Origin of the sequence: Leisingera sp. ANG-M6, from assembly GCF_000813905.1 — a bacterium.
In the GTDB taxonomy this organism is placed as follows: domain Bacteria; phylum Pseudomonadota; class Alphaproteobacteria; order Rhodobacterales; family Rhodobacteraceae; genus Leisingera.
Genome location: NZ_JWLG01000022.1, coordinates 1 through 57,671, shown reverse-complemented (window position 1 = coordinate 57,671; position 57,671 = coordinate 1). Strand labels below are relative to the sequence as shown.

49 protein-coding genes and 2 pseudogenes (1 of these 51 running past the window's edge) are annotated in these 57,671 nt (G+C 60.7%); 14 read left to right on the top strand and 37 right to left on the bottom strand.

Annotation, left to right across the window (positions count from 1 at the left end):
* Positions 1 to 1,544: the 3' portion of an AMP-binding protein gene (locus tag RA24_RS19035; protein WP_039193563.1), read on the top strand. It extends 151 nt beyond the left edge of the window; only the last 1,544 of its 1,695 coding nucleotides appear in the window; its start codon lies beyond the left edge, outside the window; it ends in the stop codon at positions 1,542 to 1,544.
* Positions 1,545 to 1,885: 341 nt separating this feature from the next.
* On the opposite strand, the pseudogene RA24_RS19030 reads toward RA24_RS19035, so the two are convergent.
* Both RA24_RS19030 and RA24_RS19020 read right to left on the bottom strand, forming a co-directional pair.
* Positions 1,886 to 2,973 (bottom strand): annotated as a pseudogene (locus RA24_RS19030) (IS3 family transposase).
* Positions 2,974 to 3,073: 100 nt separating this feature from the next.
* A complete protein-coding gene (locus RA24_RS19020) occupies positions 3,074 to 4,006 on the bottom strand; it encodes a LysR family transcriptional regulator (RefSeq protein WP_082008969.1) in 933 nt (310 codons plus the stop codon).
* A gap of 119 nt (positions 4,007 to 4,125) precedes the next feature.
* Between RA24_RS19020 and RA24_RS19015 the strand changes: the two genes are divergently transcribed.
* Together RA24_RS19015 and RA24_RS19010 are read left to right on the top strand one after the other, a co-directional pair.
* On the top strand, positions 4,126 to 5,784 hold the full coding sequence (locus RA24_RS19015) for a BCCT family transporter (RefSeq protein ID WP_039193561.1): 1,659 nt from the start codon (positions 4,126 to 4,128) through the stop codon (positions 5,782 to 5,784).
* A gap of 116 nt (positions 5,785 to 5,900) precedes the next feature.
* The gene (locus RA24_RS19010) at positions 5,901 to 7,553 is read left to right on the top strand and encodes an ABC transporter substrate-binding protein (RefSeq protein WP_039193558.1); all 1,653 of its coding nucleotides are present in this window, start codon (positions 5,901 to 5,903) and stop codon (positions 7,551 to 7,553) included.
* Between the two features lie 399 nt (positions 7,554 to 7,952).
* On the opposite strand, the gene RA24_RS19005 is transcribed toward RA24_RS19010, so the two are convergent.
* Genes RA24_RS19005 through RA24_RS18980 form a run of 6 tightly spaced genes read right to left on the bottom strand, consistent with a single transcriptional unit; the run spans position 7,953 to position 13,378 of the window.
* Complete coding sequence (locus RA24_RS19005) at positions 7,953 to 8,726, bottom strand: LamB/YcsF family protein (protein WP_039193555.1); 774 nt, start codon at positions 8,724 to 8,726, stop codon at positions 7,953 to 7,955.
* 9 nt (positions 8,727 to 8,735) lie between these two features.
* A complete protein-coding gene (locus tag RA24_RS19000; RefSeq protein WP_019297913.1) occupies positions 8,736 to 9,752 on the bottom strand; it encodes a 5-oxoprolinase subunit C family protein in 1,017 nt (338 codons plus the stop codon).
* Positions 9,749 to 10,495 (bottom strand): 5-oxoprolinase subunit B family protein, encoded by a 747-nt coding sequence (locus RA24_RS18995; RefSeq protein WP_039193553.1) that lies wholly within the window; start codon positions 10,493 to 10,495, stop codon positions 9,749 to 9,751. Before RA24_RS18995 ends, RA24_RS19000 begins: the two co-directional genes overlap by 4 nt.
* Positions 10,495 to 11,790: a TRAP transporter large permease gene (locus RA24_RS18990; protein ID WP_039193551.1), complete on the bottom strand. Its 1,296-nt coding sequence runs from the start codon at positions 11,788 to 11,790 to the stop codon at positions 10,495 to 10,497. Before RA24_RS18990 ends, RA24_RS18995 begins: the two co-directional genes overlap by 1 nt.
* A gap of 9 nt (positions 11,791 to 11,799) precedes the next feature.
* Positions 11,800 to 12,348 (bottom strand): TRAP transporter small permease, encoded by a 549-nt coding sequence (locus RA24_RS18985; RefSeq protein WP_039150594.1) that lies wholly within the window; start codon positions 12,346 to 12,348, stop codon positions 11,800 to 11,802.
* Positions 12,349 to 12,406: 58 nt separating this feature from the next.
* Positions 12,407 to 13,378, bottom strand: coding sequence for a TRAP transporter substrate-binding protein (locus RA24_RS18980; protein ID WP_039150596.1), 972 nt, complete (start codon positions 13,376 to 13,378; stop codon positions 12,407 to 12,409).
* A gap of 205 nt (positions 13,379 to 13,583) precedes the next feature.
* Here RA24_RS18980 and RA24_RS18975 point away from each other — a divergent pair, with 205 nt between their 5' ends.
* Entirely contained in the window at positions 13,584 to 14,105 is a 522-nt protein-coding gene (locus RA24_RS18975) for a winged helix DNA-binding protein (protein ID WP_019297918.1), read from the top strand.
* A 257-nt stretch (positions 14,106 to 14,362) separates the two neighbouring features.
* On the opposite strand, the gene RA24_RS18970 is transcribed toward RA24_RS18975, so the two are convergent.
* From RA24_RS18970 to RA24_RS18915, 13 genes are all read right to left on the bottom strand, one after another.
* Complete coding sequence (locus RA24_RS18970) at positions 14,363 to 15,355, bottom strand: C45 family autoproteolytic acyltransferase/hydolase (protein WP_193747151.1); 993 nt, start codon at positions 15,353 to 15,355, stop codon at positions 14,363 to 14,365.
* 5 nt (positions 15,356 to 15,360) lie between these two features.
* Positions 15,361 to 16,812, bottom strand: coding sequence for a biotin carboxylase (locus RA24_RS18965; protein ID WP_019297920.1), 1,452 nt, complete (start codon positions 16,810 to 16,812; stop codon positions 15,361 to 15,363).
* Positions 16,813 to 16,868: 56 nt separating this feature from the next.
* On the bottom strand, positions 16,869 to 19,586 hold the full coding sequence (locus RA24_RS18960) for an aminotransferase class I/II-fold pyridoxal phosphate-dependent enzyme (RefSeq protein WP_039193548.1): 2,718 nt from the start codon (positions 19,584 to 19,586) through the stop codon (positions 16,869 to 16,871).
* A gap of 77 nt (positions 19,587 to 19,663) precedes the next feature.
* Positions 19,664 to 20,632, bottom strand: coding sequence for a carbon-nitrogen hydrolase family protein (locus tag RA24_RS18955; protein WP_039174481.1), 969 nt, complete (start codon positions 20,630 to 20,632; stop codon positions 19,664 to 19,666).
* A gap of 370 nt (positions 20,633 to 21,002) precedes the next feature.
* Positions 21,003 to 21,143: a hypothetical protein gene (locus RA24_RS22590; RefSeq protein ID WP_193747154.1), complete on the bottom strand. Its 141-nt coding sequence runs from the start codon at positions 21,141 to 21,143 to the stop codon at positions 21,003 to 21,005.
* A 514-nt stretch (positions 21,144 to 21,657) separates the two neighbouring features.
* Positions 21,658 to 22,716: an agmatine deiminase family protein gene (locus tag RA24_RS18950; RefSeq protein ID WP_052269633.1), complete on the bottom strand. Its 1,059-nt coding sequence runs from the start codon at positions 22,714 to 22,716 to the stop codon at positions 21,658 to 21,660.
* A gap of 66 nt (positions 22,717 to 22,782) precedes the next feature.
* Positions 22,783 to 23,829, bottom strand: a complete 1,047-nt coding sequence (locus tag RA24_RS18945; protein ID WP_019294430.1) for an extracellular solute-binding protein — start codon at positions 23,827 to 23,829, stop codon at positions 22,783 to 22,785.
* A gap of 28 nt (positions 23,830 to 23,857) precedes the next feature.
* Positions 23,858 to 24,952, bottom strand: coding sequence for an ABC transporter ATP-binding protein (locus RA24_RS18940; RefSeq protein WP_039193546.1), 1,095 nt, complete (start codon positions 24,950 to 24,952; stop codon positions 23,858 to 23,860).
* A gap of 11 nt (positions 24,953 to 24,963) precedes the next feature.
* The gene (locus tag RA24_RS18935) at positions 24,964 to 25,782 is read right to left on the bottom strand and encodes an ABC transporter permease (protein WP_052269632.1); all 819 of its coding nucleotides are present in this window, start codon (positions 25,780 to 25,782) and stop codon (positions 24,964 to 24,966) included.
* Positions 25,779 to 26,633 (bottom strand): ABC transporter permease, encoded by an 855-nt coding sequence (locus tag RA24_RS18930; protein WP_039152261.1) that lies wholly within the window; start codon positions 26,631 to 26,633, stop codon positions 25,779 to 25,781. Before RA24_RS18930 ends, RA24_RS18935 begins: the two co-directional genes overlap by 4 nt.
* Before the next feature lie 26 nt (positions 26,634 to 26,659).
* Entirely contained in the window at positions 26,660 to 27,541 is an 882-nt protein-coding gene (gene aguB, locus RA24_RS18925; protein ID WP_039193543.1) for an N-carbamoylputrescine amidase, read from the bottom strand.
* Positions 27,534 to 28,553 (bottom strand): agmatine deiminase family protein, encoded by a 1,020-nt coding sequence (locus tag RA24_RS18920; RefSeq protein ID WP_039193542.1) that lies wholly within the window; start codon positions 28,551 to 28,553, stop codon positions 27,534 to 27,536. The genes aguB and RA24_RS18920 overlap by 8 nt, the downstream gene beginning before the upstream one ends.
* Positions 28,550 to 29,944 carry an aminotransferase gene (locus RA24_RS18915; protein ID WP_039193539.1) on the bottom strand — a complete coding sequence of 465 codons (1,395 nt, stop codon included), beginning with the start codon at positions 29,942 to 29,944 and terminating at the stop codon, positions 28,550 to 28,552. Before RA24_RS18915 ends, RA24_RS18920 begins: the two co-directional genes overlap by 4 nt.
* A gap of 145 nt (positions 29,945 to 30,089) precedes the next feature.
* Between RA24_RS18915 and RA24_RS18910 the strand changes: the two genes are divergently transcribed.
* Complete coding sequence (locus RA24_RS18910) at positions 30,090 to 30,725, top strand: TetR/AcrR family transcriptional regulator (RefSeq protein ID WP_019294437.1); 636 nt, start codon at positions 30,090 to 30,092, stop codon at positions 30,723 to 30,725.
* Between the two features lie 185 nt (positions 30,726 to 30,910).
* Here the strand turns inward: RA24_RS18910 and RA24_RS18905 are convergent, their stop codons facing one another.
* The 5 genes from RA24_RS18905 to dctP form a co-directional block, all read right to left on the bottom strand.
* Positions 30,911 to 31,705, bottom strand: a complete 795-nt coding sequence (locus RA24_RS18905) for a carbon-nitrogen hydrolase family protein (RefSeq protein WP_019294438.1) — start codon at positions 31,703 to 31,705, stop codon at positions 30,911 to 30,913.
* A 3-nt stretch (positions 31,706 to 31,708) separates the two neighbouring features.
* Entirely contained in the window at positions 31,709 to 32,866 is a 1,158-nt protein-coding gene (locus tag RA24_RS18900) for a M24 family metallopeptidase (protein ID WP_039193538.1), read from the bottom strand.
* Positions 32,867 to 32,915: 49 nt separating this feature from the next.
* Complete coding sequence (locus RA24_RS18895; RefSeq protein WP_039193535.1) at positions 32,916 to 34,211, bottom strand: TRAP transporter large permease; 1,296 nt, start codon at positions 34,209 to 34,211, stop codon at positions 32,916 to 32,918.
* Between the two features lie 4 nt (positions 34,212 to 34,215).
* Entirely contained in the window at positions 34,216 to 34,821 is a 606-nt protein-coding gene (locus tag RA24_RS18890; protein ID WP_039193533.1) for a TRAP transporter small permease, read from the bottom strand.
* A gap of 61 nt (positions 34,822 to 34,882) precedes the next feature.
* Positions 34,883 to 35,887 carry a TRAP transporter substrate-binding protein DctP gene (gene dctP / locus RA24_RS18885; protein WP_039193531.1) on the bottom strand — a complete coding sequence of 335 codons (1,005 nt, stop codon included), beginning with the start codon at positions 35,885 to 35,887 and terminating at the stop codon, positions 34,883 to 34,885.
* 166 nt (positions 35,888 to 36,053) lie between these two features.
* On the opposite strand from dctP, the gene RA24_RS18880 reads away from it, so the two are divergent.
* From RA24_RS18880 to RA24_RS22840, 3 genes and pseudogenes are all read left to right on the top strand, one after another.
* A complete protein-coding gene (locus RA24_RS18880; protein WP_082020399.1) occupies positions 36,054 to 36,779 on the top strand; it encodes a maleate cis-trans isomerase family protein in 726 nt (241 codons plus the stop codon).
* Positions 36,780 to 36,853: 74 nt separating this feature from the next.
* Positions 36,854 to 37,552, top strand: a complete 699-nt coding sequence (locus tag RA24_RS18875; RefSeq protein ID WP_039174500.1) for a GntR family transcriptional regulator — start codon at positions 36,854 to 36,856, stop codon at positions 37,550 to 37,552.
* Between the two features lie 345 nt (positions 37,553 to 37,897).
* Positions 37,898 to 38,703 (top strand): annotated as a pseudogene (locus RA24_RS22840) (transposase).
* Between the two features lie 125 nt (positions 38,704 to 38,828).
* Here the strand turns inward: RA24_RS22840 and RA24_RS18870 are convergent.
* The 9 genes from RA24_RS18870 to RA24_RS18830 form a co-directional block, all read right to left on the bottom strand.
* Positions 38,829 to 39,767, bottom strand: a complete 939-nt coding sequence (locus RA24_RS18870; RefSeq protein ID WP_039174501.1) for a 3-hydroxyacyl-CoA dehydrogenase NAD-binding domain-containing protein — start codon at positions 39,765 to 39,767, stop codon at positions 38,829 to 38,831.
* Between the two features lie 19 nt (positions 39,768 to 39,786).
* Positions 39,787 to 40,527: an SDR family NAD(P)-dependent oxidoreductase gene (locus tag RA24_RS18865; RefSeq protein ID WP_039193526.1), complete on the bottom strand. Its 741-nt coding sequence runs from the start codon at positions 40,525 to 40,527 to the stop codon at positions 39,787 to 39,789.
* Positions 40,527 to 41,945, bottom strand: a complete 1,419-nt coding sequence (locus tag RA24_RS18860) for a gamma-aminobutyraldehyde dehydrogenase (RefSeq protein WP_039193524.1) — start codon at positions 41,943 to 41,945, stop codon at positions 40,527 to 40,529. The genes RA24_RS18865 and RA24_RS18860 overlap by 1 nt, the downstream gene beginning before the upstream one ends.
* 12 nt (positions 41,946 to 41,957) lie before the next feature.
* The gene (locus RA24_RS18855; RefSeq protein ID WP_039174504.1) at positions 41,958 to 42,893 is read right to left on the bottom strand and encodes a 3-keto-5-aminohexanoate cleavage protein; all 936 of its coding nucleotides are present in this window, start codon (positions 42,891 to 42,893) and stop codon (positions 41,958 to 41,960) included.
* A gap of 10 nt (positions 42,894 to 42,903) precedes the next feature.
* A complete protein-coding gene (locus RA24_RS18850; RefSeq protein WP_039174505.1) occupies positions 42,904 to 43,704 on the bottom strand; it encodes an SDR family NAD(P)-dependent oxidoreductase in 801 nt (266 codons plus the stop codon).
* Positions 43,688 to 45,229: a choline-sulfatase gene (gene betC / locus RA24_RS18845; RefSeq protein ID WP_039193521.1), complete on the bottom strand. Its 1,542-nt coding sequence runs from the start codon at positions 45,227 to 45,229 to the stop codon at positions 43,688 to 43,690. Before betC ends, RA24_RS18850 begins: the two co-directional genes overlap by 17 nt.
* Positions 45,226 to 46,365, bottom strand: coding sequence for an aromatic ring-hydroxylating oxygenase subunit alpha (locus RA24_RS18840; RefSeq protein WP_039193667.1), 1,140 nt, complete (start codon positions 46,363 to 46,365; stop codon positions 45,226 to 45,228). Before RA24_RS18840 ends, betC begins: the two co-directional genes overlap by 4 nt.
* Before the next feature lie 95 nt (positions 46,366 to 46,460).
* Complete coding sequence (locus tag RA24_RS18835) at positions 46,461 to 47,489, bottom strand: GlxA family transcriptional regulator (protein WP_039193519.1); 1,029 nt, start codon at positions 47,487 to 47,489, stop codon at positions 46,461 to 46,463.
* Between the two features lie 179 nt (positions 47,490 to 47,668).
* Positions 47,669 to 48,565 carry a LysR family transcriptional regulator gene (locus tag RA24_RS18830; RefSeq protein WP_039193517.1) on the bottom strand — a complete coding sequence of 299 codons (897 nt, stop codon included), beginning with the start codon at positions 48,563 to 48,565 and terminating at the stop codon, positions 47,669 to 47,671.
* Positions 48,566 to 48,675: 110 nt separating this feature from the next.
* Here RA24_RS18830 and RA24_RS18825 point away from each other — a divergent pair, with 110 nt between their 5' ends.
* Together RA24_RS18825 and leuB are read left to right on the top strand one after the other, a co-directional pair.
* Positions 48,676 to 49,869: a TauD/TfdA family dioxygenase gene (locus RA24_RS18825; protein ID WP_193747150.1), complete on the top strand. Its 1,194-nt coding sequence runs from the start codon at positions 48,676 to 48,678 to the stop codon at positions 49,867 to 49,869.
* The gene (gene leuB, locus RA24_RS18820) at positions 49,866 to 50,978 is read left to right on the top strand and encodes a 3-isopropylmalate dehydrogenase (RefSeq protein WP_039193512.1); all 1,113 of its coding nucleotides are present in this window, start codon (positions 49,866 to 49,868) and stop codon (positions 50,976 to 50,978) included. Before RA24_RS18825 ends, leuB begins: the two co-directional genes overlap by 4 nt.
* 206 nt (positions 50,979 to 51,184) lie before the next feature.
* Here the strand turns inward: leuB and RA24_RS18815 are convergent, their stop codons facing one another.
* Positions 51,185 to 52,120: a GlxA family transcriptional regulator gene (locus tag RA24_RS18815; RefSeq protein WP_029204625.1), complete on the bottom strand. Its 936-nt coding sequence runs from the start codon at positions 52,118 to 52,120 to the stop codon at positions 51,185 to 51,187.
* 121 nt (positions 52,121 to 52,241) lie between these two features.
* Between RA24_RS18815 and RA24_RS18810 the strand changes: the two genes are divergently transcribed.
* The 3 genes from RA24_RS18810 to RA24_RS18805 all read left to right on the top strand — a co-directional run bounded on the left by RA24_RS18810 (position 52,242) and on the right by RA24_RS18805 (position 56,650).
* A complete protein-coding gene (locus RA24_RS18810; RefSeq protein ID WP_039193509.1) occupies positions 52,242 to 54,710 on the top strand; it encodes a CoA transferase in 2,469 nt (822 codons plus the stop codon).
* Positions 54,707 to 54,847, top strand: a complete 141-nt coding sequence (locus RA24_RS22575; RefSeq protein WP_193747149.1) for a hypothetical protein — start codon at positions 54,707 to 54,709, stop codon at positions 54,845 to 54,847. The genes RA24_RS18810 and RA24_RS22575 overlap by 4 nt, the downstream gene beginning before the upstream one ends.
* Positions 54,848 to 55,012: 165 nt before the next feature.
* Positions 55,013 to 56,650 (top strand): N,N-dimethylformamidase beta subunit family domain-containing protein, encoded by a 1,638-nt coding sequence (locus RA24_RS18805; protein ID WP_052269631.1) that lies wholly within the window; start codon positions 55,013 to 55,015, stop codon positions 56,648 to 56,650.
* A 497-nt stretch (positions 56,651 to 57,147) separates the two neighbouring features.
* Here RA24_RS18805 and RA24_RS18800 read toward each other — a convergent pair whose 3' ends face one another.
* Positions 57,148 to 57,477, bottom strand: coding sequence for a hypothetical protein (locus RA24_RS18800; RefSeq protein WP_039174520.1), 330 nt, complete (start codon positions 57,475 to 57,477; stop codon positions 57,148 to 57,150).
* A gap of 42 nt (positions 57,478 to 57,519) precedes the next feature.
* On the opposite strand from RA24_RS18800, the gene RA24_RS18795 reads away from it, so the two are divergent.
* A partial coding sequence (locus RA24_RS18795; protein WP_039192454.1) for a helix-turn-helix domain-containing protein occupies positions 57,520 to 57,671 on the top strand: 152 nt, incomplete at its 3' end.

The window sequence follows — 57,671 nt, the reverse complement described above, 5'->3', positions numbered from 1 at the left end:
CGGATGCCGGCATCCGGATGACCTATGCGGAGCTGGCCCGGAAGGCGGATGAACTGGCCGCGGGCCTGCTGGAGCTCGGGGTTGCGAAGGGCGACCGGGTCGGCATCTGGTCCCCCAACCGCTGCGAATGGGTGCTGACCCAGTTCGCCACCGCCCGGATCGGCGCCATCCTTGTGACGATCAACCCCGCATACCGGCTGGCGGAACTGGAATACGCGCTCAACAAGACCGGTTGCAAAGTGCTGATCGCGGCAGAAAGTTTCAAGAATTCCGACTACCTGGGCATGATCCGCGAACTGGCACCCGAGCTGGCCGCCGGTCCGCTGTCTCCAGTACGGCTGCCTGCCTTGCGCTATGCGGTGGTGATGGCGGCAGATACTGGCCCAGGCGTTCTGTCTTTTGAAACCGTGCAGGAGTTAGGTGCGGGTGCGGACACCGCAGAGCTGGACACAATCAGTGCGGGGCTGAAACCGGAGGAGGCGATCAATATCCAGTTCACCTCCGGAACCACCGGGTTGCCCAAAGGGGCGACGCTGACGCATTTCAATATCGTCAACAACGCCCGTTTTGTTACAGACCGCATCAAACTGACCGAAGCCGACCGGCTGCTAATCCCTGTGCCGCTCTACCATTGCTTCGGCATGGTGATGGGCGTGCTCGGTGCGGTTTCAAAAGGTGCCACGATGATTTTTCCAGGGGAAGCGTTCGAACCGGGCTCCGTCCTGGAGGCCGCCGCCGCGGAACACGCAACCGCGCTTTACGGCGTGCCGACAATGTTTGTCGCCATGCTGCAGGAGCTGGATCAAAACCCGCGGGATATTGCCAGTCTTCGCACCGGGATCATGGCAGGCGCCCCCTGCCCCATCGAGATTATGCACCGGGTCAACCGCGACATGCACATGCAAGAGGTGACGATTTGCTACGGTATGACCGAAACCGCGCCGGTCTCCTTTCAAAGCTTCACCACCGACCCAACAGAGAAACGCTGCACCACCGTGGGCCGGGTGCATCCGCATTTGGAGGTGAAGGCTGTGGATGCTGAGGGCCGAACCGTGCCAGCGGGTGAACAGGGTGAACTGCTGGTGCGCGGTTATTCCGTGATGGAGAGTTACTGGGACGATCCAGCTGCTACCGAGGCTGCGAAAGCGGACGGTTGGATGCGCACTGGCGACCTGGCCACCATCGATACAGAGGGATTTTGCAGCATTACCGGCCGCATCAAGGACATGATTATCCGCGGGGGAGAGAACATCTATCCGCGCGAAATCGAAGAATTCCTGCTCCGCCACCCGGAAGTTGGTGATGCACAGGTTTTTGGCGTGCCGGACCAAAGATTCGGTGAACAGGTTTGCGCCTGGATCGTTCCTGCCACCGGCGCCAGCCTTACTGAGGATCAAATCCTGACGCATTGCCGTGGCCAGATAGCACATTTCAAGGTCCCGCATTATGTGCGGATCGTGGCGGAACTCCCTATGACCGTCACAGGCAAACCGCAAAAATTCAAAATGCGCGAAGCCATGGTGCAGCAGCTGGCTTTGTCTTGAAACACGCAACGACGAAAACCAAAGCCAGCTGATAATCGACCAGCAGAACGCGGACCTCAGGACAGGTTTGGAACTTGTAGAGATATGAAGTGCAAGTTGCAGGGAAGAAAAGTGCCTTCGAGGCGAGCTAGGTAAGTCAAAACCGGCATCACATGAGTCCGCTTGGCGATCAAAGCTGTGGAAGTGGTAACGCCGAAAAGTTTGGAATGTGAGAATTCAGCTCCGAAGCCAGCGCCATCGCTTCCACAACAAACCTTGGTTCGCGACATGGTGACATGAATATTTTCGAATGGGCATGCAAAGGTAATCCCCCCATTTTTGCGGGGGCTTGGTCGTAGAATTTACGCGGCCATTCTCAGTTTCTGGGCGGGGGTCATCCCGCCGTTGCCCATATTCGGACGTTCATTGTTGTAGGACCAGAGCCATTCGGTGGCAATCTGCTGCACCTCGTCGATGCTTTCGAAGATGTAGAGGTCCAGCCATTCGTGCCGGACCGTCCGGTTGTAACGCTCGACATAGGCGTTCTGCTGGGGCTTGCCGGGCTAGATGTAGGCCAGGGTGATGCCCCTGTTCTCAGCCCACTCCATGAGCGTTCCGCTGACGTATTCGGGGCCGTTGTCGACTCGAATTGTCCTGGGTGCGCCGCGCCATTCGATGATCTGGTTCAGCGCGCGCACGACCCGTTCAGCCGGTAGCGAGAAGTCCACCTCTATGCCCAGACCCTCTCGGTTGAAATCATCCAAGACGTTCAGCAGCCGGAACTGGCGACCGTCCTCCTGACGATCCGCCATGAAATCCATCGACCAGACCTCGTTTGGCACCTCTGGAACCGCCAGTTCATCCGGCTTCTCCCGCTTCATACGCTTGCGCGGCTTGATCCGAAGGTTCAGCTCCAGTTCACGGTAGATCCTGTAAACGCGCTTGTGGTTCCATGAATGCCCCTGGACATTGCGCAGATACAGGAAGCTCAGGCCAAACCCCCAGGTCTTCCTCGCCGTTGTCAGTCCGAGGAGCAGATCGGCGATCTGTTCGTTCTCCTCGTTTAGCTTCGGGCTGTATCGGTAGCATGTCTCGCTGACGCCAAATGCCCGGCAGGCCAGCGCAATGCTGACGCCTTTCATCGCCACCGCTTTCACGGCCAACTCTCGGCGCTGAGCTGGCCGTATCATTTTTTTCCGAGCGCCTCCTTCAGCAGGTCGTTCTGCATGCTGACGTCGGCGTACATGCGCTTCAGCCGGCGGTTCTCCTCGGCCATAGCCTTCATCTCACTGATGAGGCTGGCGTCCATCCCGCCATACTTGGCCCGCCACTTGTAGACCGTGGCACTGCTCATACCGTGCTCGCGGCACAGCTCGGATACGGGCACGCCGTTCTCCATCTGCCGCAGAATACCCATGATCTGGGCCTCAGGGAAACGTGTCTTCTTCATCGGAATCTCCTCGTTCATCCTGCTGAGAAAATTCTACTTCCGCATCCCCTTAAGATCGGGGGGGATTACCCAAAGGCCCGTAATTATTAGGATCCAGAATCTACTTAAGGGCAAGACCCGCCGAATGCGCAGCAATCCAATCGAACACCAAGTTCGGGCCGCGCAGGCGGCTTGAGTAATCGCGCGACATGACATAGCCCGCATCGCTGGGCACGACGTCCTTCGTTACCTGCACCAGTCTGCCGTCCTCCAGCAGATTATCAATCAATCCCAGCCACCCAAGCGCAATGCCGTCGCCGGCCACCGCCGACTGCACCACCATGTCGTAGTTGTTGAAGCTTATGTAGTTCTTGGAGCGTTCCCCCGCGATGCCAAGCCGGTCGAACCAGCCCTGCCAGGTCTGCCATTCCGCTGAGGCCGGTTTCGAAAGGCTGAGAAGGTGGCAGTCCAGCAGTTTGGCAGAAGCGGCAATGGGGCCGTGGTTTTCAAGATAGGCAGGGCTGCTGACCGCCGTGACCCGTTCTTGCAACAGCATGACATCGCCGTCCGCCATGCTGCTGCGCGGGGCGACGTGGATCTTGATGTCGCAATCATCGCCGTAATCATCCGGCGGCACCTGTGCCGCAAGGATCTGGATCTCGATCTCATCCCCCAGCTCGGCCCGCAAATGCGACAATCGCGGCAGCAGCCAGAAACTGGAAAAGGCAAAATCCGCTGAAATCCGCACCCTTGGCCGCGACTTGCGCTCCATCAGAGAAGAGACCGAGTTGCCCATTTGCGTCATTGCCGGACGCACCACGTTCAACAGCCGCACGCCTTCATTGGTCAGAGACACGCCGCGGTGCTCACGCCGGAACAGAGCAATGCCCAGTTCCGTCTCCAAGCCCTTGATTTTCTGGGATACAGCAGACTGCGTCAGCCCCAGCGCCTCGGCCGCGCCTGTGAAGTTTCCATGCCGGGCCACCAGGTCGAAGGTGTGCAGCGCGACCAAGTAATAGCTCAGCTTCCTATTAATTCCACTAATGTCACTCATAAATTATTGCCTACTGCAAAAGGGGAAATTTTTATAACAAAAAATGCCCTGCGTAAGTTCTGCTAAGGCCGTAGCCCCGGCGGCGTCAACCGGCAGATCAACAAAGACAGGGAAAATACATGTCAATAAAACCTCCTTTAACGGATTTGCCGATCGGCACATCCGACAGCGGATTCTACCGGGGCTTTAGCCAGATCGTTACCATTTCCTCCAAGCTGATGATCGGTGGGCTGGTGGTCTGGGCCATTGCCTTTCCCGAACAGTCGGGAGCAGTACTGAACTCGATCAACGGCTTCATACTTGCCTCCTTCGGCGCCTGGTATATCTGGACCGTGGCGCTGTTTGTGCTGTGTTGCATCGCACTGGCAATCTGGCCGACTGCCGGACGGCTCAAGCTGGGCCAGCAGGGCGACGCACCCGAGTTCTCCAACTTCTCCTGGTTCTCGATGATGTTCGGCGCAGGTATCGGGGTCGGCATGCTAACCTGGGCGGTAGCCGAGCCGATCTACCACTGGAACAACAACCCGGAAGTGATCCAGGGCCTGACCAATGGCGGCACCGCGGACAATATCCGCATGGCTTACAAGTGGTCTTTCCTGCATTGGGGCCTGGGCGCCTGGGCCTGCTATGCCATTGCCGGGCTGGCGCTGGGATTCTTCAGCTACCGCCGCGGCCTGCCGCTGACCATGCGCTCCTCGCTGACGCCGCTGTTCGGCGCCCGCCTCTCCGGCTCCATCGGCCATCTGGTGGATATCGTCGCCGTTGTCGCCACCATCCTCGGCGTGGCGCAGACCCTGGGCTTCGGGGTGGAGCAGTTTGTCTCCGGCCTTACCCGTATCGGCATTACCGGGCTGACCAATGACGCAGGCACCGCCAACACCACCGGCGTGCTGGTGGCCATCGTGGTGATTATGGCCGCCTCCACCGCCTCGGCGCTGTCGGGCGTCGGCAAGGGCATCAAATGGCTGTCCAACTTGAACATGGTGCTGAGCATCGCGCTCTTGAGCTTCTTCCTGCTGTTCGGCTCCACCTTCTTTGGCCTCCAGGCGCTGGTCGTTGGCCTCTGGGATTACTTGATTGCTCTCCCGGACATGAGCTTTCGCGTCTGGACCGGTGACGGAAACCCGGACAGCGTCGCATCGAAACTGGAAGGCTGGCAGGGCAGCTGGTCGGTGTTCTATTGGGCCTGGTGGATCGCCTTTGCGCCCTTTGTCGGCTTGTTCCTGGCCCGCATATCCAAGGGCCGCACGATCCGCGAGTTCGTGCTTGGCGCGATGATCGTGCCGTCGCTGATGTGTTTCGTCTGGTTCACCTGGGCCGGCGGCACAGCCATCGACCTGGAACTGCAGGGCGGCGCAGGCGGCCAAATCTCCGGCGCACCGGATGGCGACAAGATCTTCGCCATGGTACAATACATGCTGTCGCCTTGGCTGGGCTGGGCGATGTCTGTGATGATCGTGGTTCTGCTGATGACCTACCTGGTGACCACGGCTGACAGTGCGGTGCTGATCGTCAACACCATCAACGCCGCCGGCGACGAAGGCCCCAAGGCCCGCCCGCATATCCTGTTCTGGGGTGTGGCGCTGGGTGCGGTGGTCACGGCGCTCTTGCTGGTCGGTGGCCTGAAGGCAATCCAGACCGCGATGGTGATCGGCGCCCTGCCCTTCTCGGTGGTGATGGTGCTGCAATGCGCGGCGCTGATCAAGGCGATCTACAACGACGGCCGCCGAGCCCAAGCAGGCGTGGCCGCCAAGGTAACCCAGGAGCCCGCTGAATAAGGCATCTCCCCAGGGGCGGCGGCCAGCGGGCAGGACTGCCGATCCATTCTCCAGGCTGCTGCCCGCACCTTTTCGTGTGCCGGACACAGCAATAAACAGCAATAACAGGAAGCAAAATGACCAAATACTACAACAGGGAAACCCTCCACCCCGCGGCTCTGATGCACGCAGAGGAGGCGGCGCAAGGCAAGCTGGACCGCCGCGAATTCCTGAGCCGGGCAACCGCACTGGGGGTCACTGCCTCTGCAGCCTACGGGATGATCGGCCTCAGCCAGCCGGTGCAGGCGGCGGCCAATGCGCAGCAAGGCGGCACCATCCGCATCCAGCAGGTGGTGCGCGCGCTGCTGGATCCGCCGCTGTTCAACTGGCCGCAGCTGGGCAACCTGGTGCGCGGCTATCTGGAATATCTGGTGCAGTACAACGCCGACGGCACCTTTGAACCCCGCCTCCTGGAAAGCTGGGAAGTCAACGAAGACGCCACCGAATATCTGCTGCACATCCGCCCCGGCGTGAACTGGAACGACGGCCGCGGCACCCTGACCGCCAAGGACGTCGCCTATAACTTTGCCCGCTGGTGCGATGGCAAATGGGAAGGCAACTCGATGGCGGCCCGCATGGGCTCCCTGCAGAACGAGGACGGCGACGGCCCGGCTGAGGGCGCGCTGGAAATCGTTGACGACCTGACCCTGAAACTGAAACTGACCCGCCCGGACATCACCATCATCCCGGCGGTGACCGAATACCCCGCCGCCATCGTGCCGGACGGCTGGTCTGGCGATCCGGGCGCCGATCCCGTAGGCACCGGCCCGTACAAGCTGGTCGAATACGAAGTCGGCGTGAAGGTGGCGCTGGAGAAGAACACCGACCACGAGTGGTGGGGCGAAGGCGCCTATCTCGACCGGATCGAGTTCATCGACTTCGGCACCGATGCATCGACCCATCTCTCTGCCGCGGAGGCCGAGGAAATTGACATGACCTACGAGACCGTGGGGGAATACGTCGACATCTTCACCTCTATCGGCTGGAACGTGAGCGAGTCCGTGTCCGCCAACACCCTGGTGCTGCGCACCAACCGCGACGCAATTGTAGACGGGGCCTCCCCCTATGCTGACGCCCGCGTGCGCCGCGCCCTGGCGCTGGCCTGCGACAACGCGGTGCTGCTGGAGCTGGGCTATGACGGCCGCGGCACCCTGGCCGAGAACCACCATGTCTGCCCGATCCACCCGGAATACGCCGACATCGGCGCCCCGGTCCGCGACGCCGAGGCCGCGCGCCAGCTGATGGAAGAGGCCGGGATGCTCGATTTCGAGCATGAGCTGATCTCGATCGATGACGACTGGCGGCGCAACACCACCGATGCGCTGGCGGCGCAGATGCGCGATGCCGGCCTCAACGTCAAACGCACCGTGCTGCCCGGCAACACCTTCTGGAACGACTGGGACAAATATCCGTTCAGCTCCACCGACTGGGGCCACCGCCCGCTTGGGGTGCAGGTGCTGACGCTGGCCTACAAGACCGGGGTTGCCTGGAACGAAACCGGTCTCGCCAGCGCCGAGTTCGACAGTATGCTCGAAGCTGCTTCAGCGATCGCCGACGCCGATACCCGCCGCGGGCATATGGAGAAGATCGAGCAGTTCATGCGCGACGACGGAACCATCATCCAGCCCTACTGGCGCTCGCTCTACCGCCACGCCCGCCCCGGCGTCATCGGCGCCGAGAGCCATCCGATCAACGAAATCCACGTTCACAAGCTGGCGCTGGAGGCCTGACCGCCGCTGGGCTTTGGCAGAAACAATAACTGCGCACACCGGTCTCGGTGTGCGTATACTTTTTCTCCATAGATGTTACCGCCAAGGGCACGGGTACAAAAGAAGGGCTGTATCAGGGCATTCCCGTTGCAAGGGTTGCCGAAGACGAAACTTCCGAGCGTCAATAATACGGGAACCGAGGTAACTGGAAAGCCGCCCCGCCACGGCGAATTTCGGTAAGGAAACAACATCTGCAATCAGTAGTAAGCATCGGACAGTCCGATGAGCGGAACCACCTTCACAGGCACTGCAGGAAATCGCCCCATGTCGTCTGCACTGCCCCGTCACCACCCAGTTTGCAAAAGTAAAACTGATCGCAGGGAAAACCCAGGCAGGCAAAAACCGGGCTGCTTGGGAATTTCAAAGTTCCACGCCATTGGCTTTGGCAAGATCCGTGCCACTGTCCAGCAGCGCTCTGCGAACGGCTGTTGCTATCGCAAGGGCAGCCGGGGTGTCGCCATGCAGGCAGATGGTGTCGATGCGGGTTTCGATGCGCTTGCCGCTGGCGGTAATGATGGCGCCTTCGCGCACCATCTCTACCATCCGCCGCCCGGCCTCTGCCGGGTCATGGATCACCGCGCCGGGCAGGCTGCGGTCCACCAGCGTGGCGTCGTCGTTATAGGCGCGATCAGCAAAGATCTCACACGCTGTCTTGCAGCCCAGCTCCCGCGCTGCCTGCTGTTGCGCGGTGCCCGCCAGCACCATCACAATGATTTCCGGGTCCACCGACAAGGCCGCCTGATAGCAGGCCTGCGCCATCGTCAGATCTTCCGCAGCCATATTCGCCAGCGCACCGTGCAGCTTTAGATGCCGCACCGCGCCGCCCGCCGCGCGCGCCATCGCCTGCGCCGCGCCCAGCTGGTAGCGCACCATATTGCCAAGCGTCTCACGCGGCACCGACATCCGGCGGCGGCCAAAGCCCTGCAGGTCGGGAAAACCCGGATGCGCGCCGATGCCGGTACCCTTGGCCACCGCATGTTTCATAGTCGCGGCCATCACATCCGGATCGCCCGCGTGAAAACCGCAGGCGATATTGGCCGAGGTCACGATATCCAGAAGCCCGGCATCATCGCCCAGGCTCCAAGCGCCAAAGCCTTCTCCCATGTCGGCATTCAGATCGACGGTTCGGATCATGTCATCTCCTCACAAGACATCTTCTTCACCGGCAATCACTCCGCTGATCAGCTGAAAGGACAGCAGGTTGGACATGCTGCGCGGATCCCGGATCAAGGGATAGCACTGGCTGCGCAGCCCCTCGCGCCGCTCCGCCTCTGCCCGCTCCAGCGCTACCGCTTCCTCCATCGCAATGAAACGGAAGCGCAGCTCTGCTCCCACCGCCGCCTGCGCCAAAACGGGCAAATCGCAAGGCAGCACCGTGCCGATCCGCGGGTAGCCGCCGGTAGTCTGGCTCTCCGCCAGCAGTACATAGGGCGTGCCGTCGCCGGTCACCTGGATGTCACCGGGCACAATCACCTCCGACACCACCGTTCGCGCGCCGTTTGGACGGAAGCCCTCGCCATCGCTCTCCATCGGAACACCCATCCGATTGCCGCGGGCGCCGCGGCGGAAGGCCGTTTGCTCAAACCGCATCAGCTCGGCCTGCGGGAACAGCGACGTCTGCAGGCTCGCCACAACCCGCACGGTGCCGCCCTCGAACCGGTTCTCCGGTGCCAGCCCCAGCCCGGTGATGCCGCCGCTGTCCGGGCCGGTGTCCAGCACGTCGCCTTCTTTCAGCGGCGCACCGATGCCCGCCGCCAGATGCGCTGAACGCGCGCCCAGATGCTCCGGCGTCTGAATGCCGCCGCCTACGTGCAGATAACCATAGCTGCCGCTGCGGGCCGCACCGATCATCAGCCGCGCCCCCGCGGGCAGCAGGTGGCTGGCGTTCCAGGCTACGGCGGCACTGTCGATGCTGGCCCGCATCGGCGCGCCGGTCAGCGCGATGCGCAGATCGCTGTCCGCCTGGAACTCACCGCCCATGCCGGGCATCTCAACCGCCGCCAAATCCGCGCCCTGCCCCAACAGCGCCGCGCCCTCGGCCAGCGCCAGCCGGTCGGCAGCACCGCCGCGCGAAACCCCGTATTCCAACCAGCCCGGGCGGCCGCCGTCCTGAACGGTCACCCCCGGCCCGGTACGCAGTACGGTCAACGTGCCGGTCATGACAGATCCTCCGCCTTGGCACCACCCAGCGGGTCGCGCCGCAAACCTTGCAGCTCTTCCGGCGTCACTGGGGTGAATTTCACCTCATCGCCGGGCCGCAGCAGGAACGGCTCCTCCGCATCGGGGCGGAACAGCCGCACTGCCGTCTGACCAGCATGCATCCAGCCGGTAGGTGCCGCCACCGAGAACAGCACCAGCTGCCGGATCGCCACCGCCAGCGCCCCTTCCGGGATGCGTGAGGTCAACTGGCTCTGGCGTGGAATGTCCCAGGCCTCCGGCAGTTCACCCAGATAAGGCTGGCCGGGGGCAAAGCCGATGGTCTGCACCCTGACCCGCGACGCCGACAGGGAGGCCACCGCCTCCGCCTCGGTCATGCCCGCAGCCTCCGCCGCCTGCGGCAGCTGCGGTGCCAGCTCTGTGCCGAACACCGCCGGGATCCGCCACAGGCGGCGCTGGCCGGGCAGCTCTGCCGCGTACCAGTCGCGCCGCGCCAGCAGCGTCCCCAGCCGCGCCCGCAGCGCCGCATGGTCCAGATGCCGCAAATCAAAGCGCACATAGGCCGACACCAGCGAGGTGGAGACTTCCTCGACCCCGTCCCAGCTTTCCTGCGCCAGGGCAGCACGGAACGCCAGGGCGGCGCGGTTGGCAGGCTCGCTCAGGCGGCTGCCAAAGCTCACCAGCATCCCGTCCACACTTACCGTGCGGATTTCGGGGACGGGTGTTGCTGCGCTCACCTCAGCCATCACATCTGCTCCGGCAGGAAGGTCACGATGGACGGGAACAGCACGATCAGCACCAGCGCCACGACCATCAGGAAGAAAAACGGCAGCGCCGCCTTGGCCACGGTCAGAATGTCCCGCCCGGTCAGCGACTGCAGCACAAACAGGTTGAACCCGACCGGCGGGGTGATCTGCGACATTTCCACCACGATCACCAGGAAGATACCGAACCACAAGGGATCAATGCCCGCCTCCAGCACCATCGGCATGATCACCGAGGCGGTCAGCACGACCACCGAAATCCCGTCGAGGAAGCAGCCCATGATCACAAAGAAGATGGTCAGCGCCGCCAGCAGGGTGAAGGTCGACAGGTTCAAGGAGCCGATCCACTCCGCCAGGATGCGCGGAATACCGGTGAAGCCCATCGCCACGGTCAGGAACGATGCCCCCGCCAGGATAAAGGCGATCATGCAGGAGGTGATCGTCGCCCCCATCAGCCCCTCGGTAAAGCTCTGCCGGGTCAACGAGCCGGACTGCCACGACAGCAGCAGCGCCAGCACCACGCCCACGGCGGCGGCATCGGTGGGCGAGGCAATCCCCATATAGATTGAGCCGATCACCCCGCCGATCAGCAGCACCACCGGCAGCAGCCTGCGGGCGCGCTTCAGCTTCTCGCGGAAGGTGGCGGCAATGTCCTCGGTCGGCAGCTGGCTGCGGTTGAGCAGCGCCCAGACCACCACATAGCCCACGAACAAACCAACCAGCAGCACGCCGGGCAGCACGCCCGCGACAAACAGCCGGGCGATGGATTGCTCGGTCGCCACGCCATAGACGATCAGGATGATCGACGGCGGGATCAGCAGCCCCAGCGTGGCGGAACCGGCCAGGGTGCCGATCACCAATTTTTCAGGATAGCCGCGGCGCGCCAGCTCCGGGATCGACAGCTTGCCGATGGTGGCGGCGGTTGCCGCAGACGACCCCGACACCGCGGCAAAGATCCCGCAGGCAAAGACGTTCACATGCAGCAGCTGACCCGGCAGCCGGTTCATCCAGGGCGACAGCCCGGTGAACATGTCCTCCGACAGGCGCGAGCGGAACAGGATCTCGCCCATCCAGATGAACAGCGGCAGCGCCGCCAACGCCCAGGAGTTGCTGTGGCCCCACATGGTGGTGGCCATCACCAGCCCCAGCGGCGCCTCGGTGAACAGCGCCATCGCGGCGATGCCCACGCCCAGCAGGGCAAAGGCCACCCACAGGCCGGCGCCCAGGAACAGGAACATAAGGACCAGAAGAATGATGGAAAGCGCGGCAACCGACATGATGATCCCCTATTCGCTCAGAAGATTTTCGCCCTTGCCCTCCCAGGAGGGCAGCGCGCCGCGCAGCATGGAGACCAGCTCGTCCGCCAGCGCCAGGGTCAGGATCGCAAGGCCCAGGGTGACCGGCGCCTGCGGCAGCCACAGCGGCACCGACACCATGCCCGCGCTGCGGTCGCCGAACTCCAGCGACTCCAGCAGCAGCAGCCCCATGTACCAGGTGGCATAGCCGCTCATCACCAGCGCCAGCAGGGTCACCGCCATCTCCACAACGGCGCGGCCGCGCGACGGCAGCCGGTTGGTCAGCAGCGTCACCCGGATATGGCCGCCTGCGCGTAGCGCATAGGCCAACGCCAGAAAGGTCGAGGCCGCCAGGAAAAAGCCGGTGAAATCCGCATAGGACGGGATCGTCAGGCCCACTCCGGTTCCGGTCATTGCCACCGCGATCTTGTCGGCCAGGTTCAGGCACACCTGCGCGAAAACCAGCGCCACGATGGCCACGATGAACAGTGCTGCCAGCCCCCCGGCCGCACGGTAGATGAAATCAAGCACAACCCGCATGGCTGCTCCTCCTCCCCAGGAAACCGGACGCCGCTCCCGGCGTCCGGCCATGTTGCAATTACTGCTGGTAGGCGTTCAGCAGGGTGGCACCGGCCTCCCCGGCCTCGCCTTTCCAGCTTTCCAGCATCTGCGCCCCAATCGCGCGCAGGCCTTCCATCAGCTCTTCCGACGGCTCGGACACGGTGATGCCGTTTTCCTTCAGCACCTCGATCTGACTGCTGGTCTCGGCCCGGCTCATCTCCCAGCCGCGCGCCTCGGCCGCTGCCGCGGCTTCCAGGATCGCGGTCTGGGTGGCCTCGTCCAGGCGGCGGAAGGCGCGCTTGTTCACCACCACGATGTTCTTCGGGATCCAAGCCTGAATGTCGGTATAATGGGTCAGGAAGTCCCACGCCTTCGAATTCACGCCGGTGGAGGGCGAAGTAATCATCGCCTCGACGCGGCCGGTGCTGAAGGCCTGCGGAATGTCCGGAACCTCAACCTGTGTCGGCGCAGCACCCGCCAGGTTGGCGAACTGCTCCAGCGTCGCGTTGTAGGTGCGGAACTTCAGCCCCGCCAGATCCTCGACACTGTTGATTTCCTTGGTGGTGTACAGCCCCTGCGGCGGCCACGGCACAGCATAAAGCGCCATCAGCCCCTGCTCGTCCAGCAGCCCGTCGATCACATCCTTCTGCGCCGCCCACAGCCGCTCGGCCTCTTCATAGCTGGTCGCCAGGAACGGCAGCGAGTCTGCGCCGAACGCCGGGTTGTCATTGGCCAGCAGCGACAGGAAGAACTCGCCCGCGGGCACCTGGCCGCTGCGCACGGCTTTGCTGATTTCCGGATGCTTGAACAGGGATCCAGCCGAATGGACCTTGATCTCCAGCCCGCCCTCGGTCGCCTCGGCCACGTCGCTGGCGAACTCAGAAATGTTCTTGGTGTGGAACGTGGCGTCCGGATAGGGCGTCGGCATGTCCCAGGTTGCAGCAAGGGCCGGCACCGATAGCCCGGCGATCAGAACGGCCGCGCCGCCCAGCATACGCGAAAATTGCATGTTTTCCTCCCAATGCGAAACATTGCGATAATGTGCACATAACGCTGACATTTTGTCAACGTTATGCCAAGGTGAAACCACCGCCCTGCCCCGTCCGGCAGCGGCCACAGGCCGGGCAGCCTGCTTGATCTCCTTGATACTTTACCCTTTTATGACCACATGCAGATAAAACGCCGGGGTTTTATCAACAAAGATAGGTGCAAAAATGGCCGAAAAGAAACCGGATTCCCGCCGAATCGTCTCCTCCCGCCACCTGGCAGAGGGCGAAGGCTGGGAGCTGTCGGAGCTGGAGTTTGGCCTGATCATCGCCTCCAATGCCTTTTCCCGCTGGATGACCCGCTGCATGGCGGCGGCCGGTCAGCCGGATCTGAACCCGCTGGAAATCCTGATTCTCCACAACGTCAACCACCGCGGCAAGGACAAGCGCCTCTCCGACATCTGCTTTCTGCTCAACATCGAGGACAGCCACACAGTGAACTACGGCCTGCGCAAACTGCTTAAGGCCGGGCTTCTGGCCTCCGAAAAACGCGGCAAGGAAGTGTTTTACCGCACCTCGTCCGAGGGCGCAGAGCTATGTGCGGCCTACCGCGACGTGCGCCGCCAGTGCCTGCTGGACGGACTGTCCGCCGCCGATTTACCGGGTAAGGATCTGCGAGAGCTGGCCCGCAGCCTGCGAGCACTCTCGGGCCACTACGACCAGGCCAGCCGCTCGGCGGCATCACTCTAAGCTCCTGCTGGATTGGCCATGAACAGCCTTTTTTCGGCTAACCTTGCCCCAGAAAATTGCGCTTATGTCTTGGCTAATCCAATTGAGGTTTTGAAATGCAGTGCTGCAGTACTGGTCCTATTACTTGGCCGTGTTGTCCCGGCTTCCGACAACAGGCCAGAACCGAAATGCAAGCGGAATGGTAGAACTATCGCCGCCAGATCGGGTGCAGGACCAGTGGTGGAACGCTGCCGCCCCATAGGCTCTAGACGCCATTGTTACACGGCATGCTGACTCTTATGATCGGGATAACCGATCAGCCATTGGTCTGCTTCAAAACAATCCAGATTTTTCTGCCAGGTCCGGCCAGGCCAGAGTAACTCCACCGACAACTCGTCAGGGTGATAGGCAGCTGTGTAGAGCGTGCCGAACCCTTTGTCGAAGGCAAGGGAATACAGTGGCGGCTTGAGGAACGTTCCGACAAACTTTTCTTTTGTTTCCGGATGTAGCGTCAACCTCTGCAGCAAAAAACGCTCCCTCTCAACAGACGCCGTAAGACGCGCATGACTTGCCCACTCGACGCGTTCCTGGTGGTTGGTGGCGACGGCCGCATGAGTGATCAGGGTGGGACGGTCTGGTGCAAGGAAAGCGGTAAAGTAGTTCCGGTCACGGTCAAGCACTGTCACGTTATAGCTCATGTGGCTGGGTACACGCCGCAGAACATCCTTTGCTTCTTCGATGGTGGAACAGACCTGCAGCAGATACCGGAGGATTAGCGGCACGCCGAAGCCATCCCCCATCGCACGGCGTCCACCGAAAGTCAGAGAAACAGTCAGCCCGGCATCATTCATTCCGTCGAGGAGGCCGAACAAACCATCTGAGGTGCCCATCACGTCCCTCCCGTCCCACCCGGTCTTCAGGAACACCGCATCAAAGGCGAGAGGGTTGTAGTCGTAATTACGGACCAGCAGCGGCTCCTTGCCTGGCCAGATTGCCTGGCTGCAGCCGGCCAGATAGCGCGGCGGGCAAAAAAAACTGAGAAACCGGGACTCCATATCACCACCTCCGACCGAGGCGCACAACTTGTCGTAGAGCCCCACCATCTCGGGCATATGTGTTAACAGCGCTCTGCGGCACTCTGAATAAGTAGGCCGACCAGAGAGGCCCTCGCCAGCCCACCAGTCCAGATAAGCAGTGCGGTATTCAGAAAAGAGTCCGGCCAGTTTTTGCCCCGGCTCCGTTTCCTGCACGGCGCGGAATTTCAGTCTCATTCGCCTTACATAATCTTGAAAGCCGGATCCTCAAAGGCCTGTGCTGACGGAAGCGGCCGCGCAGTATAGGCGCTTTTGATTCCGTCAATCCAACGTTTCGACTTCTCTGTCAGCTGGAAGCCCTTGGTCATCGACCGCCCGCGGGTAACGAGGATGCCCAGATCAGCCCCCTCGTAGCGGTAGTCGCCCGCATTCGAAATACGCAGGAAAAAGGCCTCATCCTCACTTTCAACAGCGCGGCGGTGGTAGTCGAAGCGATCGAATACCACCTGACCGTCCGGCAGCATCCTGTAGATGCCGGATTCCGGGGCTTTGGCCACGATATCCACGGTGTCTTCTGTATGTTTGATCACCATCTGTGACCAGGAATCGATCATGTCCGGGTCCGCCCAGCGGGCGTTCAGTTCCTCAACATCCAGCTTGAACGGCTTTTTCGAGAACTCCAGAAGATGGAATAGAAACAGGGGCGCATCGGCGTGAGCGAAGGCCGCGTGGTTGGTCATCGAGGACGCCCCCGTAATACGCGGATTAAGCTCACCCAGCCAGATTTCGCCGGTTTTCTTGTCGATCAGGAAATCGAGTTCGAAATAGCCGCGGTAGCCCTCTTTGCGCAGCTGTTCGCCGAACTTGAAGGTCAGCTCCCTTGCCTTTTCGCGGGTCTTGGGCGGGAAGGCAGTAGAGAAAATCTCATTGCCGCACCAGCCGCCCCGGTAGGGCGTTAGTTCCTTAAAGCCGACAAGCTCTGTCATCAGCGGCCCGACGATTGTGCCTTCGGAGGTGCAGCAGGCCTCGATCGCCGAGCCGCGGCAATCGATCCGCTTCATAATCTTGATTTCGCCCTGTCCGACGATCTCATGCTCGTGCTTGCGGAAGTCGGCCTCGGTCTTGATGAAAAACGTTGTATGGCCGGAATCCCCGAAGGCGCTTTGCAGCACCAGATCACTGCCAAGATCCGCCTTCTTGCAGATCTTCTTCAGGTGATCATAGCTGTCGACCTTTGACAGCGTATTCGGAACAGAGGGCACGCCGGCCTTGTTGCCAACACGTACGGTCTCGATCTTGTTATCCATCTTGGTCCGCAGCTTCGCCTTGGGGAACCAGACCTCACCGCCAAGTTCCTTGGCCAGCTTTTCAGTCTTCTCATCAAACATCAGGAACACAAATTTCGGCTTGCCGCCGCGTGCCTTGACGTAGTCGATGACTTCCTTGTGCTGCAGCAAGTAGTTGTTGATGTCCTCGATAGACTGAAATTCATCATGCGGCAGCTCAGAAGGCACCAGCACGTTGGGATGGCGGCCATCGAAACAGTCCATGTAACAGATATACTTGAAATTCTTTACCCACTCGTCGAGTCCAAGAAGATTGAAGTTGGTCGCTGAGACAAAATAGACCGGGTCCGTATTGGTGTGGAAATAGCGGCGGATCTCCGAAATGTTGTTCAGAACTTTCTTCGGCATGTATCGTCTCCCAGTAAATTCAATTTATCGTAGGATTTCTGTTTCTTGGCGGGCGTCTATTTCTTGACGGACTTCAGGGCCTCCTTGGTGAAAACGCGCAGCCCCAGATCAGCGCGGAACCCGTGGATTTCGCTGACATCAAGTGCCCGCATGAACGACAGGATTTCCGGACTGATGACTTGGCCGGGCACCAGAATCGGAAAGCCGGGCGGATAAGGAATTATAAAGCTGGATGACACCAGTTCCTCGCCCGCCTCCAGTCTCTGCATCAGGCTGTCATCTGTCGGGATATAGTCGCAGTTGTCCTCGTTGTAGGCGAGGAAGAAGGCGGTACGGATATCGCCCTCCGGCGTGTCCTTACCCGCCCGGAACGCATCATGGAACCGGCTGAAATCCGGCAGCGGCGGCACGTGCTCCACCAGCGCCGACACCCGGTTGTCAAACGACCGGCGCTCCATCTTGGAGGCATCGTCCAGAAGCTCGTCCAGATCGTTGGCGATCTCTACAAGTACTTCGATCAGATAGGCGACCGAAGACCGCGTGGTGCCGATATTGGTCATGAACAGCACTGTGTTGCGCGAGGTCTTGTTGATCTGGATCCCGTATTTGTCCATCAGGATCTTGGTCTTGAAAGTGTCGCCGTCCCAGCCGGTGCCGCCCACCGCAAGGGTCACGCGGGTCGGGTCCAGCACAAATTCATCCTGGCTCCACATGTTCCAGGTGTCGATCCAGCCGTGATCGGGGTCATAGTAGGCCTCAACACCGCTTTCGCGATAGGTTTCCGGGATCATGTCGCCGGCAGTCAGTACCCGGAAATACTTCCGCAGCAGCGGATTGTCGGATATGGCGCGCCGGATCGACATCGCGCTTTCGATCTGCTTTTGGACAAACTCGAACCCCTCCAGTTCCACCTGCCGCCGACCAACATCCAATGAGGCGATAATCTGATAATTCGGCGAGGTCGAGGTGTGGGTCATGTAGGCTTCGTGGAACGCCTGCTCTACTTCACCTTTAAAGTCCTGGTCGTTGACATGGATCATCGACCCCTGGCGCAGCGAGGTCAGCGTCTTGTGCGTGGACTGGGTGGCATAGGCCCGCACCCTCGCGTCCGGCGGCGGCACCAGCCGGGTGTTCAGCCAAGTCTCCTCATCAGCGTTCTTCAGCATTTCCTGCTGTGCCTCCCAGGCCTCCGCCGTCTCCGGGCTGCGCAGCGTCTCCCGCAGAGTATTGGCGACGCCCATGGCAGTGCGCTGGCGGTAGGTCGGGTCAAAGCGCGCAAAAGCAAACCACGCCTCGTCCCAAAGAAAGATCAGATCCTTCTTGATGGCAAGGCATTCCTCCATCACCCGGCGAACATTGTAAACGATGCCGTCAAATGTGCAGTTGGTCAGAAGGACCATCCGGACCCGGTCCAGCTTGCCGGCGGCCTTCAGCCGCAAGAGCGTGTGCTTGATCTCGCGCAGCGGCACTGCGCCGTACATCGAATGCTCATGCAGCGGGTAGCTGTCCATATAGGCCACGCTGGCCCCCGCCAGCACCATCCCGTAATGATGCGACTTGTGGCAATCGCGGTCCACCAGCACGATGTCGCCGGGGCGGACCACCGACTGCACCACGATCTTGTTGCAGGTCGACGTGCCGTTGGTGGCAAAGAACGTGTGCTTGGCGCCAAAGGCCCGCGCCGCCATGTCCTGCGCTTCCTTGATCGGGCCGCGCGGCTCCAGCAGGCTGTCGAGCCCGCCGGAGGTGGCCGATGTTTCCGCCAGAAAGATGTTGGAGCCGTAAAACGCCCCCATGTCCTGAATCCAGTGCGAGCGGCTGATCGACTTGCCGCGGCTGATCGGCATCGCGTGGAACACGCCGGTGGGCTGCTTTGAATATTCCTTGAGCGCAGTGAAGAACGGCGATTTGTAGCGCCGGTCCACTCCGCGCAGGATATTTAAATGCAGCTCCTGGAAATCTTCCTGATTATAGAACACCCGCCTGCAGCGGCCGAGATCCAGCCCGGCGATGTCTTCGGCGGAGCGGTCGGTGACCAGATAAGCGTCCAGTTCCGGCCGTATCTTCTCTATCAAGCGGCAGGCCTCGGGGCCGTATTGGTGCGGATCAATCGAGTCGACCGCCTCCTCCTCGCTTACGCGGGTCAAATACTGGTTCAGGATAGGCAGCTCAATCTTGGACTTCAGCGACAGCCCCGGGCGCACCACCACGGCCTGCACATTGTGATTGAACAGAATGCCAATCAGCGCATCTTCCAGCGACGGCACAATCACCGGCTCGTAGATGAATGGGTCTTCGATCCGCCGCATCCGCAGAAGGTTCTGCCGCAGGAACCGCTCCTGCGATTCTGACACGTCATCGACGATCATCACCTCGAAATAAGGCCGTCCCAGCGCCCGTGCTTCGGGCGCGAGCGACGCTTCATCTTCGTAGTCTTCGTTGTCGATCTCATCCGAGGACAGCGGAATAGACCGCCGCCGGTACGCCCCAGAGGTCAGCGCCCGCGCAATACGGCGCACCGACACCGCCAGATCTTCCACATTGCCGTGCTGCAGCAACTTTCGCAAATGCTCGAAAGCGTGGATACCCGGAAACGCCCAATAGCGTTCAATCGGAGCCAGAACATCAAACAGATGCTCTGCCGCGGCCATCAGTTTCTCGCTCTGACGGCCCTCCTGACGCTGCCGGGCCAGCCCTTCGGCCGACTCCCGCAGCGAACTCCATCTGTCCGCCCGCAGCTGGGTTGCACTATAATAATCCCGGATCGACGGCAAAGCCTTCCTTTGCGGCTGCAAGTTCAAAACCTGCCTCCCTTCTGTCGCGTCAGGACCTGCGCCGCCTTCCAGTCCGGTTAATCAGAACCCGTCTTTCCAGGAAAAACGGAAAATTGATGCGGCGAATGTAACGTCTGCTCAAAATTCTCAATCGAGCTGCGCGGGTCGGAGGACTGCAGCCCGCGCTGCGATCCCTGACCCGGCGTCTCAAGCGGCCCCAGCGTTTTCAGATAGGCATCAGCCCCGCTGGTGCGGTCGTATACAGTGAACTCCGCTTCCCGGTCGCGGAAGCTCTTCAGAACCTGCCCCAGTCCCTTGAGGCCTGTCTCACGCTGGCGCCGGACCTGATCCAGGTCGATCTCGATCGGGAACATATCCTCCTGCCCCGCCGACTGGTGCAGCACGGTGGCCGAAGGGTCCACCACCAGCGAACGGCCGACGCCGCCGGCGCTCAGCCCGTTGACGTCGAATACATAGCATTGGAACTGGGCGGCGGTCGCCCGTGCGATTGCGATCTCCGCCTCCCGGTCGGTTGTGCCGGTCAGCACCGGGTGCAGCAGCACTTCCACCCCCTGGCTGGTCAGCTGCCGCGTGGTTTCCGGGAACCAGATGTCATAGCAAATCGACAGGCCGAACCGGCCAACTCCGGGCACGTCAAACACACAGAATTCGGTGCCGGCCGAAATCCCCGCCTCATACGGTCTGAACGGGAACATCTTGGAGTATTTTGCGACGATCTCACCTTCCGGGTTGATCACCACGGAGGTGTTGAGAATCCGGCCATCTTCGGTTTTTTCGAACATGGAGCCGGGGATCAGCCAAATACCAAATCGGCGGGCGTCTTCCTGGAACTGCTGCAATGCATCATTCGGAAACGATTGAGCAAACTGGTCCAGCGGCCCGTAAGGTGCCAGTTCAGAAAATAGCACCATCTGCGTCCAAGGAAACCGTGCCATCAGTATTTCAATCCTATGGCGCATTGCCTCGACATTCGAGTGAAGGGCAGCGACATGCATCTGAACACCAGCAATTGCGAAAGGTGTCATATTGGGCAGATCTCCAACTATCTTTGTTGTTATCACTCTATTTGCGCTCAACAGCCTTGGCTACCCCAAGACGATCAGAGTCGATACCGGCAGCGAGTTGATCTCTCAGGATCTCGATCTCTGGGCCTAGGCCAAAGACGTTGCCCTCGACTTTTCACAGCCAGGAATGCTGCGCTCCGCCGATAGCCGTAGCGGCCATACTGGCAGGCAAGCACGATCATGTCCGCAACCAGGCGTGATTCGTCCGCCCGGCCCTTGCCTTCCGACCTTCGCGCAGCTCTGGCTTTTAAAGCAGTTGCCTGATTTCCGGGTGCGATATCCGGAGGTCAATATGCAATTGCATATGGGTACTTGGGCTAGCGCGATCCAATCAAGCCAACTTGATATCGAAATTCGATTCGGGAACGGCTGCAATCCAGTCCCGGACAGCCTGGGCGACGAACTCAGGCCCGTTGTCAGACCGGATATAGGCCGGGATACCGCGCAGGATGAACAGGTCGCTCGCCCCCAAGGTAATGACGGCTGAGGGCTCGGATCAGCCGTCGCAAATGTGAAGCTAGCTCACGATCAGAATAATTCCCGGCAGCGAAGGCGTTGCCCCTGCGCACCAGCGCGTTTTACGTTCTTCTGCTTTCACAGCGCTTCCAGCGCGGCATGTGCCAATGCAGAAAGCCCCGCTTTTGCGGGGCGTTAGGCGTTGATATTGTTTTGAATTTTTGGTTGCGGGAGCAGGCAACCGCCGTATCCTACCTGCCCTCTCCGCAATCATATAAACCCATGATAGCTCGCAGCTAACGGCAAGTCTGCGCAGGAAGCTGAATTTGCAAAGCCTTGATCGCACCGCTCCAGCCATAAGCGCGACCGGCCCTAACCTGCCATTTGCCGGAGTTCCTTGCGCCGCTGTGCAGCGTCTCCAAAACGGACTTTTCTGCTGCTTGCCGAGAGACCCGGGTCAGTGCCCAAACTTACCGATGCGCGTGAGGCAAACACCAAGTCAAGTTGGCCCCGTACGAGGCCAACTTTCACTAATTTTGCCCTGCAGCGCCTAATGGAGCAGCCAAAGCACCGGCAGGCTGCTGCTGTGTGATGCAGCCGATACCGCCGCCATCGAGCGCAATGAAGGTGCTGTCAACGCCCACGATTCTGCGGCCGGGGAACAGCCCTTCCAATTCGGCGCGGGCCTGATCATCATCTGCCCCTCCCAGCATCGGGGTGATCAGCGCATTGTTGACGGCGTAGGCATTCACATAGGGCACCGGCATGGGCTCCCCATGGGCCGGATCGGTGTAGGGCAAGCGCGGCATCTCGATCACTTCGAGCTTGCGCCCTTTTGCGTCCGTGGCGTCTTTGAGGCGGCGCAGGTTTTCCTGGCACAGCTCATAGTTCGGGTTCGACGGATCTGTCACCGTTTGAGCCAGCACAACACCCGGCGCGAGGTATTCCACCACGTTGTCGGCATGGCCGTCGGTGCCGGCGTCCTCGACCAGCCCCAGCCCCAGCCAGATGACCTCCTCAATGCCAAGGCAATCCCTTAGCGACCCTTCGAGATCGTCCCGCGACACACCGTTATACCGGTTGGCATTGCGCATCACCTGTTCGGTGGTGATCAGCGTGCCTTCGCCGTCGACAGTGATGCCGCCGCCCTCGCAAATGAACGGCGCATGATAGAGCCTGATGCCGAGATGGTCGGCAAGATGTTCAGCAACGCGCATGTCCTTGTCGCAGGCGTATTTTCCGCCCCAGCCGTTAAACTGGAATTGGACCAGTGCGACTTCGCCGTCATCGTTCTTGACGAAGATCCAGCCGCTGTCGCGCAGCCAGGCGTCGTTGATCGGGATTTCCAGAATCTCGGAATTGCCGCAACCGGCAAGCGCGGCCCGCGCGTCGGCCGCGTCGCCGGGGTCGGCGATCACGGTCACCGGCTCAAATTCCGCCACCGCACGGACAACACCGGCATATTCCGCCCGGGACCGCGCCAAGTCACTTCGGTAGTTCAGCTCGGTCGGCCAGCCGATGTAGGTGCGGGCGTGGGGTGCAAACCGGGCAGGCATACGGAAACCGTCAGCGTAGGGTGTTTTTACCATGGATCTCTCATGTGGTGGCAGGGTTGCGGCGGCGCTGGCGCCGCCATTGGGTGATCTGCGGCCGGATCAGAAACCGGCCTTGATCCGCTCGAATTCCTTCAGCATTTTCGCAGCCATCTCGTTGGGCACGCGGAAACCGAACAGGCTTTCAGCCATGAAGCCTTCGGGATCGGAATAGCCGTAAGCTCTCACAGCCTCCTGATCGGCGATCCTATAGGAACCAGCGTTGGCGTGTGCATAGCCCCAAGCCTCGATCAGGTATTTACCGCTCTCGGCATCCGACAGCGCGTTTAGGAAGTCATACACGTCCTCATCGCTGCCTTCGCCGTCCTTGAGATGCACATAGCCGCAAGCCCAGCTGGCAACGCCCACTTCAAGGTCACGCACCAGTTTCACCGGAACATTATCGAAGATCAGCGCCAGTTCGGTCGCATTCCAGGCCCAGGCGGCGTGGATCTCTCCTGACTTGATGGCCGCATCCAACTGCCCTTGATCGCTCCAGTAGAAACGCACGTTTTTATGGACAGCCCGCAGGAAGTCCGACGCCTCCTGGAATTTCTCATCCGTCATTTCGCTCCAGTCGTTGACGCCAACAGCCAGCGCTGCAAACCCGTAGGCATCTTCGACCACGTCCGGCAGTGAAACCTTGCCGGCCAGCGCCGGGTCCGCCAGCATCTTCAGGTCGATATCGCCTTCGACGAGATCTGTCCGGTAGACGAGACCGGTATTTCCCCAATCAAAAGGCACCATCCAGACTTGGCCGTCCGACGACACTTCCGGCAGTTGAGCCAATGTGGGAAGCAGTTCGCCCCAGGCATCCAAGCGCGCGGTGTCAATCGGCTTGATCAGGTCGGCAGCGCGCATCTTACCGATCAACCCACTGCAGGGATGGGCCAGATCGGCCTTGAAACCGGAACGCAGCTTGTTGAAGCCCTCGTGGTCATCCGCAAAAAACGAGAAGTCGGGGGCGCTTCCATGTTTTTCGACATAGGCGTTAAAGAAGCCTGGATCGTCGTAGCCTGACCAGTCAAACACGGTGATCTGGCCCGCACTGGCGCCAAAGGCGGCCAGCGTTCCCAGGGCCAGACCGGCCGAAAGAGATTTGATCTTCATGGGTATTCCTCCTCTCAGGACATTCGGTTCATTTCTGGGGAAGGGCGACGGCCGCACCGCCTCGAAAGCCTGACCACACGGCATCACCGATCTCAAAATGGTCAGCCCGTTCGAAATTTGTCACCGAGGCGATCAGCGGATCAGTCCGGCCCTCAAGCTCCAGATAGTAGTGGATTGTTTCGCCATAGAAGGCCCGGTCGATCACACGCGCCGGAACGGCCACATCGGCCCCTTCAGGGCGGTCGCTGCCGATATGAACGCGCTCGGGCCGCAGGCCGATCGTGACTGCGGCTCCAATGCCATCCGAAACGCCATGCGCATCGACCGAAAGCTGCCCGAACCGAGGCAATTCAACTTCAAGCTGATTGCCACCATTGGCCTTGATACTGCCATCGAAGAAGTTCATCCCGCCGATGAAATCCGCGACCTGTTTGGTGTTGGGCTTCTGATAGAGCTCGTGCGGTGTGGCAACCTGTGCGAGCTTGCCCTCGAACATCACGCCGCAGCGGTCCGAGATCGTCATCGCCTCATTCTGGTCATGAGTTACCATCAGGAAGGTGATCCCAACCGAGCGCTGTAATGCCCGCAGCTCCATCTGCATCTGTTCGCGCAGCTTCTTGTCGAGCGCCGACATCGGCTCATCCAGCAGCAGGACCTTGGGTTCCAGTACCAGGGCCCGGGCCAGGGCCACCCGCTGGCGCTGGCCGCCCGACAATTCATGCGCGCCGCGCCGGCCCAGCCCCTCCAGGTCGACCTTGGCCAACATGGCTTCTGCCCTGGACCGTTTCTCCGCCCGGCTCAGGCCGGAACGCGCCAGGCCGAAGATGATGTTCTCCTCGACGTTCAGATGCGGAAAAATGGCATAGCTCTGAAACACCATATTCGTCGGCCGGTGGTTGGCATCAATCCTGGCCATGGGCAGGCCGCCGATTGAGATGGTGCCTTCCGACGGCTCCTCGAAGCCTGCGATCATTCTGAGCAGCGTGGACTTGCCGCAGCCCGACGGGCCGAGCAGCGAGAAGAACTCCCCTTCCTTAAGCTGCAGGTTCACGTTCCTCACAGCCTGGAAGCTGCCGAAGGACTTGCTGACATTGGCGATATTGACGGCGATTTGTTGATCCATGCCGGGCGGTCCTACTCGGGTTGCTGGGTGAAACGTTCGCTGCGGCGGCGGAAGCGTTCGGCCACCAGCAGGAACAGGATGGAAACAAGGATGAGGAGCGAGCCGAGCGCGATCACGTTCGGCAGCTTCGCGGGGAAACGCACCTGGCTCCAGATATAGACCGGCAGCGTCGGGCTGTTGCCGGACAGGAAGAAGGCCAGGATGAACTCATCGAAGGAGACCGTGAAGCTGATCAGCAGGCAGGAAATGATCCCCGGCGAGACAACCGGCAGCGTCACCCGCCGCAGTGCGCCCCAGGAGGTTTCCCCGAGGTCAACGGCGGCCTCTTCCAGCGCATCATCGAACTGACCGAAGGCTGATGTCATGATCGACACGCAGAACGGAATGGTCAGCAGCGAATGGGCCAGGATCACGGTGAAAAGCGTGGTGCCGATGCCGATGCCGAGGAACACGATCAGCAGCGAAATGGCGATGATGATTTCGGGCATCACCAGCGGTGCCATGACGATGGTCTGGCTGGTCCGGCGCAGCGGGTAGCGGTGCTTGGTGATCGCGCGTGAGATCAGCGTGCCCAGGCTGGTGGCCACCACCGCCGAAACAACGGCCACGATCAAACTGTTTTTCAAAGCCTCAAACAGGGCCGTCTGTTCAGCCAGGCTCGCGTACCATTTTGTCGTGAAGCCTGTCAGCGGGAAACCGAGTACTTTGGAGTCATTGAAGGAAAACAGCGGCAGCAGCAGGATCGGCAGGTACAAGAACCCGATATAGAGCACCGCATAGGCGGGCAGCAGCCTGCCAATCCGCGACAGAACGGCAACAACGCGGTTCATTTCAGGCTCCTTTCAATCAGTTTCAGGCCTAGCACCAGCAGGCAGGCAGCACCTGTCACGCAGACCACGGCCGACAGCGCCAGCGCCGCCCCCAGTGGCCAGTTGTTGGCCTTGCCGAACTGGACCTGGATCATGTTGGCGACCATTGCGCCGTCCGACCCGCCAACCAGCGCCGGGGTGACGTAATCGCCAACGGTGGGAATGAAGATGATCATGCTGGCACCGATGATGCCGGGGATCGACAGCGGCAGGGTCACCCGCAGGAAGCTGCGCACCGGCCCCTCCCCCAGATCCTTTGCCGCCTCCAAATAGCTGCGGTCGATCTTTTCCAGTGACACAAAGATCGGCAGGATCGCAAAGGGAGCCCAGGCGTGTGCCAGAGTCACCACCACGGCTTCGGAGTTGTAAAGCAGAGTGTCGATGGGGCTGTCGATGACACCGAGCCACAGCAACGCGGAATTGACCACCCCGTTCTGTGCAAGGATGAGCTTCCAAGAGAACACCCGCAGCAGGTAGCTTGTCCAGAAGGGGATGGTCACCAGAAACAGCCACATCGCCTTGTTTTTCTTGACATTGAACGCGATGTGGTAGGCCACAGGGTAAGCCAGCAGAACGGTCAGCAGCGTCACCATCGCGGCGATCCGGACCGAGCGGAAGATCAGCGTGCGGTACAATGGGTCTGTAAAGACTTCCCGGTAGTTGGCCCAGGTGAAGTCGCGCGTCACATCCACGAATTCCTGGGTCCAGAAGGAGTAAGCAATCGTCATCCCCACAGGCGCTGCAATCAGCAACAGAACATAGAGCGTCGTCGGCGTGGCCAGCAGCAGACCCAGTCTGGCATTCTTGTCCAAAGTCACCTTGCTTCTCCCTCCGGCCGTCAGCCCGTGCGTCCATCAAAGGTGCTGATCGCGCCATAGAGGTCCGGCCGGCGGTCCCGGAAGACCCCCCAGTAGCGGCGCGTTTCGGCCACCGCATCCAGGTCGAACTCCGCGGTCAGAACCACACCGTCCTCGCGCTCGGCCTCGGCTACTTTCTGGCCAAATTGGTCGGCGATGAAGGAGCCGCCGAAGAAGGCCATGCGCAGTTTTTCGTCCTCCGTGGCGACTTCCTCGCCCACCCTGTTGCTGGCAACGACCGGCACCAGGTTGGCACCGGCATGGCCGCGCATCACGCTCTGCCAATGGGGAATGCAATCGGCATCCGGGCGGGTCGGTTCGGAGCCGATGGCGGTGGGATAAAGCAGCATTTCTGCACCCTGCAACACCATGCAGCGGGCGGCTTCAGGGAACCACTGGTCCCAGCAGATCGCCGCGCCCACGCGCCCGAAGGCGGTATCCCAGACCTTGAAGCCGGTATCGCCGGGGCTGAAGAACTGTTTCTCCTGGTAAGCGACGTCATTGGGGATATGCGACTTACGGTAAATCCCCATGACCGTTCCGTCGGCGTCAATCATTGCCAACGAATTGAAGTAGCTCTGCCCGGCACGTTCAAAGAAGGATACCGGCAGGACCACCCCCAACTCCCTGGCTACGGAGGAAAAATGCCGGATAGCCGTGTTTTCTTCCACAGTGCTGGCCAGCGCGAAATGTTTGTGCGCCTGTTCGATGCAGAAATAGGGCGTCTCAAACAGTTCCTGGATCAGGATCACATTGGCACCGCGACCGGCTGCGTCGCGCACCAGCTCCTCAGCCTTGGCAATATTGTTTTCCTTGTCCCAGGAACAGCTCATCTGGGTGGCAGCGAGGGTTACATTACGCATGGACGGGGGCTCCGGCTTTGGGTTGCTGCTGGGTGATGCAATGGATGTTGCCGCCGCCATCGGCGATCGCGTTGGTCAGAACGCCGACTACGATGCGGTCCGGGAACAGGCTGGACAGGACGTCCAGCGCTTCCTGGTCGTGCTCGGGGAAACCGTATTGCGGGACGATCACGCCGCCGTTCACCAGATAGAAGTTGATGTACGACAGAAAGCGGCGGCTGCCGTCCGGTTTGCGGTCTACAGGCGGCGAGGTCACCTGGAAAATCGTCAGCGGCTGGCCTGCCGCATCAGTCTCCGCTTCCAGAATGGCGCGGTTGTCCAGCAGGTTCTGATAGTCGGAATCCTCCGGATCGGCGCTGACCTGGCAGAGGACGCCGCCGGGCACAAAAGCCGCAACGACATCGACGTGGCCATTGGTCGAGTCATTCTCCAGCGTGCGGTTCAGCCAAATGACCTTGGACAGGCCCAGTTGCCTGCACAGCTCTGCTTCGAATTCTTCCGGGCTTGGCCCGCCATTGCGGGTGCGGTGTTCATAGCATTGCCGCGTGACCACACACGTCCCGTTGCCGTCAATATTGAGCGCACCGCCCTCATAGATCATGGCAGATGGGTTCCGCTTTGCCCCCGCCAGCTCAATGACGCGGGAGGCAACCTTGGCATCTTTCTCGTGGGGCCAATCACCGCCCCAGCCGTCAAAGGTCCAGTCCACACCAGCAAGCGAGCCATCGCCGCCCAGCACGAAGGTCGGCCCGTTGTCGCGCAGCCAACTGTCATCCAGCGGGCAAGAGACCAGCTCAATATTGGCTTCGGCTTCAAGCTCTCCGAGCCCATCGCAGTTCTCCGGGTCATAGAGCATGGTCAGAGGTTCGAACTGTGCGATGGCCTTGGCGACATCAGCATATTCGCGCCTCACTTGCGGCAGGCTGTCGCCAAAGGTTCCTTCGGCACAAGGCCAGGCCATCCAGGTGCGCTCATGCGGGACCCACTCGGGAGGCATGCGGTACAGTGTCATGCGAGGTTCACCCCCTGTTTGATGAGATCGTCGGTTGTTTTGCGGATGCCGTCCTCCAGGATGTCGAACATCTGGTCGATCTGGCCATCCGTGATCACCAGCGGCGGCGAGAATACGCACATGTTGATGATCGGGCGCAGGATGAGGCCGTTTTCCTGGCAATGCGCATCGATCATCGCGCCCACGGTCTTGTCGAGTGCGAGCACATCGTCGGCCGACGCATCAGCCACGCACTCGACACAGCCGACCAGCCCCTTGCCGCGCGCATCGCCGACAAGGGGGAGGTCCGCGAGGGCTCCGAGCCGTGCTTCGAAATGGGGAGTGACATTTTGCACGTGCTCAAGGATGCCCTCGCGTTCAATGATCTCGATATTCTTGAGCGCAGCGGCTGCGCTGACCGGATGGCCCGAGTAAGTGAAGCCGTTCGAAAAGGTCGCGTCCTGGGACTTGTCACCGGAAACGTCGGCAATCAGCCGGTCCGAGATGATGCAGGCCCCCATCGGCACATAGCCTGAGGTCATGCCCTTGGCGCAGGTGATGATGTCAGGAACGATGTCGAACACCGCTTCCGAGGCGAACCAGTGGCCCATGCGGCCAAAACCGGTGACAACTTCGTCGGAGATGTAAAGCACGTCATGCCGACGGCACACCTCGAGGCAGCGTTTGTGGTAGCCCGCCGGCGGAACAATCACCCCACCCGAACACAGGATCGGCTCAGCAATGAATGCCGCCACCTTTTCGGCGCCGATCTGCAGAATGGCGTTCTCCAGATCCGCCACCTTTTCATCCAGAAAGGCCTCGATGCTCTGGCCTTCGGCGCGGACATAAGGGTTCACGTTGGGCAAGAAATGAGCCAGATGCTCCGCCTGATCCAGCCAGCCCTTGTCGCGCTCCTTGCCGCTCACCGAGGCCGCCAGATAGGTCGAGCCGTGATAAGCCTTCTGGCGCGAGATGACGATTTTCTTTTCCGGCCGTCCCAGAATGTTGTTACGGAACTGGATGAACCGCAGCGCGCTGTCCACGGCGGTCGAACCACCGGTCGTGAAGAACACGTGGTTCAGATCCCCCGGCGTACGTTTGGCTATTTCGTGGGCCAGGCGTGCGGAGGTGGAGTTCGCGTTGTTGAATGGCGAGAAATAAGCCAGCTCGCGCGCCTGTTCCGCCATCGCATCGACGATCTCAGTGTTTCCGTAACCGATCTGCACGCACCACATGCCTGCCGGTCCATCGATCAGGCGCTCGCCCGTTTCCGTCGTGACATAGATGCCTTCACCGCCTTCCGTGAAGGTCCTGTCATTCTGGCCGATATAGGCCATCCCCTCCCACGGATGAACAAAATGCCCGTTGTCCCAATCGCGGACGGTTTCGAAATCGGTATTCAGCAGCGTCATGACCTTACCCGTGTTGTAACATTTATCACAATCTGAACATACATACATTCAAAGTCAACAAAAGCTTTTGCCTTTAGGCTTTGGCTGTGGGAAGTCATTGGAAACTCAAGGTCATTCACTCAATGCAGAGAGGTCCAGAGGAGACGTGAGCGATACCGGCCAGCATGAGGAAGGGCTGAATGCCAGGGAATTCAGCAAGTCGAAGAATCGGCGCCACCTGTTGGATTCCGCCGCGGAAGCCATTTTCAAACACGGCTTCCGGGGCGCAACCATTGCCGCAATTCAGGAGATTTCAGGCCTGTCGCGGGGCATGATCAACCTGCACTTCAAGACCAAGGAAAACCTTCTGCTGGCTGTCGCCGAAGACTTGTCGAACAGTTACTCCGAACGCTGGAACAAGGTGGCCCTGGACCCGGACTTGCCCGCTGCAGAAAAACTGAGGAGGATCATCCAGCTGGATCTTTCCCCGGACTTTCTGAACCGGCGTGATGTCGCTGTTTGGTTCGCCTTCCGCTCCGAGGTTTACTCGAACCCGGAATACCGCAAGTCTATCGATTCCAGGGATGCGAGCCTGCGGGATGTAATGATTGAGCTCTGCCAAACTCTTATTGACGAGGGGAATTACCTTGATGCCGACGCAGAACTCGCAACTGACGGCCTGATAGCGCTCCTTGAGGGAACGTGGACTGACTTCCACCTGCATGCAGAAGAATTCGACCGCAGCAAGGCAGAGCGCACCTGCCTTTACATTGCAAAGAGCTTATTCCCAGATCATTTTTGATCTCATTCAAGTATGACTGCCACGATCAGTTTCCGGTTGCCGAAGTGCTGAAGGAAAACTCAAACGAATTGGCTGACACGGTCCGATTGGAGACTCTCCCATTCAGTACGCCAGTTCAGCCATTTCGAAGTCAGTGAACCTCTTTTGTTGCACAAATGGCCAATCGCCAGGTTCCATTCATCTTGTCAGTTGATCAGATCGGGGAGTTTTAGCCGGTCGGTCAGGTATGGCAACCGGGATTGGGCCATTGGAACCGCGCCTTTTCCCATGCGTGCCTTCAACAATTCTTCGCCCGTCCCTGCTCTGGCCAAGTCCTGCCCATTGGGCGCGACGACACAGCTGCCCCCGAAATAGTCCATACCATTTTCATGCCCGCAGGAATTTGCGTAGCAAACGAACACCCCGTTTTCGAACGCGCGCGCAGGGATGACGGTGTTTGCCACCACACCCCATTGCGCGCCCAAAGCGGTGGGAACCAGAACCAGCTCTGCCCCGGCTTGAGCAACCGCCCGGAAGGTTTCAGGGAACTCGGCGTCATAGCAGATCAGTGTGGCAGCTTTGAACCCTTCCAGCTCGAACAGCGTGTAGGTTTCGCCAGGGCTGAAATGGTCCCCTTCAAAGCCAGGAGGCAGCAGCAGTTTGCGGTGGCTTGCCAGCAGGTTTCCATCCTTGCCGATGCACGAGGCTGAGTTAAACAGGTCACCGCCAGATTGCTCCGCAAATCCGTAGTGGATCGCCACCTGGTGCTCCCGGGCGAGTTCCGCGACCACCTGCGCCGATGGACCGTCTGCTGGTTCCGCCCAGTCCGAAACCCGGCTGCCGATGTTATATCCGGTCAGAAACAGCTCAGGCAGCACCAGCAGATCGGTGTGCTGCCCTTGCAGCCGGGTCAGACAGCTGCCAAGCCACGCCAGCCGCGCCTGCGGACCGTCAAGGTCCGCAGGGCTTTGGGCAACTGCGATATTCAGGTTGCCTGTCATGGCTCAGCCCTTGCTCAGCAGGATTTCGCGGGGATAGCTGGTGATGTATTCAATGCCGGTTTCAGTCACCACAACCGAGTCGCCGATCCGGCCCGCGGTCACACCGTCCACCGAAATGCCGCCATCGACCGCAAAGGTCATGCCCGGCTGCAGAACAGTCTTGTCGCCTTCCTTCAGCTCCGGTGCCTCCAGATAGGCGACACCGATGGAACGGCCGGTGCGGTAGCCGGTCTCATATCCGCGCGCGCGGTAGACCTCATTGGCCGCGGCGGCGACATCCTCGGCCAAAACGCCCGGGCGCATGGCAGCAATCGCGGCTTGCTGCGCTTCAATGGCAGCCTCCTGCACATCACGTGCCTGGTCGGTCACATCGCCGATGTGGAACATGCGGTCGAAGCCCAGCTTGTACTGCTTGAACTGCGCCATGTTGCAGAAACAGAAATAGACCGGATCGAATTTTTCATAGGCTTTGACGCTGGCGCGGCGGTGCACCATGGAGGCATCGGTGCCGCTCTGCAGGATCTGCAGGTTGTGGATCATCGGCGAGACGAAGCGGTCCCAGCCCTTGTCCGTCAAGAAGGAGGCCGCCTTGTGCGAGCCTGCTTCGATCACCGCCAGCGCGGATTCGTACTCGCGCGCTCCTTCGCGCAGGCTGTCATGAGCGGCGGCCATCATGGCACCGGCAATCTGCCCTGCTTCCTTCATGACGCTGATTTCAAACGGTGTCTTGATAGTGCGCATGGCGCCAAGCACCGGCGAGATATCCCGCAGCGGCACGCCGGGATAGGTGTCATCAAGGTGGTTGCGCACGATTGCAGGAATGGTGCTTCGTTCGATCCAGATCTCCTTGGGACTTTCGCCCAAGGCATTGGCCAGGGCCCGGCCCCAGCTGCGCGGGCCAATGTCTTCCCAGGTCTGCACATCCTCGACCCAGGTCATTTCCGCCACCATCTCGGATTCCATCAGCGGGGTGATGACAACCGGCGCGTCCCGCGCATCGACCACCAGCATCGAGGGACGGCCGAATTCGATCCCGAGATAGCCCCAGAAGCCCGCCAGGTAGGCGATCGAGCTTTCATCGGTGAACACCGCTTTGCCGATACCTGCCTGGCGCATGCGGTCCTGCAGGATGAGGGTGCGTTTCTTGGCTTCTTCCAGCATGTGCTGACTTCCTTCTGTTAGGTGGATTGAGTGGCGGACAGCGGGCAAATCAGCCCAGCAGCCCGGGCAGGAAAAGGGCTACCGGCGGCACGAAGGTCACGATCAGGACCATCGGAAAATGCCCCAGAAGCAGGAACTTCATCGTCGGGCCGACATAAACCGACAGCGGTTGGCGGGTTACGCCGCCGGCCATGTAGAGCAGCGGGGCGCAGGGCGGGGAGATATTGCCCAGCCCCAGGTTGGTGCCGACGATGGCAGCAAAGTGGATCGGGTCCAGGCCGATTTTCTGGGTGACGGGCAGAAGGATGATGGCTGCCAGCACGCCGCCGGAGACATCGTCGATGATCATCCCCATGATCAGCAGCAGCAGGTTGATCAGCAGCAGGATCACGATCTTGTTGTCTGAAATCGTCAGCAGCAGATCGGCAAACTGGGTCGGCACCTTGGCTAGCACCATGCCGCGGCTCATCACGAACAGAAAGAACAGCACCATCAGGATCGCACCGGTCAGCCGCGCCGCCTCGACGGTGGAGTTGAACAGCATCTGCATCGGGAGCGAGCGGTAGATCGCAATGCCCACGATCAGCGTGTAGACCAGTGCCACCGCGCCTGCCTCAGTCGGGGTGGCGATGCCGCTGTAGATGCCGCCCAGAACGATCACCGGCATGATGATGGCCAGGCTGGCTTTCTTGCCTGTATGTGCAGCCTCGGCCAGGGTTTCACGCATCGGCAGTTTGGGTGCCGTTGTGATGGTTGTGTTATTGCGCAGGAAAAAGAAGTTCAGCCCGCAGTAGATCAGCGCCAGCAGCACGCCCGGCCCCATCGTGGCGAGGAAGCACTTGGCGACAGACTCCCTGATTGCAATGGCGAAAACGATCATCGGGATCGAAGGCGGGATCATCAGCGCCAGCACCGAGGACACAGCAACAAGCGCGGTGGCATGGCCGGGCGGGTAGCCCTCCTTGATCATCCGCGGCACCATGATCTTGCCAATGGCGGCGATGGCGGCCGAAGCACTGCCCGAAATTGCTCCGAACAGGGCGCAGGTCAGCACGGTCACCGCGCCCAAGCCCCCCTTGGTGCGGCCGACAAAGGAATTGACGAAGTTCAACAGCCGCTCGGAGATGCCGGAGGCGCCCATCAGCGTGCCGGACAGGATGAACAGCGGGATTGCCAGCAGCGAGAAAGCGCTGACCTGAGAATAGCCGTAGCCGGCATGGAAGGAGATATTGGTGCCGGACATCAGCCCGTAGCCAAGCGCCCCGGCGCCGAAGGCGAACCCGACCGGAACCTCAATCAGCAACAGGAAGATGATGGCCAGGAAGGCAATGAGGAAGAAGGTCATGAGGTCAGTCTCCGCCCTGTCCGGTCACAAGCGCGCGCGCTTCGAGAAAAAATTGCAGAACCAGGTAGAGGATCATCAGCGCAAAGCCGGAGACCATGCTGAAATCCCAGATGTATTTGGGCAGCCGCATGTAGGTGCTCTTGCGGTTCAGGGAGAGGTTGTAGGCTGCGAAATCCCAGGCAAACCAGGCGAAGACCAGAACCGTCACCAGACAGCATAGGGTGCCGAACAGGCGGACAGACAGCAGGGTCTTGCGGTTCTGCGTCAGCAGGGTCAGCACGCCGCCCTCGATATGGTCACGCTCGCGGGTGCAATAGGCCATGCCGATGAAGTAGATCCACAGGGCCAGCATCGGCGCCAGCTCCTCGATCCCCAGAAACGGCGAGGAGATCACGTACCGCATGAACACCTGCGCTGCCATCAGCAGCCCCAGTGCGATCATCGCACCGAACAGTATCACCCGCATCAACAGGGCAACCCTGTCTTCAGCCGCATAGAAAACGCCGAGTCCGCGGTAAACCGGTGCCGCAGCATCGCTGCCTGCCGGCATGATCGGCTCAGGTGTCAGGACGTTGTCCAGGCTGTCTGTGTGCAAAAGTTCTTTGGTCATGCGCCGTCCTCCTCAGCCGGTGCAGTGCCCGGGGCAACCCCCGGGCACGGGAAAGCGGGGATCAGTTGGTGCCCGCGGCAGCCTTGATCTGGCCCATCACATCGGCGCCGATGATCTGCTCCATGTAGGGGTATTCCACTGCGGTCACCTGCTCGCGGTAGGCCTCCAGCTGCTCAGGTGTCAGCTCGACAACGTCGATGCCGGCCTCCTTCATCTGGGCAAACCATTTGGGGCTTTCGGCCTCGGCGTTTTCCCAGGCCCAGGTCACCGCCTCATCCGCGGCGGTGCGAATCCAGCCCTGCTGCTCTTCGCCCAGGCTGTCGAACCAGCGCTTGTTAGCTGTCCAGAAAGTGTGCTCGAAGTTCTCGCGGGTGAAGACGTAGGCGCTGACCACATCCTTGAACAGCAGCACTTCGGACGGCGGCGAATAGGCGCGGCCGTCGATGGCGCCGGTCTGAAGGGCTGTATGCACCTCGCTGAAGGCCATCGGGACGGGTGCAAAGCCGGTGGCCTTGTAGCGCTCGATCGCCATCGGCATGCCCGGCACCCGCATCTTGAAGCCCTGGGCCTCGTCTGGGAAATTGGTCGGCACGTCGACGCCCTTGCGCACTACGAATCCAGTGAAATCGGTTGGAATGGTTCCCAAGAGCACCATACCCAGATCGTTCATGATGCCGTCATAGACACCGTTCATCACCGAACCCGGGCCATAGATCTCGCGCCCGGTTTCCCAGTCGCTGGCGACATAGCCCAGGACAGAGACGTCCCAGCGCGGGTCCAGTTCCGAATGGTTCCAGGACATGGTCATCTGCACCGCGCCCTGCGACACCTGCTCGACAATCGAGGTCCAGTCACCCAGATCGCCGCCCGGGTGGTAGTCGACGTTCAGCTCACCGCCGGACAGCTCATCCAGCCGCGCCGAGAAACGCTCGGAGACTTGGTGAAAAATGTGCTGGGTGTCCATCACATGGCCCAGAATGATGTCTTCGGCATGCGCGGCCGGCAGCGTCGCGGCCAGCATTCCTGCGGCAGCGGCACCCGCTTTGAAAAATGTTGCGATCCCCACGAAGGTTTCCTCCCTGTTCGTGTTTCAGTCGCGGCTCGAATCGAAATATCGGCCTGATCAATTTGCTAAGCTGCATACAGCTGTTGCGTCAATACCTGATTTTTCGCAATAATTCGTCCAATTTTGATTTTGCTGCATGCATCACATCGAATTCAAGGAGAGAAAAATGTTTGATAAAGGCCGCCATCACCGAGCGAAAATCGGCTTTGTGCTGCTCGCCACCGAGCAGACAATCGAGAGGGATATGTTCCAGCTTTGCCCTGACGGGATCGGGCTGCATTTCACCCGTGCCTGGATCGAAGACAGCATCACGGCCGCCAGTCTCAGCCGCCACGCCGGGGATCTGGCTCGTGCCTCTGCGACGCTGCTGCCGGACGGCAGTCTTGATGTGATCTGCTATGGCTGCACCTCTGGAAGCCTAGTGGTTGGTGAGGACCGCGTCGCCGCCGAACTGTCCAAGGGGGCGCCGAATGCCAAGCCCACCAGCCTGATCACAGCGGTGATTGCGGCATTGCGGGCGATAGCTGCAAGACGTATTGCCGTGGCAACGCCCTATCTGGAAGAGATTAACCGCCAGGAGGTCCAATACCTTGAAAACGCGGGGTTCCAGGTGACGCAGATCCAGGGGCTGCAACTCGAGAAAGACAGCGATATGGTTCGGGTCAGCCCGGAGTATCTGGCAGAATTCGCCCGGCAGGCGGACACGCCGGACAGCGACGCGCTGTTCATCAGCTGCGGCGCGCTGCGGTCGCTGGAGATCGTTGACCGGCTGGAGCAGCGTCTAGGCAAGCCGGTGATCTGCTCCAACCAGGCGATGATGTGGCACGTTCTGCGCCTGGCCGGCCTTCCGGACCGTATCGAGGGATACGGGCGGCTGCTCCGGGATCACTGAAATCGCCTCTTCTTTGCTGCAAACAGCCTTGCTAGTACTGCAGGACCCGAAGCCGCTCAGGAAAGGGAGCCGCCTTGTCTGCAGATGCCACATTACTGACACCGCCCGGTTGGGGCGACCGCAAGCCTGGTGTCGAGGACATTCAGCGCCTGATCCTCAAGCGGATCTGCTTCCTTGAATACACCCCCGGCGACCGGTTGAAGGAGGCGGAACTGGCCAAGGAGTTCGGCGTCAGTCGAACGCCGGTGCGCGATGCCATCAGCCGGATCAACCACCTCGGGCTGGTGGAAACGATCAACGGCGTCGGCAATGTGGTGATGGAGCTGCCGCCGCAGAAGATTGCGCAAGTCTACGAAATGCGGCTGCATCTGGCCGCCTTGATCGGCGCAACAACACCCGCGCAGATCGAAGAGAGCCACCTGGACCGCGCCCGGGACTTGCTGCAGCAGGCCCATCTACTCGGCGACCAAGTCGACTCCCGGCAATATGTCATCGTCAATGATCAGCTGAACACGCTGATCAGCGATCTGATCGGAAACTCGGTCCTGCGTTCCTTCTGGACCCAGGCCTATTATCAGGCCGCCAGCACCTGGCACAGGGTTGTCGACCGCGCTGGTGCTGAAGTGGCCGATGCTTTGGTTGCCGAGCTTGTGGATCTCGAAAACGCGCTGGCAGAGAATGACATCCTGGCCGTCGGATACATCCAGCGCATTCACATCGGTTATGGCTATGCCCGCATCAAGAAGTTCATGTTCAGAGAAACAGACCTTTGACTATCAAAGGCAGTTGTCCGACAAGCACATCAACCTGCCGCAGCTTTTGAACTATTTCCTCTGGCTTGTGTCGCTAGTTCGCCATTCTCAATCCTCCGTTTTCTAAACCTTGCGGTGGACCAGTTCAGATGGGGCAATCCAGCGAAAAGACGGTTTGAGAATTCGGCATCGACGAAGCTTTGAATAACCACTCTGACTTCATTGGCTGCAACGCAGCGATGAGCGGGCCGCATCTGCGAGCAGATGCGGCGTCGGCAAACATCCGAAAAGGCAACGGCAGCAAAGTCCCGCCCAATGCTAGTCCAAGCCCGACCAGGCGAACGGCCTCTGTCCCGGAGGACAGCCATTCGCGCCCGGCGCGGTGAATTTGCGGCATCAGCCCAATTTGCTCCCTGGAAGCAACGCGGATCTCTGACCATCTGGTTTGATCCGAGGATGATCTGGACGCCGCCGCCGCCCGGCAAGCGCGGCCGCCGGTGCCAGTTCAGCGGCGCCGCGATCCAAACCTGTCTAACCCTGAAAGTACTGTTCGGGATGCCACTGAGGCAGACGGCGGGCTTCGTACAAAACCTGCTGCGGCTGGCCGGTCTGGGCTGGGCCGTGCCGGACTTCAGTACACTGTGTCGCCGCCACGAAAGTTGAACGTGGCTGTCCCGTTCCGTGGCGGCGCGGGTCCGCTGAATCTGCTGATCCCCTCTCGGGACATCACTGCGTGATACACTGCCGGGCAGCGGGTGGCCCCAAGCCGCGCATTTGGCGCAAGAAACACAGCCCCTGCCCGGCAGGCGAAGAGATTGGTTCCGTGACCGCCGACGGGGCCTATGATGCCACGAGACGATTGCCGCCCGTGGTTCCGACGCTGTTATCCCGCCCCGCAAAAATGCCACTCCCAGGAAGCCAACGAGCCCGGGCGCGGAGGCACGAAACGAAGTCCTGCGCGCATCAAAGTATCCCGGCCGCGCCATCTGGCGGCGTGGAGCGGATTTCACCGCCCGAGCCGGGTCGAGTCAAAGATGAACTGCATCAAGCTGCTCGGCCAATCCCTGATGGCAAAAGGCTTCGAACGCCAGGTCGCCGAGCTTTAAGTTCGCATCGCCGTTCTGAACGGCTGCACCGCTCTCGGTATACCTGTCACAGGGCCCGTAGAGTAAATCCGTCCGGGGAAAGTGGGGCTGCCCTCAGACCCGGATTTGCGCAACAGCGCCGGGGCTGCAGTTCCGCAATCGGGCATGGTGAGTTAGCGGCAATTCCACATCCCGAATTTTTCCTTCCGGGTTTACTCGACCTCTTTCACGCTTGCCAAAGCCACTTGCATTTTTACAATCTTCAGGTCTCGGAGTGCTGCCAGTCTTTCCATTGACGTATCGCCATTTGCGCTGGCTAACCCCTCTGCGAGCATTTCTGATATTTCAGAGGTCAGCTTAGGCTTGCCGAGGTCATCCCACCAGCCGTTGAACGTATCAGCGAAATGATCGCAGAATGCCGGCAGCCCGCCGGATCCTGCGCCAAGGCTGAACAGGGTTGTCGGCCCCATCGCCGCCCACCGCAGACCAGGCCCTGCCGACATCGCCTTGTCGACATCGCCCACACTGGCCACGCCAGTCTGCACCAGATGGATCGCCTCGCGCCAGACTGCTGCCTGCAACCGGTTGGCGACGTGGCCGGGTACTTCCTTTTTCACCCGGATGGTGACCTTGCCGATATCCTTGTAAAACCGCTCAGCTGCCGGCACTGCGTCCGGATCAGTCAGGCCGTTTCCCATCACTTCAACCAGGGGGATCAGATGCGGAGGATTGAAGGGGTGGCCCAGAATGAACCGGCCGGGGTTTTGCCAGCCGGCCTGCATCTGGCCAAGCGTCAAACCGGAGGCAGAACTTGCCACAATAGCATCCGGAGCAATTACCGGCTCGATTTCGGCAAAGAGCGCATGTTTGACCGGCAGCCGTTCGGGCACGTTTTCCTGAATGAAACCAGCGCCTTCAACCGCCTCTCGCGCAGAACACGCAAAGGTGATCCGGTCCCGGTTTCCCCGCGCGGTCAGCCCCAGTTCGCTCATGGTTTCCCAAGCCTGATCGACATAGGCTTGCACGGCGCCCTGAGCGCCTTCGGCAGGGTCGTAGACCGCAACCGACCGGCCAGAGGCCAGGAACAGCGCCGCCCAGCTGGCGCCGATGGTGCCGGCGCCCAGCACCGCTGTGTGTGTAATATCCGCCATCTGAACAGCTCCGCTTCGACTAAAACAACCCCGTGTTGATTGGTGATGCAGCGGTCATGCCGCCGTCTATTGTGAACAGCTGCCCGGTAGCAAACCCCGCTTCGTCCGAGGCCAGCCAGACCGCCATTGCGGCAATATCAGCAGGCTGGCCGAAACGGCGGGCAGCGTGCCGGGCCAGAGCGTCCTGACGCGCCGCCTGCGGATCACCCGACAGGGCGAAGCCGGCCTCCAACATGCCGGTTTCGATCCAGCCCGGGCAGATCGCATTGCAGCGCACATCGGGCCCATGGTCCACGGCGATGGAGCGTGTCAGCCCATGCACAAAGGCCTTGGATGCGTTATAAAGCGCCATCGAGGGATCCGCAGTGTTGCCTGAGATGGAGCCGATATTGATGATCGACGCCCCCTTGGACATGACCGGAATGAATGCCCGGCACATGTTGAACACGCCCCGGCAGTTCACGCCCATGACCAGCTCCCAATCGGCGTCGGTGCTGTCCGCAACGGTCTTTTCGACCTGGACACCGGCGTTGTTGACCAGAACCTCCAACCCTCCCAGATCCTCGGCAAGCTCGTTCACGGCTTTGACGTCTGTCACATCCAAGGTGAACCATGCGATATTTGCATCCAGATCATCGGGGCGTTCTCCACGCCCGCCAACCATCACCGCTGCTCCTTCCTTGCGGAAAGCCTCAGCAATTCCCCGGCCGATCCCCTGACGTCCGCCGGTGATCAGCGCTCTTTTCCCTGCAAGCCGCATCAGTGCGCCACCATCACATGCCGGACCGAGGTATAGGCATCGAGCGCATAGACGCTCATGTCGCAGCCGGTGCCGGACCCTTTCATCGCCGCCCAGGGCATCTCCGGTGTACCGACGCCGTGGGTGTTAACCCAAGTGAAACCATAGCGCAGGCGGCTGGTCATCTCCATCGCGCGTCCGACATTGGCAGTCCAGACCGACGACGCCAGTCCGTAGCGCCCGCTGTTGGCGATGCGCAGGGCATCTTCGGCCTCTCCGAAGCGGGAGATGGAAACGACGGGACCGAAGACCTCGCTGGTTGCAACCTCGGCATCGTTGCTGACATTGGCCAGCACGGTGGGGCGGTAGAAGAACCCATCTCCTTCCCCTGATGAGCCGCCGGCCACGACTTCGCAGGACCGTCGGGCGCGATCGACAAACCCGGCTACCCGGTCGCGGTGGGCGGCTGAGATTACCGGGCCCATTTCCGTGCCTTCGGCCTTTTGCGCGCCGGTTCGGATCTGGCTGACTTGATTGTCGATTGCCGCGACCAGCTTGTCATAGATGCCATCCTGCGCCAGCACCCGGCAGGGCTGGGCGCAGTCCTGGCCTGCGTTGAAGAAACTGCCGTAGCGGATGGTTTCGGCTACCGCCCCGATATCCGCATCGTCAAAGACGATCACCGGGGCCTTGCCGCCCAGTTCCAGATGCACATGGCGGATTTGATTGCCCGCCGCGCGCATCGCCGCCATGCCGGTGGCCGGGCTGCCAGTGACGGTGATGGCCTCCATCTGCGGGCTGTTGATCAGCTGATCGCCGATACCCGGCCCGGTGCCGTGGATCACATTCAGCACGCCCTTCGGCAGGACCCCGTTCAACAGCTCCGCCAGGCGCAGAGTCGACAAAGGCGTCAGCTCAGAGGGTTTCAGCACCACGGTGCAGCCCGCCGCTATCGGCGCCGCCAGTTTCCAGGCCGCCATCATCAGCGGATAATTCCACGGCGCGATGGCGGCCACCGGACCCACCGGATCGCGGCGGATCATGCTGGTGTGGCCTGCCACATATTCCCCGGCGGCAGAACCGGTCATGGTGCGTGCCGCGCCTGCAAAGAAGCGGAACGTGTCAATGGTCAGCGGCATCTCGTCGTCGCGGGCAGAGGGCCAGGGCTTGCCGGTATTCAGGCTTTCAAGCCCGGCTAGCTCATCCTGATGTGCCTCCAGACAGTCTGCAATCGCCAGCAGCAGGGCTGACCGCTCTGCCGGGGTGCTGCGCGAAAAGCTGTCAAAGGCCTCCTCGGAGGACCGCACCGCAGCCTCCACCTGTTCCGGGCTGGCTTCACGCACTTGAGTGATCTCAGTTCCCGTGGCCGGGTCGGTGACCGGCAGCGCCGCCCCGTCACCGGCAACCAGTTCGCCGTTGATCAGCATCTTGGTCTGCATGGTCTCTCCCCCTTAGAATGCGACCTGATCGCCGCCCTTCAGGCCAAGACGCGCGCGCGCCTCTGCCGGGGTGGCAACCTTGTGGCCCAGATTTTCGATGATACTGCGGATTTTCTTGACCTGCTGCGCGCTGGACACGGCTTTTTCGCCCGGCCCGATGTACAGGCTGTCCTCCATCCCGACGCGGACATTGCCGCCCAGCAGGGCGCTTTGGGTGGTGAAGGGCATCTGGTGGCGCCCGGCCGCCAGAACCGACCATTCGTAGTCGTCGCCGAACAGCTTGTTGGCGATGGTGTGCATGTGCATCAGGTTGTCCAGATCGGCCCCGGCACCCCCCAGGATGCCAAACACCATCTGCACAAAGATCGGGCCGTCGATCCAGCCCTGGTCGCGGATCCACGCAAGGTTATACAGATGGCCCAGGTCATAGCATTCAAACTCGAACCTGGTGCCGTGGCCCTGGCCCAGTTCTTTCAGGCAATACTCGATATCCGCAAATGTGTTGCGGAAGATAAAGTCGCGGGTCATCTCCAGGAATTCCGGCTCCCACGCGTGTTTCCAGTTTGAATATTTGTCCTTCATCGGGAATATGCCGAAGTTCATCGACCCGATATTCATGCTGGCCATCTCGGGTGAGGCGCGGGTGGCGGCGCGCAGCCGTTCCTCGCGGGTCATCCCCAGCCCGCCGCCGGTGGAGACATTCATCACCGCATCTGTCGCCTGTTTGATCCGCGGCAGGAAGTCCATGAACAGATCCGGGTCCGGATCGGGCTTGCCGGTTTCCGGGTCGCGCGCATGCAGGTGGATAATCGAGGCCCCAGCCTCTGCTGCCTCGATCGAGGCGGCGGCGATCTCGCTGGGCGTGATGGGCAGATGCTCGGACATGGTCGGGGTATGTATCCCGCCGGTCGGGGCGCAGGTGATGATGACGGATTTCTGCTTGGCCATGGTTGCGTCCTCAGAGCTTCATCTGCTGCACCTGGGCAGACAATCCGCCGTCCAGCACCCACAGCTGGCCCGAGGCATAACGCGCCTCGTCCGAGGCCAGCCAGTTGACCAGATTGGCGATATCCTCCGGGGTGCCATAGGTGCGCATCGGATGGACATCGCGCACCGCCTGCTGCAGCTGATCAATGGTCTTTCCACCCCCGCCGGACCCATCGCCGGTGAAGAAGCTTTGCAGCATCGGCGTGTCTATATAGCCGGGGCAGATGGCGTTTACACGGATGCCCTCGGGGCCGTGATCGCAGGCCATCGCCCGGGTCAACGCATGCACCGCGCCCTTGGTGGCGCAATATGCCGCCAGGCCGGGATCGGCGATGAACCCGTCATAGGAGCCGAAGTTGATGATGCTGGCGCTGCTGCCCGATTTGGCCGCGGCGCGCAGCAATGGCAGCGCGTATTTCGACGCCAGGAAAGTGCCGGTGCAGTTCACCGCAAAGCTGCGGTTCCAGTCCTCCAGCGTGGTGTCCTCGATGGTCTTTTCAATCTCGATCCCGGCGGCGTTGACCAGAATGTCCAGCCTCCCGGCATCGGACGTCACCTGTTCCATCGCGACGATGGCATCAGCCTCTTGGGTGACATCCAATTTGACAAAGATGCTGCCGTCCTCGTCATGCGCTGCCAATGTTCCCTGCGGGGTCAGGTCTGCCGCATAGACCCGCGCGCCTTCGCGCAGGAACCGCGCAACAATGGCGCGCCCGATCCCGCCGCGGCCGCCAGTGACCAACGCGGTTTTGCCTTCAAGTTTTCCTGTCATCTGTGTTCCCTGGGTTCAAACGGTAATGCTCAGCAGCCACGGTCCAGTCCATGTGGTTGCGCACATACTGCTGGCTGGCGTCGGAGGGCGGATTGTAATCCCAATGCTCTCCGGCGCCTGCTTCCATTGCGGCATGAAGCGCACGGCGGGACTTCTGGGTGGCGATGATGTTGCAGCGCAGCTTCTCGCTGTTCCAGCGTTCAGCGACTTCGGCGGCAAAGGTGCGCGCGGCTTGCGCATAAGCCGGATCCTGGGCCAGATTGCGGGTCTCCAGCGGGTCCTTCGCCAGGTGATAGAGTTGCGGCGGGTCCGGATCGCAGTGAATGTATTTGAGCGGTCCGCGACGGATCATGAAGACCGGGTAGGGCGTCATCTCGGCGCAATACTCTCCGATGGCCTCGTCCACGGGGTCCGTTTCTCCCTGCGCCAGCGGCAGCAGCGACCGGCCATCCACCGGCTCGCCAAGGATCGTCTCATCACCACCCGCAATTTCCACGAAAGTCGGCAGCAGGTCGAGCAAGGAGCAGGCATTGGCTGCCGTGCCGTGCGCAATGCCCGGCCCCGCCATCACCAGCGGCACCCGGGCGGAATGCTCAAAGAAGTTCATCTTGTACCACAGCCCGCGTTCGCCCAGCATGTCGCCATGGTCGGCGGTGACGATGATGATTGTGTCTTCGGCTGCACCAATGTCTTCAATGGCTTTGACGATTTCACCGACCTTGCTGTCGAAATAACTGACATTGGCCAGATAGGCGCGCCGCGCGCGGCGCACCTCCACTTCACTTAAAGGGATGATGCTGGCCTCGATCCCATCCATCACCCGGCGCGAGAATGGATCCTGATCTTCGAGCGCCGGGGTGAATTCAGGCATCGGGATCTCCACGCCGGCGTAGAGGTCCCACCATTCGGGTTTCGCGACATAAGGATCATGCGGATGAATGAAACTCGCCACCAGGCAGAACGGAGCAGCCTGTCCCGCTGCCCGTTCCCGCCCCCGGTCGATCAGCCAGCGGCGCGCAGCAAATCCGACCTCGTCATCGTAGTCGGTCTGATAAGTGGCGACAGCTACACCGCTTTCCTTGACCGTCTGCATATTGTGATACCACTTGCCGATTCGCTCATCCGGTGCCTCCCAGTCCGGGGTCCAGGCGAAATCGGCGGGGTAGATGTCGGTGGTCACCCGGTCCTGAAACCCGTGTTTTTGATCCGGGCCGACAAAATGCATCTTGCCAGACAGGCAGGTGCGGTACCCCAGCGCCTTCAGGTAGTGGGCAAATGTCGGGACGGAGGCGCGAAACTCACTGGCGTTGTCATAGGCGGCAATGCGGCTGATCAGTTGCCCGGACATGAAGGCAAACCGCGACGGTGCGCACAGCGGCGAGTTGCAGTAGGCCGCATCAAACCGCATGCCGCGGGACGCCAGCGCATCGATATGCGGGGTCTTCGCCGCAGGGTGGCCATAGGCCCCGGTCCACTGCGGCGCCAGCTGGTCGGCCATGATGACAACGATGTTGGGCTGGGTCATCCCGCAGCCCCGGCATAGGCCTCCAGCACCAGCCCGTGAAAATGATGGACCGCGTGCTCCGACTTCCCTGACCCCGTGGGGTCGTTGACGATGCGCCCCTGGGTGAACGCGGGCGTATTCATGCCGCGCTGGACGCTTTCCACCAGATTGATGTCCTCGACCTGCAGCACCTCGTCCAGATAGCGGATAGCATCCAGCTCGCCCGCGTCGGGTTCCGGCGTTTCCAGGAAGAAGTCATAGGTCTCCAGCGTCCGGTCCGGCCCCACCGGAATGATGTTCAGAACAATCATGCTGGAGCGCCCTGGATAGCGCATCAGGCAAGTGGTCGGCCACAGCCACCAGACCGCATGGGTGCGCACGGTGGCATTGGAAACATCATAGGCCGTGTTCGCGGATTTCCCCGCATCCGCCATGTGGCTGGAGTAAATCCCGTGCGTGGTCACCTTGTAGGTGTCCATGTCCACCAGATCGCAGAAATCCTTGTGCGCGGTCGGGCAGTGGTAGCATTCCAGAAAATTGTCGACCACGTTCTTCCAGTTTGACTTGATATCGTAGGTCAGGCGGTGGCCGAAAGTCAGCTGGTCAATATCCGGTGCCCAATGGCGGATTTCGGTTTCCAGATTGCCGGACTGTTCTTTCAGCGATGCAGCCGTTGGATCCAAATTGACATAAACAAAGCCCGCGAACTCCTCGGCCTGCACCTGGTCCAGGCAGATGTCACCGGTGCTGAAATTCTCCAGATGTTCGGTGTCCGGCGCCCGCACCAGCTGGCCGTCCAGTTTGTAGACCCAGGCGTGGTAAGGGCACATGATGCGGGTAGTGCTGCCCTCACCCTTCAGCAGCTCATGCGCACGGTGCTTGCAGACGTTGTAGAAGGCGCGCAGCACACCCGCGCGGTCCCGGACCACGGCCACCGGCTGGCCCGCGATTTCCACGGTGACGTAGGAACCCGGCTCGCGCAGCTTTTCCACATGGCAGACCCATTGCCATGACTTGGCGATGATTTCCCGCTGATCAGCGGCAAACCATTCCCGCTGAACGTATGCATCCGCCTTGAGTGACTGCGAATTGCCTGCATCCGCGGAATAGCCTTCAGCGATAGATGCGAACTGTGCCTTGGTCGGTAGGTCTGTCACGGTGAACACTCCTTTGCCTGCCTCGTGAAGGCGTCAAAGATATGATCCGCGAAAATGACACCTATTACCGCACTCTAATCGCCTTTGATTGAACCTCATTCGCCATTTTGTGATACCATAGACGGGCGGTACATGGGCCAGGCCCGGAACTCAAAGGGCACCCTGCCTTCGATCCGGTCCTGCCGCGGCGGCAACCCGAAACGTTGCTTGTAGGCGCGCGCGAAATGCACATGACTGGGAAAGCCGCAGGCTTGGGCAATCTCTGAAATCGGCAGCTCGGTCTGGGTGACCAGCCCGCGCGACCGGTCCAGCCGGATATCCCGGTAGTACAGCTGCGGACTGGTTCGCACATATTCCTGGAACAGCCGGTTCAACTGGCGCTGCGACACCCCGGCCAGCCTGCACAGCTCGGGAATACTGATCAGCGTTTCCAGGTGGCGCTCCATGATCGCAATGGCTTTGCGGACCTTAGGCGGCGCCGCCAGCCCCATCGGCTCCAGCTTACCATCGGTCTGATGTGCGCCCAGCCCCCGCATGTTCCGGTAAAACAGGTACTTCGCGCAGTCGTTTGTCAGCGCATCGCCAACGATCCCGTGCAGCAGGAACAGCGCAAACTCTCCGGTTGCCGCGCCGCCGCAGCAGGTTCCGGTGCTGCCCTCGTGAACGAACAGGTCCTCGCACACATCAACTTCGGGGTATTTCTCCCCAAGGGCGTCGATATGCTCGTAGTGAACCGTCGCGCGCTTCCCCCGCAGCAGGCCCGCCTCGGCCAGGATAAAGGCCGCGGTGTCGAGCCCGGCGGTATAGCTGCCCGCCCGCGCGTGTTTCCGGATCAGGGACAGCAGCGGCTCGCCAGCGAAAGCTTCAGGCGTCCAGCTACTGGAAACAACAACGATATCAGGCTGCATCTGTTTCAGCCGATCCAGCGGGCTGACGGCAATTTCCAGGCCATTGCTGGCCCGGCACAGCGTCCCGGCCTCGCTGGCGATTTGCCATTGAAAAAGCTGCTTTCCGGCCAGATAGTTTGCTGCCCGGAACGGGTCCAGAAACGCCATTGTCGCCGCAAGATTGAAATGCGGTGTGACCAGGATCAGAATCTCGGTGGTATCATTTCTCTTTAACATGGCCTGACCGCAGCGGTTTACGGGATGCTCGAGCACGACCTAAGGAAACCATTCCCTTTACAGAAAAACCAGTCTTCGAAGGACAGGGAAGCGGTTGCAAACCTTCCGTGTCTTTCGAAGAACAGCCCTGCCGTTTCGGAAGAAATTCTCAACAACGTCTCTTTGCCCGAACGAACAGGTCAATCGAATGTGAGCCTTGGATTTCCCGCCGAAACAACTTCCCTGCCAGCCTCTTCGCAAACCCACTTTGAAAACTTGCCTACCATTGGCCTGTCGCCGGCATTGCTGATCATTGAATAACCACGGCTAGAGCGGACTGTTTGCGGGCTTGCCGGGACGAGCCGGCCCTGTTCAAAGAACTTTCTGATGAAGGGGAGAAAGCCTATCGCAATCCCCCGGCCATAGGCCGCTGCCTCGAGAACAATATGCGGCTCCTCCAGAACCTCTCCGCGGTCTGCAAACTCGGCCGGCGCCCCAGCCGCCGCGAGCCAGTGGCGCCATGTACTGCGATCCCTATAGTGAATGGGCGGCAAGTGCCCGTTCCAAAACGCATCCGGCAACTGCACCCCAGGGGCAGCAACCGGGACAGCTTTGGTATCAAACAGCAGTTCTGCGCCGGATGCAGGGCTATCCAATTCGGCCCAAACGATTGAGACGTCCGCGAGGCCCGCATCCGGCGGTCCGATCGTGTGGATCAGATCCACTCTCAGACCAGGATGCTGCGCTTCGAATGCGCCGATACGGGGCAGCAGCCATTGCGATGAGAGATAGGGCCCGACCGAGACCCGCAGCACTTCCTGGGCTGTCAGCTTCCCGGTGATCTCTTTGAGCTCGTTCCAGATCACTTCTGTTGCGCGTGCCAGTTCGGCGCCATCCTGCGTGAGCCGGACTTCGCGCACGCGGCGTTCGAACAACCGTATTCCAAGAGCGTTTTCAAGCGCCGTAATGCGGTGGCTGACTGCCGAAGGTGTTACATTCAGGACCTGGGCCGCGCGGGAAAAGCTCAGGCTTTCAGCGGCATGATGAAAATAGACCAGGGCACCCAGATAGGATGGATCTTTGGCGTCGGGCAGCATGAGTGTTCCATGTGTGAGCTTGGCTCAACCATCATGTGTTGAATTGGAATTTGTCAATTGTATTTGCTGAGGACCTTATGGCGGTCAGGAAACCCGCGAGGAACAGTCCAATGCCATCTGCACGCCACAGCATCCGGTCCGCTGCTATTGAAAACGGCCTCTTGGTTTTAACCTGGGAGGATAGCCACGAAAGCCGGTTTCATCCCATCTGGCTGAGGCACCAATGCTGGTGTCCGGACTGCGGCACCCCGGAGACCGGTGTTCGCGGCATCCGACTGCACCATATCGACGAAGGGGTCTCCATCGAGAGTGCGGTGGTGGAGGGGAACGGCGTTCAAGTGACTTGGCCGGATGGGCATCGGTCCGAATATGCTGCTCGCTGGCTGCGCAATCACTGCTATTCCGATGCAGAGCGTGCTCGCAGGCAAGTGCAGCCTGTTCTGTGGGACAGAACTCTCAGCTCGAATATCCCGGTCGGATCGCTGATTGAGGCCGAGGCGGACCCGGCAGCCCGTTTGAAAATTCTTGAAATGGTGCGTGACTACGGGTTCTGCAAAATCGTGGATGCGCCGGCCAACCGTGAGGAAAGCCAGCGCATGATCCGGCTGGCCGGCGCCCAGCGGCAGACACATTTCGGCACCTATACGCTGAAGAAGAAGACGACCGTGACCAATGTGGGCGATACCACCGGTCTGCTGGATCCGCATGTGGACGAACCCTACCGTTATGCGGCCATCGGGATCACCGTGTTTCAGGTTCTGCGGCCCAGCTCGAACGGAGGCGCCTCGACCCTGGTGGACGGGTTCGAAGCCGCGCGGCACCTGAAAGAGCAATGGCCGGAGGATTTCGAACTTCTGTGCAAAACGCCGATCACCTGTCAGCGCTTCGACCCTGGCGACAACAGCCATGGCAACATGCGCTGGTACAAGTCCCGCCTGCCGGTCATCCGGCTGGATGACCGGGGCAAGGTCTGCGGGGTGCGGATGAACGAGCGGCAAATCTCACCACTGGATGTGCCTGCCGATCAAGTGGTGCCGGTCTACCGCGCGCTGAAACGGCTGTTTGAGATTCTCTATAGTGAGGATCTGCGCCTGACCTTGGATCTGAAGGCGGGTGAGGGCCTGCTGTTCGACAATCAGCGGCTGCTGCACGGCCGGACCGGTTTTGCGCGCGAAACCCCGCCGCGCACTGTGCTGACGTCTTCGGTTGATCTGGATGACTTCCATTCCAGCATGCGCTTGCTGCAACGGGATCTGGACCCGGATGCCATGCATCTGGTGCTGCAGCAGGGGATGGCGGGATGAGCGGCCCGTTCAAAGTGCTGGCCCTCGGCGGCGACCATATCGGCCCTGAGGTCGTGGCCAGCGGGCTGGCGGTGCTTCGTCAAGCCGCGGATCAATTCGGAGTGGCGGTCGAGATTGAGGAAGATCTGCTTGGCGGCGCATCCTGGGACGTGCATGGCACATTCTGCACGAATGCAGTTGCGGCCAAAGCACGATCCGCAGACGCCATTCTGGTCGGTGCGGTCGGCGGGCCGGAATGGGACGGTCTCAGGATCGACGGGCCGGTCACGGAAACGGACGGCCTGACCCGCCTTCGGATTGAGCTGGATGTCTACAACGCGTTGCGCCCCGCGCGTGCATGGTCCGCGCTTCTTCCGCACACACCCTACCGGCAGGAGGTCGCGGAAGGTGCTGACCTGATGGTCGTGCGGGAAAATTCAGGTGGCATCTACTATGGTGAGCCCCGCGGGCGCGAGGTCCTGAGTGACGGCCAGATCCGGGCCTTCGAAATCAGCGAATACCGTACCCATGAAATCGAGCGCATCGCCCGCTGCGCGTTTGAGGCGGCACGCGGGCGGCGCGGGCATGTTACCTCGCTGGACAAGTCCAATGTGATGGAGAGCGGCAAGCTTTGGCGTGAAACGGTGGAACGGATCGGGCGCGACGAGTACCCCGATGTCAAACTCAGCCATCTGCTGATGGATTATGCGCTCTTCGCCGTGGCCCGCGCGCCGCGGAACTTTGACGTGCTGCTGGCGGACAACCTGTTCGGCGATCTCATCTCGGATCTGATCGCGGTGGTCTCCGGGTCGTTGGGCATGCTGCCTTCCGCAACCCTGCCCACCGCTGCGAGCGCAGGGCACCCGGTGAAAGGCGGCCTTTACGAGCCGACTCATGGCAGCGCTCCGGATATCTCCGGCCAAGGCATAGCCAACCCGATCGGCGCGATCCTGTCGATTGCGATGATGTTCGAGCATGGTTTTGGTTTGCCTCAAGCCGCGCGTGCCATCGAACGGGCTGTGGAGAAAGCTCTGAATTCCGGTCATCTCACTCCCGATTTGGGCGGGCATGCCGACACAGCCCAAGTCACGCAGGCCGTTTTGATCAACTTGATCTCGAAAAGCGCCTAGGTGCCGCGCAAACCTGAGTTCAGGACATTTTTTGAGTTCTCGGCAAACACGGTGCGAGCTAAGGCTCCCTGTGAACCCACAAAACTGGAAAAGACCGGTTTATGCTTCAAATGTGTTTCTGCATTTACAGCTGTTAAATCAGGCGGCGATGCCAGCTTGCCCCGCGAAACCGCATCCTTACAGGTGTTCGGAGCTGTGCAATTTTGTCACCAGATTTGCTTGTGTTTGCGGGTTGATCCAATACTGACCCCGAACTGGCGTGAGAATGCTTTGGACAGCGACTGTGCGGAAGAATAACCGCTCCGCAGCGCGACTTCGTTCAGCGTCAGATCCGTGTGTGCCACAAGATCGCGGGCGCGCGTCAGACGCATCAGCTGATAGTAGCGCTGTGGAGGCATGCCCAGCTCCCTGACGAAAATCCGCGACATGGACCGGACCGAAAGGTTGGCCTGTTTGGAAATGGTTTCAGTGGACAAGGGGACCTCGATGTTCTTGGCCATGATGGCTGTGCAGCGCCGCAGGTTATGCGAGCCCTTGGGTTGCATGGATCCCGCACCTTGGCCTTCAAAGCGAGAGCCGTCGTGCAGGAACATGCTGGCGGCATCATGGGCCAGCGCGTCGCCATAGAGTTCTGAAATGAGGGCGATCATTAGATCCATCGCCGTTGAAGCACCGCCGCAGGTCCAGATTTGATCATCCCGCACGAAACGGTCAGGCAGAACTTCAACATTCGGAAAAACCTCGGAAAATTCTGCGAGTGTCTGCCAGTGCAAAGTGGCCTTGCGGCCTTCAAGCAGCCCCCAGGAGGCAAGGATCCAGGCACCGGTGTCAGCCCCAATGACCGTCTTGGCTCGTTTGGTGAGTGTGACGCACTTCCTGCTGACGGGATCAGCAGCGTCCTGCCGGAAGTCATCGCCGCCAACGACCATAAGCAGATCGCACCTTTCCGCGTCAGCGCGCGGTATGTCTGGAGAAAGACGCAGACCGCTTGAACTGCGGACCGAAGTATCTTTGGGAGTGAGGATGGACCAGGAAATATTGGCCCCAGTCTGGTCACGCACTACCCGCAGAGGCTCCAGCAAACAAGCCAAGAGCATGTTTGAGAACTTCTCGAAGAGAAGGATGTTGACCTTAAGAGACATCAATTCGTCCGAAATGGATTAAATTTTGGCATTTTTGGACAAATTTGATGCGGGTATCAAGGCTAACCTTCCCGGAAGTTCTACCGATTCACCGTCCAAACAAGCGGGAGACTTTGACCATATGAACGACCGTCCCTTGTCGAATGTCCGGGTTCTCGATTTTGGCCAGTACCTGGCTGGGCCGCTTGTTGGCATGATGCTTGCCGACATGGGAGCTGAAGTGATCCGCATTGATCCGCCCGGCGGGCCGCGGCTCAAATCCCCCGCGGCAGACATGCTGTCGCGGGGCAAATCCTTTCTTGAGCTGAACCTGAAGACGGCAGAGGGGCTGGAGACCGCTCTTCGCCTCGTTGAACGCTCTGATGTTGTAATCGACAATTTCCGCCCAGGTGTAATGAGCCGCCTGGGGCTTGGACCGGAGGCGATGCGCTCCATCAATCCGGCGGTCATCTCCCTGTCGATGCCGGGCTTTGCGTCTGCGGACCCGGAACTTGCGGATGTCGCCGCCTGGGAGGCGGTAATTGCTGCGCGGACCGGCCAATTCACGGATATGGGGCTGAACCGGCGGCTGATGGGGATCAATCCCTCCTTCACGCCGCTGGCGCTCGCCTCGGCCTACGGGTCGACCTTTGGCGCGATGTCGGTCCTGTTTGCGCTTCATTCCCGCGGCCGCAACGGCGGGGAGCACATCGAAGTGCCGCTGGCGTCAGCCCTGCTGGAAGGCCTTGTCTACAATTGCGAACAGATTGAGGACTACCCGGAGCGTTATAAATCCCCGCGCGAAGTAGAGCTGGAGCGGCGCGCGGCGGCAGGGTTGCCGATGAATCTGGAGTTCGAGGAACTGTCTGAGTTCCTTGACCCGTTCTACCGCACCTATCCCTGCGCCGACGGTCGCGGATTTTATGTTGTGGCCTGCAGTATCAAGGGCCACCCCGAACGGGCGCTGGAGACGCTCGGGCTGGGCGAACTGGTGAGTGAGCTGCCGGACTTCGATGCTTACTTGGATCAATCCGATTGGCCGGCGGACTGGTCGATGCGCAGCTACCCGGTCGGCGTGTCCGATCGAGCGCGCGTGTCCAGCGCCATGAAAGAAGCTTTTCTGACCCGTCCGGCACATGAATGGGAAGCGCGGTTTGGGGCGGCCAAAGCACCCGCCACGGCACAGCGGACCACCAAGGAGTGGCTGGACGATCCGCATGCGCTGGCTTCCGGCCTGGTGCTGAAGGTTGACGACCCCAAGCATGGCGAAATGCGCCAGATGGGCAACATCGCCTGGCTGGCGGATGACCGTGGTGCGGCCGTCAAGCAGCCAGCCCGCCCCGCGGATCTGGATATGCTGCTGGCGGAAGAGCCGCGCTCCACCGCGGTTGGTGAAACTGGCAATCAAGGGTGGCTTGAAGGGCTCAAGGTGCTTGACCTCACCAATGTCATCGCCGGTCCAACCATCGGCTCGACCCTGGCCCGGTTCGGGGCCGAGGTTACGCTGGTTCAGCCTGTTTCCCCGTCGGTGGATCCGTGGAACGCTGTGGTCTTTGGCCTGCATGCGCACCGCGGCAAGGAGAGCATCCTGCTCAACCTGCGCAGCGGCGAGGGACAGGACGTTCTGGCCCGGCTGATTGCCGAAGCTGATGTGGTCACCATGAACGGCACAGATGCGCAGCGCGATGCGCTCGGCCTGTCGCCGGAGCGGATGAAGGAGATTAATCCGCAGCTGATCCTGGTCCAGCTTGACGCCTTCGGCGGGCCGCTGCAGGGGCCGAAGTCGAACCACCTTGGCTATGACGACCTGGCGCAGGCCGCCACTGGTGTGATGCTGCGGTTCGGGGGCGGTATGGACACGCCGGAGGAGCACGCGCATTTCGGCACCATCGACGTGCTGACCGGGTATTGCGCCTGCGTTGCGCTTGGCGGCGCCTTGATCAAGCTGCGGCGCACCGGAGAAGGCAGCATCGCACGGGCTGCCCTGGCGGGGGCTGGCAATCTGATCCAGGCCGAGTTCATGTATGATTTCAACGGGCGTGCGCCCTTCGACGAGCCCGCGGGGCGTGAAGCGCTTGGCTGGGATGCGTTTTATCATTGCTATAAGGCTGCCGACGGCTGGATGTTCTTTGCCGCCCCGAAGGAGCGCCAAACCGCCCTTGCCGCTGTTGCGGAACTAAGCGATCTGGCTGATCTGCGAGAGACAGAACTGCAACCGGCATTGGCCGAGCGTTTTGCAACCCAGCCCGCAGCCTTCTGGAGTGCAGCCTTGTCCGGCACTTCCAGCGCAGCGGTTCCGCTAGGATCCCTGCATGCGACCCGCGATGCCTCTTTGCAGCTGGAGAGCGGGGGGGCGATTGATCTGTCGAAGGACACCTTTCGGGTGATCCGCCATGACCAGCACCCGATGGGGCGCTGGTGCGATCTGGTGGCTCCGAATGCCGTCCGGCCCGAGCGAAGCCGCATCGCCATCCCGTCGTATCTGCCAAAATACGGGCAGCACACGCGGGAAATCCTGACCCGCCTTGGATTGGATGAAGAGGCCATCGGCAAGTTAATCGCCTCGGGGGCCGCCGCCACGCAATGGGCGGACAAATATCTTCCCGAATGAGTGAAGAAGGCGGCCGGATCTGCCCGGTGTTCAACGAATTCGTGGAAGGCGTCTGCGGCGAAGTGCAGGGCTGGCAGGCCGACAGGCAGCGGGAGGCCATAAACGGCCTCCCACTCTATAAACACTGCCTTGCCTGAACGAGCATCTTAGGATCCGTCTGGATCTTGCCGCAGCCATTTCTCAAGCCGCATAGTGTGCCTGAACGCAGTGCGCAAAATGCGGTGCGCCAGGCACATATGGCCTCCGGGTTTTGTCAGCGCCGGTGCGCCGGGCCACGGCACAGAACAACAAGGATTGGAATTGTGATTCAGCCGGAACAGGAAAGCGCAGGCCCCGCTATCACACCGCGCACCCGAGCGCGGGCACGCCATATTCTGGATCACTATTTCGTCGGTCCTGCCCGCGATGAACGGGTGCTTGAAATCTGGGGCTACACCGGCCGCTACAGCTACCGGCCTGGCGAAACTGTGGGTTTGCAGGTGTCGACAACTGCCGAAACCTGGTCTCTGGAGGTGGGACGGGACGGAGCAGATTATGTCCCTGTGCTGCGGGCGGAAAACCTGCCGGGCCGGCATCAGGACACGCCCCTGGACTGCTCGGTCAATGGCTGCGGCTGGGATATCAGTCATTCGTTTGTTATTCCGGATGACTGGGCGGCAGGCGCCTATCTGATCACCCTGCGGGCAGACCGCGCAGATGACGCTGTCGAAGAACACCATGTGATCTTTGTCCGGCGGGCTGCACATGCCGATCCAGCCCCTATGGTGCTGGTCTGCGCAACCGGAACCTGGCTTGCCTATAACTGCTGGGGTGGATCCAGCGCTTATGAAGGAATTACGGGACCGGATTGCAATGCCTTTTCCCCTGTGCTGTCGAACCAGCGGCCCTGGACCCGCGGGTTCTGCAAGCTGCCCCAAGGTGCTCCCCGCGCCTTGACCGAGAGGCCGACCGATCCCGGTGGCATGGTGCGTTACCCTTATATGGAGTGGGCTTACGCCTACGGGTATTCAAAGAAATACGCCTCGGCTGGCTGGGCTAGCTATGAACGCCACTTTGCCCGCTGGGCGGAGGCCGAAGGCTACAATTTCGAAATCGTCACGCAGCACGACCTGGAACTGGAGCCGGACCTTCTGGCGGGCCACCGGTGTGCGGTCTTCGTCGGCCATGACGAATACTGGACAGCGGCTATGCGCGAACGGGTAGAGCGTTTTACCGAAAACGGGGGCCGGGTCGCGCGCTTCGCCGGTAACTTCTTGTGGCAGACGCGGCTCGAAAACAACGCGCAAACACAGGTCTGCTACAAATACACGGCCAAGGAAGCCGACCCCCTTATGGGAAGCGATCAGGAACACCTTCTAACCGGTGCCTGGGATGCCCCGCCGGTCAACCGGCCCGGCGCGCAGACCTTCGGCGTGAATGGCCTGAAAGGTGTTTATGCAGGTCTCGGGAATTGCGTCGGCCAAGGCAGCGGCGGGTTCACGGTCTACCGCCCGGACCATTGGTCGCTGGACGGCGCGCGGCTTGGCTACGGCGACCAGTTAGGCGCGACATCGCGGATTTTCGGCTACGAGGTGGATGGGGTGGATTTCACCTTTGACGACGGGCTGCCTTATCCGACTGGCCGGGACGGCACCGCCGGATCAGTCGAGATCATTGCTTTAGGCATGGCGACGAATGTCGAGGCGGATTTCGCCCACTGGGGCGAGACCCTCTACATCGGAACCGCCGATGCTGAATTTAAGGCACTGACGATGCACGGTGAACTGACGGCAGAGACGCTGGACAAATCCAGCCGCGGCAACGGGGCAGTCATCTACTGGGAAAAGGGCAATGGCGAAGTGTTTTGCGCTGGAACCTGCGAATGGGTCGCCGGGCTGACACGCCGTGACAGTCAGGTAGAGATCATCACCCGCAATGTCCTGGACCGGTTCTGCCGATAAAGGGGCGAAGCGAGGAAGTCTCTCGAAGCCTTGAACCGCGGCCTGCTCCGTTGCCGCTCTTCACCGGTGCTCCTCCGGCTGCAACACTGCACACGTGTGGCCCCATTTCGTAGTTCAGAGGGTTAGCTTTCGCAGGCGCAGCGAATTCAAACTTGCCGCCTTTCCCGGGGGCAGAAGGTGGAAAGGAAGCAAAGGTCGTGTCCGCTCCGGGCGCCATGCTGCCATGCGGTGCCGCAGTTTCAGGTCGCTCAACGAAATTGAAAGCCGGCATTGTCCTTCTCTGTCTTGGTTCCGTCACCGCGCGGCGAAAGTACGGTTTCAACTTACGATCTCACCCCCGGCTGAACGGCTGCTTCGCTGACACCTGCTGATTCACAGCGAAACCACGCCGCAGTTGCAAGCGAATGCTGTGTCAGCAAACACCCGGAAGGGCAACGGCAGCAAAGTCCGGCACAGCAAACCTTGGCTTTTCACGCAGCAAAAGTCAGCAATCGGCCCTATTTCGGTCCGCTGTCCATCCCACCAAGCGTGATCCTCGACAGCCTCGCATCATCTTCCGGCTCCCATTTCTGACGCAGGCCGCGGACATAATCCGCGTCAATTTTCAGCTTTTGCCGTTCCTTGGCGAGGACGCGTTTCACGGTCCGGGCCACCAGTTGCGCAATGCGCGTGACCATCCGCATCGCCGGGCGGATTTCTTTCAGAGTTTCATCCCGCGCACCCTTGGTATCCGGAGCGGCCGCGCCCCAAGTCAAGCCTGCCTGCTGATCCGCAGACGCCTCCCGCCAGCAAATCGCCCCATCAGCACCCAGATGGTCTTCCCCCACTGAAGTGGTCCTCCGCTATGTTTAGTAAAACGGAGGAAACGCATGGCCAACAAGCGACCAAAGCCAGAAGAGATTGTCACGAAGTTGCGGCAGGTTGAAATACTGACCGCGCAAGGAATGCCGCGTCTGGATGCGATCCGGCAGATTGGCGTGACTGAACAGACCTATTACCGCTGGAAGAAGAAGTACGGTGG

Coding starts and splice junctions, on each gene's coding strand:
- RA24_RS18900 (WP_039193538.1), bottom strand. CDS start 32,866: ATGCTGGAAGAAGCCAAGAAACGCACCCTCATCCTGCAGGACCGCATG.
- betC (WP_039193521.1), bottom strand. CDS start 45,229: ATGACCCAGCCCAACATCGTTGTCATCATGGCCGACCAGCTGGCGCCG.
- RA24_RS18830 (WP_039193517.1), bottom strand. CDS start 48,565: ATGCTGCCCGACGCCAAAGATCCATCCTATCTGGGTGCCCTGGTCTAT.
- RA24_RS18975 (WP_019297918.1), top strand. CDS start 13,584: ATGGCCGAAAAGAAACCGGATTCCCGCCGAATCGTCTCCTCCCGCCAC.
- aguB (WP_039193543.1), bottom strand. CDS start 27,541: ATGCGTAATGTAACCCTCGCTGCCACCCAGATGAGCTGTTCCTGGGAC.
- RA24_RS18955 (WP_039174481.1), bottom strand. CDS start 20,632: ATGACACCTTTCGCAATTGCTGGTGTTCAGATGCATGTCGCTGCCCTT.
- RA24_RS18860 (WP_039193524.1), bottom strand. CDS start 41,945: ATGCAGACCAAGATGCTGATCAACGGCGAACTGGTTGCCGGTGACGGG.
- RA24_RS19000 (WP_019297913.1), bottom strand. CDS start 9,752: ATGACCGGCACGTTGACCGTACTGCGTACCGGGCCGGGGGTGACCGTT.
- RA24_RS18970 (WP_193747151.1), bottom strand. CDS start 15,355: ATGAGACTGAAATTCCGCGCCGTGCAGGAAACGGAGCCGGGGCAAAAA.
- RA24_RS19020 (WP_082008969.1), bottom strand. CDS start 4,006: ATGAGTGACATTAGTGGAATTAATAGGAAGCTGAGCTATTACTTGGTC.
- RA24_RS18880 (WP_082020399.1), top strand. CDS start 36,054: ATGTTTGATAAAGGCCGCCATCACCGAGCGAAAATCGGCTTTGTGCTG.
- RA24_RS22575 (WP_193747149.1), top strand. CDS start 54,707: ATGAGTGAAGAAGGCGGCCGGATCTGCCCGGTGTTCAACGAATTCGTG.
- RA24_RS18995 (WP_039193553.1), bottom strand. CDS start 10,495: ATGGCTGAGGTGAGCGCAGCAACACCCGTCCCCGAAATCCGCACGGTA.
- RA24_RS18915 (WP_039193539.1), bottom strand. CDS start 29,944: ATGACGCTGCTGAATACCGATTTCGAAACCGTCCGCGATTGGGACAAC.
- RA24_RS19010 (WP_039193558.1), top strand. CDS start 5,901: ATGACCAAATACTACAACAGGGAAACCCTCCACCCCGCGGCTCTGATG.
- RA24_RS18945 (WP_019294430.1), bottom strand. CDS start 23,829: ATGAAGATCAAATCTCTTTCGGCCGGTCTGGCCCTGGGAACGCTGGCC.
- RA24_RS18980 (WP_039150596.1), bottom strand. CDS start 13,378: ATGCAATTTTCGCGTATGCTGGGCGGCGCGGCCGTTCTGATCGCCGGG.
- RA24_RS18920 (WP_039193542.1), bottom strand. CDS start 28,553: ATGACACTGTACCGCATGCCTCCCGAGTGGGTCCCGCATGAGCGCACC.
- RA24_RS18870 (WP_039174501.1), bottom strand. CDS start 39,767: ATGGCGGATATTACACACACAGCGGTGCTGGGCGCCGGCACCATCGGC.
- RA24_RS18810 (WP_039193509.1), top strand. CDS start 52,242: ATGAACGACCGTCCCTTGTCGAATGTCCGGGTTCTCGATTTTGGCCAG.
- RA24_RS19005 (WP_039193555.1), bottom strand. CDS start 8,726: ATGATCCGAACCGTCGATCTGAATGCCGACATGGGAGAAGGCTTTGGC.
- RA24_RS18855 (WP_039174504.1), bottom strand. CDS start 42,893: ATGGCCAAGCAGAAATCCGTCATCATCACCTGCGCCCCGACCGGCGGG.
- RA24_RS18850 (WP_039174505.1), bottom strand. CDS start 43,704: ATGACAGGAAAACTTGAAGGCAAAACCGCGTTGGTCACTGGCGGCCGC.
- RA24_RS18835 (WP_039193519.1), bottom strand. CDS start 47,489: ATGTTAAAGAGAAATGATACCACCGAGATTCTGATCCTGGTCACACCG.
- RA24_RS18985 (WP_039150594.1), bottom strand. CDS start 12,348: ATGCGGGTTGTGCTTGATTTCATCTACCGTGCGGCCGGGGGGCTGGCA.
- RA24_RS18990 (WP_039193551.1), bottom strand. CDS start 11,790: ATGTCGGTTGCCGCGCTTTCCATCATTCTTCTGGTCCTTATGTTCCTG.
- RA24_RS18895 (WP_039193535.1), bottom strand. CDS start 34,211: ATGACCTTCTTCCTCATTGCCTTCCTGGCCATCATCTTCCTGTTGCTG.
- RA24_RS18950 (WP_052269633.1), bottom strand. CDS start 22,716: ATGGTAAAAACACCCTACGCTGACGGTTTCCGTATGCCTGCCCGGTTT.
- RA24_RS19015 (WP_039193561.1), top strand. CDS start 4,126: ATGTCAATAAAACCTCCTTTAACGGATTTGCCGATCGGCACATCCGAC.
- RA24_RS18865 (WP_039193526.1), bottom strand. CDS start 40,527: ATGCGGCTTGCAGGGAAAAGAGCGCTGATCACCGGCGGACGTCAGGGG.
- RA24_RS18890 (WP_039193533.1), bottom strand. CDS start 34,821: ATGACCAAAGAACTTTTGCACACAGACAGCCTGGACAACGTCCTGACA.
- RA24_RS18935 (WP_052269632.1), bottom strand. CDS start 25,782: ATGAACCGCGTTGTTGCCGTTCTGTCGCGGATTGGCAGGCTGCTGCCC.
- RA24_RS18965 (WP_019297920.1), bottom strand. CDS start 16,812: ATGCCGAAGAAAGTTCTGAACAACATTTCGGAGATCCGCCGCTATTTC.
- RA24_RS18815 (WP_029204625.1), bottom strand. CDS start 52,120: ATGTCTCTTAAGGTCAACATCCTTCTCTTCGAGAAGTTCTCAAACATG.
- RA24_RS18825 (WP_193747150.1), top strand. CDS start 48,676: ATGCCATCTGCACGCCACAGCATCCGGTCCGCTGCTATTGAAAACGGC.
- leuB (WP_039193512.1), top strand. CDS start 49,866: ATGAGCGGCCCGTTCAAAGTGCTGGCCCTCGGCGGCGACCATATCGGC.
- RA24_RS18905 (WP_019294438.1), bottom strand. CDS start 31,705: ATGACAGGCAACCTGAATATCGCAGTTGCCCAAAGCCCTGCGGACCTT.
- RA24_RS18940 (WP_039193546.1), bottom strand. CDS start 24,952: ATGGATCAACAAATCGCCGTCAATATCGCCAATGTCAGCAAGTCCTTC.